Below are 57,671 nucleotides of genomic sequence, written 5' to 3' on the forward strand. Positions count from 1 at the left end.
TGAATACACCATCGGTGTTCGACTGAAGTACACTTCCTCCCTGCGAAATTTCATAGGTATATGGCGGATCGGTCTCTGTAGCTCCGTCAAGGGTCACTATTATGGTTCCGTCAGCACCGGCACAGGTTACATTGGTTGTAGCGATGTTGTCAATAGCCGGAATAACAGGAGCAGTCAGTTCGATGTCTAACACCTCCACGCAACCCGTGATATTATCGGTTACGGTGAACTGGTAAACACCATCTAAATCCAGTCCGGTGAAGGTTGCAACTGCACCATTATTTACGGTAGATCCATCAGGATACTCGGCATCAAAGCTAAAGTCTCCTGAACCTCCGATAGCTGATAGGGTGATCACCCCGCCTGTATTAGCATTACTGGCGTCACAGGACAGATCGGTGTCTATGTTTCCTGAAACGGTGAATTCTTCGAACAGTTCGATGTTGTCTGAAACAACAACCTCACAAGACCAGGCATCAGAGATACGCACTTCATACTCTCCCGCTCCGAGTCCGCCGAATAAAGCGGTCATTCCATACTGAGGCGCTCCAAAATCGACTCCGTCTTTGATAAGCTGGAAGATATAATCGCTTCCGGCTCCACCTGAAACATTATCAACCGTCACCTCTCCGCTCAATCCATCGCAATTCGGATTGGTAGCAGTGATGTCTGCCGTGATCGGTGTAGGATCAACCAAGGTAATATCGGGTACCTCAAAGGCACATCCGTTCTGATCGATCACCCAGATATCGTAGGTGCCCGCATCAAGATTATCGAATCTTGGCGTTGATGCATAATTAGATGCATCTGCAGGATCCGGATTCGGTGTCTGGCTTACATAATAGCCATAGCCTCCCCAACCACCCTGGGCCAGTACTTCGATAACCCCGTCATTACCTATACAGGTAGGATCGGTTCCCACAGCTGTGGCTGTAAGGGTTTCGCTCGGACCTTGTATAGAGAAGGTGGTGCTTACCGGACAGAAAGGCGAGCCTGTAAGAGTGATATCAAGCGTATAATCTCCCTCAGGAAGATCGTTGAAATCTATACTCACTCCTGTACTGGTAGCGTTAACAGTAGCAAATGAAGGATTGGTTGAGGTTAGGGTGTAATCAAAAGCACCCGCATCATCTCCATTGGAAAGATCTGTATCAATCACCGTAGCAGTTACCGATCCGGTTGCAGATCCGAAACAGCTCACCTCGGTATTGGTTACGATCTCCAGTTCAAAAGTATTCGGAGCCACCAGTTCTATAGTCTCTGTAAGGAAACACCCGGTATCATCATTGGTCACGCGAACTTCGTATAGTCCCGGATCCAGATTGTCAAAAGTATGGGTGGCGGCGTTAAGCGTTGCATTATCAGTATATGATCCGTCCAGCTGAGTCAGCTCATAGGTGATTGACTCTCCGTTATATCCAAGGCCAAGCACAGCATTCACTTCAATACTACCGTCCAAACCGTTACAGGTTGGCTGAACAGCTGTCAATCCAACGCCGTCAAGGCTGTTGAAAGGTTCGATAACAATGCTTTCTGTATCCTGGCAACCATTCTCATCATAAACAGTCAGGCTCACCGTTCCTCCCAGCAGGTTGTTAACGGTATACGTTTCATTGGTGCTGCTTTGTGTAAGATCATCAGAGGTGTTGCCCGGTGTACCATTGTCGTAGGTGAACACATAGGTATATGCCCCGGTTCCGCCGGTTACATTGGTGGCTGTAACAGTAGCCACCCCGGTGGTATTTCCGGAAGTACAGCTAAAGTCATTCAGCACAAGAGGATCCAGAACCACTTCAGCCGGCTGAGTGATAGTGGCATCAATCGTGGTTTCACAGAAATTCGATCCTGATCGAACTTCAATGGTATAGGTCAGTCCGGTCTCCAGTCCGCTGAGTCCATCAAATACAGCTGTATAACCATCCGAATCAGACGGGATAATACTTAATGAATTCGTAGTCGTACCATCTGTGGAAGAGATGATCTCAAAAGTAAATGGTCCGATGCCATCATCAGCGGCCGAGACGGTAATACTGCCGTCACTTCCACCGAAACAGCTCACGTTGGTAATATTGTCAATGGTAGGATTCGGCAATACCCTGTCAGGAGCCTCAACTACCACGCTTACCGGACAGTTTCCTGAAGGATAGGCATCGGTCACAATAATTTCATAGGTACCGGGCAGTGATGCATCAACACTGTATGTGATGGTTGCAGAGCTAACCGGAACATTGTTAAACGAAGGATCGGGTGTTCCGTTAGGCAGAATAACCGTATACGTAAGGTTGTTAAAGTTGTTTATCGAACTTCCTCCGGTAATATCAACCGTGATCTCTCCGTTAGCTAATGCCGCATTCGGATTACAATCGATAGGTTTCACCAGTTCGGCATCCAGCTGCAGAGGCGGGAATACCTCCACTGTTTCCATATCGGTACATCCGTTACTGTCTTTCATATAGACATCATAGATACCGGGAGCTACGTTGGTGAATACATTACTTCTCTGGTAAGTCGCTCCACCATCTATGGAATAATAGTAAGGCGCCAGTCCTTCAGTAGTGTCAGGATTAACCGTTATAGAAGGTTGTACCGAGCAATTGTCAACCACTACTGCGTCGATAACAGGAGGCTGTGCGATATTCATGGTTACATTACCAAGGTTTTCAGCACAACCGAACTGATCTTCAACACTCACATTAATATTGATCGAACTTACTGTAGGATCAGAAATATTGCTCAGAGGCACTTCAATGACTAAATCATTTGATGTTATAGGATTAACAAAATCAGTACTTGTTAAGGTAATGGTATAGTCTCCTCCACCTCCGATAAGGTTTTGTATCTCGATTAGTCCGTTTTGTTCACAGGTGATATCCTGTAACACATCAGGCGTACCTGTGATAGGATCGAGTTCTTCGATCAACACATTCTCTGCACCATATACACATCCGTTGTCGCCTGTAAGAATCACATAATATTCTCCGGGCGCCAGAGGCGTGGTCGTAGAAAAAGTATCAGGGGAACTGAATGGGTTAACACTACCCGATTCAATCGGGTTATCGTTGATGTCGAAAAGGTCCCAGGTAAAGCTGCTTCCCAGATCTCCATCTGTATCATTCACAGCAAAATCAATCACCCCGTTATTGGAACCGGCACATGAAGGCGTGGCAGTTCCCGAAACGATTGGAATATCGATCAGGTCATTTACATTTACCGTACTCTGACGAATACAACCCTTGGTGTCACGTACGTAAAATACATAGGTTCTTCCTGGGATCAAGTTCGTAAAGGTATATTCGTGTGGTCCTGTAAGAGGAGTCACCGGACTTGTCCAGGTAGCGGTTAAGGGATCAAAATCAGCCGGATCGCTGGTATACGTATATTCGTAGCCCGGATCTCCCTGGGTTCCCTCAACGGTAACATCCATCTGGGTACAACTAACCAGAACCGCGCTTACATTAATATTCAGATCGTCTAAAGGATATGGAATAATAAACCTTCCGTATTCCCAGTAACAAACAGCACCGGTTACATTATGTGTAACACGTACGGCAGGATATACCACATCACCCGCGCTGTATGTATCAAAAACCGGACTGGTCTGCCAAACGCCGGTTCCGTCATCATATTCGATAGTATAATCTCCTCCTGTGAAGAAAGGTGGAATATTGATAACCTCAAAACCGAATCCGGTTCCAAGACTCAGATCATCACAACTTCCAATTATAGGATCAACAACCGCTGTGAGTTCTTCAGGGTTGATAAGTGTCCTGCTGTCAGTAACCATACAGCCTTCGCTGTCGGTTACTGTGATGGTATAGGTTCCTGCAGCCAGGTTGTAAAACACCCTGTTCTGTGACACTTCATTGGCATAGGTGGTGGTAGTGGTCCCGTCGTTGAATTCGATGGTGTACGGACCTTCACCCCCTGTGATATCCAGCTCGATCGAGCCGGTATCATTATAACAGGCCGGCTGATTGTCGGTCAGATTGATGGCTATCGGTGCATACTGATCGATGGTCACCGTGGTGGTGTATTCACAATACACAGAATTACCATCATTGTCTCGAACATATACATCATAGTCTCCTGCATTGCCGGGAGTAACGGTCAATGAAGAAGCCGTTGTAAAATCACCGGCGCTCACAGCTGTTCCTGCCGGAACGATGGCGAAGACATAATTTCCGTCTCCTCCTGTAGCGGCGACAGAGATATTTCCATCATTACAGCTGATATCGTCTACAGTGGTGGTTGCCAGTAAAACGTCTTCAATGATAACTGACTGAGTTACGATACAACCGTAAGCGTCTCTCACGTCGATGGTATAGCTCCCTGGCAATAAGCCTGAAAAGACATGGCTGGTAGGTGAGGTGTTCATGTTCACATATGGTCCACCATTCAGGCGCACCTGAACATTCCCATTACCAACAGCTCCCGTTCCGTTTGGATCAAGATTCACGGTTATGGTTCCATTATTATCTCCCGCATAACAGTCAGCGGCTATGGCTTCCATCTCCAGCGGGTTCGGCTCATTTACTGAGATATTGGTATTGGTCTCACAACCATTACTGTCACGAACTACAATTATATAATCTCCGGGAGCAACATCCGTAAAGGTGTTGTTACTGCTGAAAGCATAGCTTCCGACAACTACTCCGGAGGCATCTTGAAGCTCGTACTGGTAACCCGGTGTTCCGCCTGATCCGGTTGCTTGTATTGTGGCAAGCTGACCATTGTTACAGGTCGCTTCAGTTGTCACATCTGCAACCACTGCAACAGCAGTCGGCTGATCAATGGTGAACGGAATAGAAATAACACATGAAGGATCAGCGCTATCGGTAATGTTCAGGGTATAATCTCCTGCAATTAAATTGTTCTCAGTGGCCGAAGCAGTCAGACCGCTGCCGGTAGTAACGGATGCTGAACCACTGTCAAGTATTTCATAGTTATAGGAAGTGATATAATTAGCCGCATCGAATGTCACGGTACCATCAGAACCTCCGAAACAAAGTACATCGGTGGTATTGGTGATCACCCCTGTGAGTTCTTCACCTGCCTGTATGGTCACTGGTAAGGTGGTTGTACAACCACTTCCATAGTCAACCGTCACCACATAGCTACCCGGCAAAATATTTGAAAAGACCGGTGAAGCCTGGAACGTTCCCCCGTCAAATGAATAGGTAAACGAAGGGTCAGAAGGGGTTGCTGTAACAGTCACTTCACCTGTTCCGTCACAATTATAGGTGACAGCGTAGCTTAATGCCGGCTCGTCAGGAAGTGGAGCAATGATGATCGTATCTTCCACGAAACAAGATGTTGCATTCGCATCGCGAACTCTTACGGTATGGGTACCATCCTGAACACCTGTAAAAACATTCGATGTTTGCCATGCGCCGCCATTGAGACTGTACTCAAGGGTTCCGCTTCCGCCGGAAGCAGTTACCGTGATCTCAGCATCTGCGGTACAGGTATAATCGGTATTTGATAAGGCTACAATAATCTCATCAGGTTCCCCGACAGTCACCTGCAGCGGGAAAGTACATCCGTTCACATCACGAACCATCGCATCATAGGTGCCTGCGGTCAGGTTGTAAAAATCAGGTGAATTCTGGTAGGTAGTCCCATTATCAAGGCTGTACTGATAAGGTGCGGTTCCTCCGGTTGCCGAGAGCGAAACACTTCCGTCAGCTCCCCCGAAACAAGTCACATCAGTTGGAGTGGCTATCAGATCCAGAGCTGCTGTTTGGGTAACGGTTACCTGGGTTAGAGCTTCACAATAATCAGCAGTTCCGCTGTTATCGCGCACGTATACATCATATACACCGGGAGCTGATACACTTAATACATTATTTGCTGCATCGAAATCAGCGTCACTTACAGAATTTCCTGCTGGAACGATAGCAAACACATAATTCCCGTCACCCCCTGAGGCGGTGGCCGTAATATTTGTAGTTCCTCCGCAGGAGTTGATCACTCCGGCATTGGCAGCTACCTGAACCTGGGTGTCAACAGTAATCGTAGCCGTAGCTTCACAATCCAATGCATCTCTTACGGTCACGGTATAATTTCCGGGAGTCACATCGAAAGTATTCGAGGCCTGGAAAGCAGCTCCGTTCAGACTGTAGGTGAATGGAGCAGTCCCTCCCGAAGGAGTGGCCGTAATGGTAACATTGTTGGTTCCGTCATAACAACCGGCGCTACTGAGAGCCAGGGTTGGCGGTACAGGGTTACTTAATGTAAACGGTCTTGAAATAATACATCCTCCCGCATCTTCGATAGTTACAGTATAATCGCCGGGGGCAGTAAGGTTATTGAACAGGCTGTTGTTCTGAGGGCCCTGAGTGCTGCCATCAGGCAAGGTCAGGGTATACCGGTAGCTTCCGTATCCTCCAGTCGCACTCACTCGTACGCTTCCTCGTGGTGAAGAACAGGTCAGGTCATTCACTTCAAGGGTTGCATCCAGAGCGGTAGCCGGAGCATCTATAACGACAGTTGCAGTTGTGGTACATCCGTTGGCATCAGTGACTTCCACATCGTACGATCCGGCGGTCAGATTATCCAGATTAATGGTCGCTCCTGAAAGGCCGCTGCCTCCGGCAGAACCATTCACGGTATAACTGTATGGTGGTATAAAGTCAGTTACGGTAAGGGTGGCCGAACCATCGACTTCTCCTTCACAGGTAACGTTACTCTGTGAGGTGACCGAAAGTCCGATCTGCGGGTTAATCGTTAGTTGTGTCGTGTTGGTACAGCTGAACCCGTCTCTAACGTACACATCGTAAGTTCCCGGGGTCAGGTTGGTAAAGGTATAGGTGTTCGGTGTTGCGCTGTCTGCATTGAACCAGGTGCTGTTATCCAGACTGAACTGGTAATCTCCGTTTCCTTCTGTTATAGTAACAACGATCTCGCCATTAGTACCATCATAACAGGTAGTTGCAGTAGCATCAAAAGTAAGAGGAAGGGGCGCATCGAGCACCACTGGATTAAGCGTGTTAGCCTCACAGCCGTTAGCATCTCTTACATGTATTTCATAGCTTCCCTGAGGAAGGTTGGTGAAGACATTATTGGTTCCCCAAACAATGCCTGCTCCACTTCCGTCATCAATTCCGTACTCGTAAGGGGCAGATCCGCCGGTAGCTTCTGCTACAATAGTAGCGCCCGGATTAACAGGGTCACAGGTCACTTGCTGAGTTACATCAGAAGTGACTTCAAGAACCTGAGGCTGCCCGATTGGAGCTGTTGTTCCCATTGTAAAGAAACAGGTGTCATCTACCGGGTTCCTGATCTCAATGGTGTAATCGGCAGGAGCCAGATTGTTTACTGTAACGGGAGATGTATTTGAAAAGGTCCACGTGTTACCTCCGTCAATGCTGTATTCAAAACCTTCAGCCGGATCAAAATTGTACACATCAAAAGTGATCGAGCCGTCTGCGGCTCCAAAACAGGTCACGTCATTCTGCTGGCCAATGGCCCCGCTGAATTGCTGGCTTTCCTCCACCACGATCGGCACCTCTACTACCGAGGTACATATCTCCGGTACCTGATAAACACGTAATCCGTCGATAGCGATATCATTTCCGGAGAAAACAGTGGAATTACTTCTGATCCTGAAGGTCAGGGAAGAATTTCCGCCTGAATTCAGTGAAAGCTGCACAGGGTGCCACTGCTCATCGTTGTCGATAAAGCCGGTCTGATCCTGGCTCACTACATTTCCTGAGCCGTCGATCACCTCAACGATGATCTCAGGATCTCCCTGGGTCGAGCTCTGATATAACAAGTTAAATACACTGATATCGACCATGATATCAGAACCGTTCACGATATCATTGATCTGCTTCGAATAGATTATTCCTCCTTCTCCGGCTGCATCGCCGATATTTACGGCCAGGTATCTTCCTCCTGCAACCCCGTCGGCATCAGAAGGTGTCACCCATTGCTGTCCGCCTATCGGCTGCAGTGCGCTGGTCACCACATATTCTCCGTCATCCAGCATGCGGTCTGCATCTCCTTCCGGCGGATCCTGGTTCTGTACCTGAGATTCGTAGATATAATTCGGGTTGATCTCATTCAAGGTGGTATTTGGTCCGGTTCCGAAATCCTCTTCCAGAAGTATCCCGGGTGTAGGATTATCAGGAGTGGCATTTTCGTAGAATACCGTAATGGTATAATTTCCGGGAGCCAAACTCTCGAAGGAATTGGAATCCTGTGGAATGTCTCCGTTCAGACTATAGGAATAAAGGTATACGAGGTTGGGGTCTTCAACAAAAGGTGTCAGGACCACATTTCCTGTGCCGTCACAGTTATAGTCTACTGCATCGGTAATCTGAGGAATTTCTGTTAGCGCGTTTACATCAACATAGGCCTCAAACTGGCACCCATTGGCATCACGAACATAGACATATCCGTCATTTGAGCGTATTCCGGTATTGGAAGAAGTCCATGTTCCGTTAATATTATATTCATAAGGCGGGGTTCCTCCTGAGGCATTGGTGATTCTTATCTCTGAACCACCCAGTTCAGGCAAACAGGATACGTCGGTACTCACCCCTGCGTAGGCCACAAGTGGTGCATCAGGCTGTTCGATGGTGAATTCACGAACAAATGAACACGTGCTGTTTCCTTTCTTAACAAAAATGGTCACTTCGATCACATAATCCCCGGCAGCCAGGTTAGGAAAGGTTCCACTGGCGTTCAGTGGGAATAAAGGCGTGTTCTCCCCTCCATAGACATACGTATCTCCATCAAACAAAATGGCTTCGACGCCGATTTCCTCATTGGTTTGAAAATCCAGAGATACCGCTCCATCGGTTCCCCCAAAGCAACTTACGTCCTGGGTTTCTACCGTAAAGTTATAGCGTGGATCAAGTTCAATCGTCTGAATGTTAGAAAGGGCAAAGTTACCGGCTTCATCGCGCATCACCAGTACATAATCCCCGGCTTCCTCGATCAGAATTTCATATACCCGTGATTGAGAACCACCGGTACTTTCACTTTCTTCGTTCGAAAATGCGGAATCAGGAATATCCTGGAATGAATCATAGCGGGGAACCCCGTTCACACTCCAGATGGCAAACTGATATGGAGGATCTCCTCCCCCTCTGGCGATCCTGATACGAGCCCGGTTACAATCTTTGATATTATACCCCTGGGTTTCCATCCACAGTGGGTTAAAATCTTCGATCACAATGGTTTCACTATATGAACAACCACTGTCACTTGAGACACTGATGTCATAAGTTCCGTCTACCAGCCAATCGAAGGTATGCACGTTTTCGGTAGTCGGACCATAGGTGGCTGTATAGCCATTATCTCCTGAAATGGTGTAGGTATACTGCGGACCTGTACCTCCGGCATTGATCGTAATGCTTCCCAAAGAAGCGGGGGTATAGTTCGTTGAAGATGTGGTGGCATTCAACTGATCTTTATAAACATTAAAGTAAAAGATCCTTCTACATCCGTTCTGGAAAACCAGTTCCACACGATAGCTACCTGCATCGGTGACTTCATATCCCGAACCTGAAGCAACGGTGCTCCAGCAGGCATTGCTGGGGTTTGCACAATTAGCAGTAGTAGTACAGCTGGCATTCTGTTGTTGCCAGTTGATCTGTACAGCATCTTCGTATCCCGTATCTATGAACCGGCTTTCTTCGCTTCCGCACAGAAGCAGGTTCGGCATCTGGCTACCGTCGTTCGGGCAGATCCCTACATCGTCGGCAAAAGGCAATATGGGGTTGGCAATACTACTGGCGTCATATACATTAACTGTTTCTGTATAACTGAAGGTTTGTCCGTCACAATCTACGGTCTTGGTAATCACGTAGGTTCCCGGCTGGGTCAGTGTGGCCGTTTGAGTATTGGCCACAAAAGCCCCGTTTCGGGTCCATCGGTAGGTGTCAAAACCTGTTCCGGCGGTTATATCAACAGAACCACCACAGATCGCTTCTGTTCGGCTATAGTTCAGATTGTTTGTGCGCACCGGAAAAGTAGTTGGTGCAGCTGCAGCATCCGTACCATTTGCAAAACTAGGTTCAGAAAGTCCCCGGTAATTCGAATAAGCCTGGTTAGTGATCAAGGTGGTACAGGAATCTCTGAACAATTCAACCTCATCAGTAACCCGAACACGTACCAACACCGTCCCACTGGCGTTTGGTCCGAGATTACCAACATTGATGGTTAGTTCTCTTGTCGTCGTATTGTAAGTCGAATTTGCCGGATCATCTGTACCAATCAGAGTGAGCGTTTCAGGCAACACATCGGTAATGCTATAATTATTGATCGGTGAGCCTGAGGTATTCTCGTATGTCAGAGTATATACCACTTCCTGCCCGGTCGAGGCTCCGCCAATAAGTGTTCCTCCTGTAGCATTGGTGACTTCTTTAATAAGCTTGATCTCATTGGCAAACATCAGGTTGCTTTCGCTTCCTTTTACCAGTAAGGGTGCTTTAAAGTCTGCTACCACAGAGTTATCTTCGATATACCCGAAATCTCCGTTATACGCCAGCAAAAGTTCCTTTTCAGAAGAAGGCTCTGCCAGGGGATTGATTTCAGGGAAGTACTTTAATGCCAAATTCCCGCCGAGTAAGAGGCAGGCAATGGCTAAAAAGGTGTTTAGTTTTAAGTAGTTTTTGGTCATAGCATTACGATTATGGGACTGATACTATTCAAAGTTGGTTGTTACGAACTTCCTACCGGCATTATCCAAATATCATTCTGGTATTGTTTCTTAATGCCTGATCGGTAAGACACCATGGCTTTTTTCCAGGTATCGAACTTCTCAAGGTAGACGTATTTGTAATTGTTAATGGGGTTGATATAAATATTTGCTTTAATACCCTGCTGTTTCAGACTGTCGACAAAACGACGGGCATTATTCATATTGTCAAAGACATTGGCCACCAGGTAATAGCCTTTGCTATCTCCTCTTTCGGCCGGCTCTTCCTCAGCGAGTCGCGTGTCGCTGTATACAGCAGTGAATGGTCTGATTAGGTTATTCACATACCTTTCGGTACATTCTGAAATGACTCCTCCTCTTCGCTGAATGAAGTTTTCATAAGAAGGGTCAAAGTCTATATTATTCTGAGTGGTATTTTTACCGCTGTTTGCGTCTTCACCTCTTTTATTGTTTTCGGTATTCGAAGCCAGGACGGTATTGGTGCGATCGGAATTCTTTACCCTAAGCACCCAGGCCTTCTGCTCATAGGAACCATTAAAGTTATTGGCATAGGCCTGCTTGGCCTCCTGAAAATTATTGTACCTGCCCAGGTAAACGTAGTTCAGGTTTCCTTTTTTGAATACTCCTGCCTTGATACCTTTCGATTCAAGCTCTGCCAGAAAATCATTCAGATAACGTTCTTTGCTGAACACATTGGCAATCGCATAATAACCCTTATCGACCCCGGCCACACGGTCTGTGGCAGTCGTGGTCAGGACAGGTTTGTCGTAATTGATATACTGATTGGTTTTTTCTTTGGAAGTTTCTGCTGTTGCAGCCGGTGCTTTCTCTCGGTTCCCGGAGCTGTTGTCGGCATAGACCTCAGAACTGATCTCCGGCGCATTGAACTCTTTGCCTTCCTTCATGTCCTGAACAGCCTGTGTCACAGCCTGCTCCACCTTTTGCTGATTCCCACGATCTGCTTCGTCTTTGATGAACTTCAGCAGATAAGCGAACCGGCGATCGATATCCTTTTGCCTGGCTTGTTCGATGGAGTCCTGACGAAACATCATTTCTTCAATGATCATGTCGTTTTCTGCCACCTGAGCACGCAACTTCTCGATTTCAGCGTCCTTTTCGGTTTTGGTTTCAACCGAAGTGCTGTCTACAGCTTGTTCAACGATCTGAAGATCGTTTTCAATATCATCAAACACCCTGTTTTCGGTAAGCGTCGGAGTAAATGAATAGGCGAAACTTACCTCGTGAGTAGCTCCGAAATTCGATACCTGATCTTTAATACCTTTTTCGATGGTGTATCCTAATGAAAGTCTTTGCGTCAGGTTAAAACCGACTCCCGCAGCTATTCCGTAGAAATCATCATAGCCGGCCTGTACCCATCCCACCTTTGGCAGATCGAGTATCAGGCTTCCTGATAAAGTTACATCTTCACCTCCCCTGGTTCTGGCTCTTGAAAGCAGGCTCATTTTACCATTCTCCAAAATACCGGATCCATTTTCAAACCGATTGGTATACATGAGATGTCCTGAAAAGGTTTTTTCGCCAAAGTCGGTCAGGGAACTGCTGGTCTTTAAGTTATAATCAAACAGGTTCTCGGCATAGAACCCTACATCGAAACTTCCGACAGACAGGTTGATTCCCGGTTGAAAAGACAGCAGCGAACTACCATCAAGGTCTGCTAGAGCAGGGTCGTTAGGTTGGGTGGGGTCGATCCCGTCAGGGTCCACACCACTATCATAGTAAGAGAGGTTAAATCCGAAGGTCAGGTTGCTTTTTTCAGCAAGCTTTACTCCATATGCATAATTCGCCATCACTCCGAAATTTGAAATGGTGGCAAACTTCTGATGATAAATGCTTAGTCCGAGACCGGTGCGGTCTCCTACTCTTCCCGAATAACTGGCCAGGTAGGTCTGGTAATTATCGTCGAATTTGATCCATTGGTTACGGTGATAGAAATTCAGGTAGGAATTATCTTCATTTACCGTAGAGAAGGTAGGGTTGATCAAAAACCGGTTAAACTTAAGCAGATTCTGGGCCGGAATATCGATGGAAGCCACAGGGGTTTCTTCCTGGGCGCTCACCGAAAAGGCCAGTAGCACATGCAACATCAGCAATATGGAAAATTTCCTCGTCATCTTTTATTTAATCACTGTTATGGTGCCCTGCTTTAATACTTGTTTTCCGTTGTTAATCTTGTAATAGTAAATGGGTGGTCGGTTTCCGTTATAAGTAATATTCCCGGCTTGTGGCCAGTTGTTCTGGTACTGGTTGGTAGCGAATATCTGTACGCCGTTCTCATCGAATATACTAACCGTTATATCGGCCTGATACGCAAAGGAACTCGGCAATATCCAAAGGTCATTGAAGCCATCGCCGTTTGGTGTCACCACATTAGGTACGGCATAGCTCAGCTGATATTCCATGGTAAAGCTTTTATATACCTCACAACTCCCTATAGTTGCTTTGAGCGTATAATTCCCTGCTTCCGTAAGAGTAACAGACGGACCGTTGGTGATAAGATTCTGATTCTGATCAAACCATTGATAGGTTTCAGCCCCGCTGGCATTGACCACTTTGGTCTCTCCCTCCGGAATACTGAACAGTTCAGGAACATCAAGCATCACTGCGCTTTCGTCAAAAGGCATGATCTCTATTGGATCAGATATCACTTCACAGCCATCGAGAGCCAGTTTCAACTGATAACTACCGGTAAGGTTGGTATCAAAACTGCTTCCGTTTTCTGATAGTGGGGCTCCGTCTTTTATCCAGGTATAGGTATAAGCTGTGTCTGTCACCGAAGAGGTGATGGTAACCAGCTCTCCCCCCTGGCAATAGGTGCTGCTTGAGGCTGATAGTACCGGAGTTTCTGTAATGCCGAGTTTAATGTTGATCGGATCTGACATTACTGTCGTTCCGGCATCAACCGTTACTTTTAACCGGTATTCTCCATTATCGGTTCTGTCATTCACCTGATAGTTTCTCTGGGTGGCTCCGGAAAGCTCCGTTGAATTTTGTACCCATTGGTATGAAAGACTGTTGAGCTGATTTTCATCGAGTATTACCGCAGTTCCATCAGCATCAAATGCCTCTACCGTTTCCAGTGTAAGTTCAACCGGGCCCGCGCTACATTCGGTATAGGCCGGGGCTGCGATTGCCACAGCGTAAGAAACAGGATCTATAATTGTTATCGTATTTGAATTCTTCTGGGCCACACAACCGGAATTATCACTAACGGTTACGTAATACGAACCGGGAGTGGTAACGGTTAAAGTAGCTGAAGCAGCATTGTTAATGACCTGTCCGTCACGGTACCATTGGTAGGCAGGACTGCTTGCGGTGGTAGAGGCGCTTAGTGTTAATGATTCGCCCGGTAGCAGCAGGTTGCCCTGATCAGCAGTGATATTGAGATCAAATCCGGCTTTGGTAAGGGTCACCTCCGATGTTTTCTCGGTACAGGTAGCATCCGGACGGTCTACTTCCAGGTGATACACCCCTTCAAAATCAGTGTTACTGCTGTTTACGGTATATATATGCTGATTGGTTTGGGCGATTAATTGTCCGTCTTTATACCAGCTATACGTATAAGTGGGGTCGTTAACGTTCGCGGTTAAAGAATAGACTTCTCCGTCACACAGTTGGATAGTTGTATCGCCCTGCAGTTCCACTCCGAGCGAAGCTTCGGTAAAAACCTCCACCAGGTTTGATGAGGTTGAAACCGAACAATAATCTCCGTAATCGATCTCGGCAAAATAGATACCTCCTTCAGAAACCTCTATTGAGGGTCCCTTTTCACCTTCGATCAGCACCATGTCTTTATACCAGTTATAGGCCTGTTCGTCAGGATAGTTATCCACTGTCAAGGTAATGCTGGATGATTCGCAAACAGATGCTTCCTGGTAGTTATTGACGATAAGGGCTTCATTCACACCTCTGTAATAAGCTGAAAAAGATACGCTTAAGGGGCTGGTTTTAGCCGGATTGGTACTTCTGACACGTACTTTATAGTTATCTCCTGCCACAGTTTGCGGAAAGGAAAAATTGAAGTCAAAATTATAAACCGTATTTTTATTCCCTGCAGATGCCAGGGTGGTGGGAGCAGAAAAATCACCGTTTTCGTCTGAAAGCTCCAATATAAACTCATTATCTGAAGCGACGTTTTGGGTGGGTTCCCACTGAAAATTAACTGAAAAAGTGTTGTAAGACTCCGAAGCGCAGGCGTAAGAAAAACCGGGGACGGGTTGCTTAAGATCCTGAGCATAAGCACCCACGGCAAACCCTGTAATAGCAAGGGAAAGCAGCACAAGCCGGTTAGTTCTTACAGATTTTGATCTGTACATTTGGGTTGAGTTGGTCATGAAATTGGGGTATTACAAAGTAACACTTTTTGCAATTACAATCCTAAAGTTATCAGAATTTTTCAACAACGGTTGATAAATGTGGTGAAAGCACATATTTTATATGCCAACCCTCTTCTTTGTAAGGTTTCGTTTTTTCAAATCGCCCTTACAGATACAGAAACTCCCGATTTTACTGCCATAAATACGTTGACCCGTTCTGCTGTGTGATCATGAATTTCATTAATTTTGTGGTTTAAAATTGTACACATGGCAACAGAGGTAAAATCTTTGAATTTTATAGAGCATATTATAGAAGATGATCTGAAGGCAGGCTTTGACCGAGACGATCTTCGCTTTCGGTTCCCGCCTGAACCGAACGGGTATCTGCACATAGGTCACGCGAGTTCGATCTGTTTGAATTTCGGGCTCGGACTGCGTTACAATGCACCGGTGAACCTGCGTTTTGACGACACCAACCCGGCCAAGGAAGAAAAAGAGTATGTAGATGCTATCAAAAACGACGTCTCATGGTTGGGTTTTGAATGGGATAAAGAGTGTTATGCCTCTGATTATTTCCAGCAATTATACGATTGGGCCGTAATGCTCATCAAGGCTGATAAAGCCTATGTTGACAGCCAGAGTTCTGAAGCAATCGCCGAACAAAAAGGAACCCCTACCAAGCCAGGTATAGACAGTCCCTTCAGAAACCGATCGGTACAAGAGAACCTGGATCTCTTCGAGCGCATGAAAAACGGAGAATTTCAGGCGGGGGAACACGTATTGCGAGCCAAGATCGACATGACGGCTTCGAATATGCTAATGCGGGATCCGGTCATGTACCGTATTTTGCATAAAGCACATCATCGTACAGGTAACGATTGGTGTATTTATCCGATGTACGACTGGACGCATGGTGAAAGCGATTATATCGAACAGGTTTCGCATTCACTTTGTACCCTTGAATTCGCCATGCACCGCGAATTATACGAATGGTTTGTCGAACAGATCTATGAGGAAGGAAAAGTAAAACCAAAACAGCGCGAATTTGCAAGAAGAAACCTCAGCCATACCGTGGTAAGCAAGCGCAAGCTGCTGAGACTGGTGGAAGAAGGGGTCGTAAACGGCTGGGATGACCCGCGGATGCCTACGATCTCCGGACTCAGACGTCGTGGGTATACCCCGGAATCGATCAGGAATTTCGCTGACACCATAGGAATCGCTAAACGCGAAAATCTGATTGATGTTTCTCTGTTAGAATTCTGCGCGCGGGAAGACCTGAATAAAAAGGCACCGAGAGTAATGGCAGTTCTGGATCCTCTTAAACTGGTTCTAACCAACTATCCGGAAGGCGAGACAGAATATGTCGAAGCTGAAAACAATCCCGAAGAAGAGGAACAAACCTATCGCAAGCTGCCTTTTTCCAGGGAATTATATATTGAAAAGGCCGATTTCCGGGAGGAAGCCAACAGAAAGTTCTTCAGGTTGAAACTGGGCGGAGAGGTCCGGTTAAAAAACGGGTATATCATCAAGGCAGAAAGCGTGGTCAAAGACGAAGAAGGAAATATCACCGAAGTTCACTGTACCTATGATCCCCTGAGCAAAAGCGGCAGCGGAACACCTGAAAGTATGCGTAAGGTAAAAGGTACCCTGCACTGGGTTTCAGCCGCTCATGCTAAAAAAGCCGAAGTGCGGAATTATGACCGTTTATTCACAGAGGCCGAGCCCGACAGGCAGGAGGAAGATTTTATGCACTATCTGAATCCTGAATCGCTTCAGGTTACCGAAGCCTTTGTAGAACCCGGTCTCATTGAGGCTAAACCCGGAGAGCACTTTCAGTTTCAGCGTCTGGGATATTACAATGTAGATCCTGACAGTAAACCCGATCACCTGGTATTCAACAGAACCGTAGGATTGCGTGACAGCTGGGCTAAAATAGAAACTAAATAAACCTTTCGGTATAATTATAACCTTTAAAAGCGCCTTGTGGCGCTTTTTCTATTTATAAAATGTTAATTATAAACTAATTAGTGCGGAATCTGAGGCTTTTTGGGGTAAATTTTTTAATTTAATGATATAATCCAAAAAACCTATATAAACATGTCAAATAATACCGGAAACACCGTTCTAGCATTACTTACAGGCGCAGCCATCGGAGCTGGTCTGGGAATTCTTTATGCCCCGGATCGCGGTGATGAAACACGGCGCAAGATCAGTAAAAATGCTAAAAAAGCTCAAAAAGATCTGGAAAGGACTTTAAAGCAAACCACAGACGAAATAAAGCATCTGGCCAGTTCTGCAAAAATGACTTTCGACGATAAGCTGGATCACACTATTGAAAGTGCAAGTTACAAGGCAGATGATGTAATAGACACCCTGGAACGCAAATTAGCCGAATTAAAAGCTAAAAATGCGAAATTACAGAAGTCTAAAGCAAAGGTAACCTCCTAGTTACCCGAACCGCCAACCCTATCAACCACTTAAAATTTCCATATGAGTTTATCAGAACTTTCTGATAATGTCCACCATGTAAAGGAGAGTTCAAAAGAATATCTTGAAACCTCCCTGGCATATTACAGATTAAGCTTATTTAAAAAGGTAACCAAAGGCATTGCATCGACTGTCAAAATTCTTGCAGTAGGTGCACTGGCCTTTCTGGCCTTTTTTATGTTCTCCATAGCCGGGGTCTTTGCCATTGACAGCAGTATTCAAAATTTGGCGCTTTCGTTTGTGATCGTGGGCGTTATTCACCTGATCATCGCCCTTTTGGTTTATTACCTGTTCCGCAAACAGATCGAAAAGGCCATTCTTATAAAAGCTTCAAAAGACTTTCTCGATGACTGATAGAACACCACACAAAATCTACACTTCCTTCGAGGAATTGGAAAACGATCTTCAGATTTTAAAATTGCAAAAGCAGATCGCTCAGGAACAGATCAAACTGAACTACGAGAGCACAAAAGAAAATCTTTCCTTCCTGACCGTAATTGGCAATACAGCCGGTTATGTCGCCAAAAGATTACTGGCGATCAAGGTGATCAATAAATTTTTCAGATAAAAAAAGCGACCGGTTGGTCGCTTTTTTATTTATATTTTCAGGAACAGATTTAACTCTGATCTTTCCCCTCGTTTTGTCGCTTCATGGCTTCACCTATCTGATTACTCGCTGTAAATGATGCTACCATGTTATTCAGCATATCGCTTCCGGCCTGGGGTGAATTTGGCAGTAAGATCAGGTTGGTATTGGTCTCCTCACCTATAGCCTGTAAGGTATCATAATGCTGGGTTACAACGATAAGGGCAGAGGCTTCCTGAGAATTAATTCCCACCTTATTCAGAACTTCTACAGATTCTTCCAGTCCGCGCGCGATTTCCCTGCGCTGATCAGCAATCCCCTGTCCTTGCAGACGTTTGCTTTCAGCTTCTGCCTTCGCTTTTTCAACCATCAGTATACGGGCAGCATCCCCTTCAAACTGGGCAGCAATTTTCTCCCGCTCAGAAGCGTTAATACGGTTCATGGCTGCTTTTACCTGCGCATCAGGGTCAATGTCGGTTACAAGGGTCTTAATTATGTCGTACCCGTAATCAAGCATGGCATCCTGCAGTTCGGCCTTTACGGCAATAGCAATGTCATCCTTTTTAACGAACACGTCATCAAGTTTCATCTTAGGTACCTCTGCCCTGACCACATCGAATACGTACGATGTTATCTGATCTTGCGGATATTCCAGTTTGTAAAAAGCTTCATAAACCTTATCGGTGATCACCACATACTGTACAGAAACCTTCAGCTTTACGAACACATCATCGAGTGTCTTTGTTTCGATGATCACGTCAAGTTGCTGAATCTTAAGACTCAATCGCCCTACAACACGGTCGACCAAAGGAATTTTAAGCTGTAAACCTGAATTCCGGATGCTCTGAAACCTCCCGAAACGTTCAATGATGGCGGCTGTTTGTTGTTTGACCGTAAAAAATGAGAACAATACCACTAAGGCTCCCAGGGCAAGCCAGGGGATAAGAAAGAAATTCATGACTATTAGATTTAGATATAATTTCTGAATTTACGAAGTATCCCTAAATAAAATCCTTTAACGGTACGATTAATCTTTAAAAAACAAAAAAGCCGGCCCACCGGCCGGCATTATAATTTATCTGAATTGTGATTTAGTAACTACCCCAGTACCTCAACGGCTCTCCTCAGACGCGCTACGGTTTCTTCCTGACCGATTACGCCCATTATATCAAAAATATGAGGGCCTTTCATCTCGCCAACCAGTGCCAGCCTTAACGGAGGCATCACCTTGCCAAATCCCAGTTCATTATCGGTTATCCACTGCTTTACAACACTTTCTGAAATCTCAGATGAAAACTCAGGTAAGCCGGCAAGCAGATCACCAATTTCATTTATATACCTATTGGTATCTTCTTTCCATTGTTTGCGGGCTGCTTTTTCATCGTAGGTCTGGGGTGTTTCGAAAAAGAATCCACCCAATTCCAGGAAATCCCCGACAAAATCTGCGCGCTCCCTGATCAATACAATAACCTTTTCGGCGAAATCATCTGAAACCTCAATGCGATTGGATTTCAGCACTTTTTGAAAACGATCGACCAGTTCAGATACAGAAGCTTGTTGTAAATAATGGTGATTGAACCATTTGATCTTATCCGGATCAAAACGGGCGCCTGACTTATTCACTTTCTCCAGGGTGAAAACATCGCAAAGTTCCTCCATTCCAAATATCTCTCGCTCGTCACCCGGATTCCAACCCAGAAGGGCCAGGAAGTTTACTACAGCCTCCGGGAAATAGCCCTCTTCGCGGTATCCTGCAGATACAGTCCCGTCTTTCGGATCTTTCCACTCCAGGGGAAATACCGGAAATCCTAATTTATCGCCATCGCGTTTGCTAAGCTTTCCTTTCCCTGCGGGTTTAAGAATAAGAGGCAAGTGCGCAAATTCAGGGGCCTGCCATCCGAAAGATCTGTATAATAAAACATGCAGTGCCAGCGATGGAAGCCACTCTTCCCCCCTGATCACGTGAGAGATCTCCATTAGGTGATCATCTACAATATTGGCAAGGTGATAGGTAGGCATACCGTCACTTTTGAAGAGCACCTTATCATCTAGGATATTGGTATCGATGGTAATCTCTCCACGAATCCGGTCTTTAAGAACCAGGGTCTCATCTTTCGGAGCCTTGAAGCGAATCACATAATTATCGCTGTTTTCCAGTTTGCCCTTCAGCGTCTCCTGATCCATTCCAAGGGAATTGTTTAAATGATCGCGGTTATACCAGTTGTAAATGAACGTATTTCCAAGGCTTTCCGCTTCCTGCCTGCGGGTGTCCAGTTCTTCTGCGGTATCGAAAGCATAATAGGCGTGTCCCTTTTCGACCAGCATTTCCGCATACTTCCGGTAAATCTCCTTTCGTTCACTTTGCCGGTAAGGACCCTTATCTCCTCCTTCCCTCGGGCCCTCATCGATAGTGATTCCGCACCAATTGAGGGATTCAATAATATAATCTTCGGCACCTTCGACATACCGGTTCTGGTCGGTGTCTTCGATGCGCAAGATGAATTTGCCGTTCTTTCCTTTGGCAAACAGATAATTGAATAAAGCGGTTCTAACTCCCCCTATGTGAAGTGGTCCCGTGGGACTGGGGGCAAAACGAACTCTGACAGGTGTACTCATGCGACAAATTTTGTAGCAAAGATAGGCCTTCTGGAGTAATCGTTAAAACCTGATCAGGCTGCCATTCTCATGGTTTGGGGTATTCTTTTGTTCATCACCCTGAACCATAAGGGCGGGAAAAGAGACAGGACCATACTGGTGGGGTATCCATAAGGCATCTGAGGGCTTTCATCGTGACAATCCAGTAACTGATATTTCTTTGAAGCGCGGTAATGGTGATCGCTGTGCCTGGTCAACTCGTACAACACGATTCGCCCGATCACATGATTTGAATTCCATGAATGAATCTCTCTCACCCGCTCATATCTTCCAGATTCGGTTTTTAAGCGTAATAAACCGTAATGCTCGATATAGTTGATGGTCTCAAGCAGCAAAATGCCCACTGCGGCGAATGCCAATGCATAGAGCAATCCATTAGCCCCGAAGAAATAAAAGACAAGACCCAGGTAAAGCGCCTGAAATAAGGAAAACCACAGCATGTCATTGGAGAGTGAAAAAAATCCCTTTCCGCTGCTTCTTAACAGCTTGCTTTGTATGCGCCAGGCATTTGAATATTGTCTGCATACAGAGGTGATCCAGAAGGAATACACCGACTGGTTCAATCTTGCCGTTGCCGGATCTTCAGGGGTTGCAGCATGCAGGTGATGACCAAAATTATGCTCGACATAAAAGTGCATGTATAAAGCAGGCAGCAATTGTATTTTTCCCATTATACGTTCAGAAAGCTTTTTTCTGTGACCCAGTTCATGTCCTACATTAATCCCGTTGGCTCCGATTACAATTCCGGTTGAAAAAATAACCCCTGCCATTTCAAAAAACGTTAAATCCCGGGTGGTTAGCACAATTAGCGAATAAACGATCAAACCGTAAACAAGTGGGAGGTTCAGATATAAAAGCCAGTCAAAAATTTTATTGCGTTCTTTTCGATTGCGCTCTTCCTTATCAAGGTTGTGGTTATCCCGAGGTAACAGAATTTCAAGAACAGGAAGCAGCATAAACACATAAAACGGGGTCAGAAAAGCGAACCAACCCAACAGACTGATCCCGGCGATCGCAGAGAGCGGTATTGTGTAGGCCATCAGATATTTAAGATCATTGATCATCCCGGTATTTTTAACACAAGCTTATCAAATTTACCAATTTTAAGACTTAAAGAAAATTGTAATTTAGGGAGTTAAGGGTAAAAGATGCTATATTATGCAGTCAGCCAAAAGAAAAGGGTATGAAGAATTTCGAAAAGATCATTGAAAAACTGGAAGGGTTCCTGAAAAAGTACTACTTCAACGAACTGCTGAAGGGGGCTATTCTTTTTCTTAGTATCGGACTCTTATATTTCCTGTTTACCCTGTTTATGGAGCATTTGCTTTGGTTAAGTGCAGATGGCCGTGCCCTTTGGTTCTGGATATTCATCGCGGTAGAAGGGTTCCTGTTATACCGGTTTATCATCAGACCACTAATGTCGTTGTTTAAAATGCGGCATGGTCTCAGCTATATACAAGCGGCCAATATGATCGGCTCTCATTTCAATGAGATCGACGACAAACTCACTAACCTTTTGCAATTATCTAAAAATGATCAGCGTTCAGAATTACTGCTCGCCAGCATTGACCAAAAAGCAGGTGAGTTATCACCCTTACCCTTCAAACGGGCCATTGATTACCGGAAAAATCTTCCCTTGCTTAAATACTTAATAATACCTTTTGGTATAATAATTATAATCTACATCAGTGGGAATATTTCGGTGTTGAGCGATAGTTATAAACGGGTCACTGATCACAAAACAGCTTATGCCCCGCCAGCACCATTTCAGATTGAAATTTTAAACGATAGCCTTGAAGTTTTACAAAACCAACCCTTTTTACTGGAGATCGGTATAACCGGAAAAGTGATTCCGGAAGAAGCCACCATTCATATAAATAACGATCAGTATTATTTAAAACGAACCGGCACCGGAAGATTTGTTCACAAATTCGTGAATCCCTTGTCAGATATAAGTTTTCATATCAAATCTAACGATGTGAAAAGTTCAGAGCGCACCTTAAAAGTAACCCCGGTCCCATCATTGGCGGCCTTTGTTCTCAAAGCTGATTATCCTGCTTACACAGGAAAAAAAGATGAGGTAATACAAGGAACCGGCAACCTGACCGTACCCCAGGGTACAGATCTACAGTGGGAACTCTCTGCAAATAATACCGGGGAGATCGCTTTTACGACCGACGATTCCACTTCTTACTTCGACAGAAAACAAGATGTGTTTTTATTCGATCTGCGCATCCTGAAGAATCTCACTTACGATATTTCACTAAGCAATGAATTCCTGACAGATCATGAGCGTCTGCAGTACCAGATACGGGTGATTCCTGATCAAAGACCCGAAATAAGTATCAGTAAATCAGAAAAAGGTTCTTCGGAAGAAAACCTGATACTCACCGGCGAGGTTTCTGATGATTACGGGATTAGCCGTTTACAATTGCTTTACCGGAAAAGCGGGGCTGATAGTGACTACAAATCGGTTAGCATCCCCGTATCTCAAGGAACTTTCGACCGGATTGCCTATATATTCCCCGGCAATTTACCCATAGAAAAAGGAAGTGCCTATGAATTCTATTTTCGGGTATCAGATAATGATGCGGTAAACGGGCGGAAAAGCACTTCATCTCAGATATTCAGTTTTCGTTCTCTCAGCCGGGAGGAAGAACGCAATAACCAACTGCAGCAACAGCAAAACAGCATTAAAGACATGTCCAAGACCATCAGGGATCTTGAAAAGCAACAGGAAGACCTGAAAGACATCTCAAAGATCACCAGGCAGAAAAACAACCTGAATTTCAGTGATCAGAAAAAACTGGAGAATTTTTTGCAACGACAACAGCTACAGCAGAATCAAATGAAACGCTTCAACGAAGAGCTGAAGGAAAATCTCAATAGTGAAACCGAAGATGAAAATGAGTTTAAGGAGTTATTAAAGGAAAGACTGGAAAGGCAGGAGAAACGCATCGCTGAGAATGAACGATTGCTGGAAGAAATGCAAAAGATCGGTGAAAAATTAGTCAATGAAGAACTCAATAAACGCCTGGAAGAAATGGCAAAACAACAAGCTAACCAGGAAAGAAACCTTAAACAGTTGTTGGAGCTCACCAAACGCTATTACGTGGCGCAAAAAACCGATCAGCTCAGCCGGCGCCTGGACAGCCTTGCGAACAAACAACAAAAATTAAGCGAAGATTCGGAACAAACCGCACCCGATTCTCAAAAGGAATTGTCTGATGAATTCAACAACCTGCAAAAGGAACTCGATTCCCTTACAAAAGCCAATGAAGCACTGAAAGACCCAATGGAGATCGGACGCGATGAACAATTGGAAGAACAAATTGAATCAGACCAGGATAAGGCTACTGAATCACTGGAAAAAATGGAAGAAACACCCGATTCGGAAGAACAAAAGAAGGCTCAAAACAATGCACAAGATAATCAGAAAAAGGCTTCAGAAAAATTAAGAAAATTAGCACAAAAAATGCAACAATCCATGAGCATGTCAGGAGCGCAAATGTTACAGGAAGACACCCGTATGCTACGGCAGATTCTGGATAATCTCGTTTACTTTTCCTTTGAACAGGAAAATCTTATGGAGCGTTTGGGGGCTCTGGACAACAGCAATCCGAATTTCGCCAAAGAGTTAAAAGCCCAGAATGATTTAAAGAACCTCTTTTCTCATGTCGACGACAGTCTTTTCACCTTATCATTACGCAGACCGGAATTATCTGAAGTGATCAATGAGAACATCACGAACGTATATTATAATATTGATAAAACCCTGGAGCGTTTCAGTGAAAATCAATTTTACCAGGGATTATCCCACCAGCAATACACCTTAACGGCAGCCAACAATCTGGCTGATTTCTTAAGTGAGATTTTAGATAATATGCAAAACCAGCTTTCCGGTTCCGGAAGCGGAGGTGGAAAACAGTTACCAGACATCATCATTTCCCAACAGCAATTAAACAAGCAGATGCAGGAGGGCATGAAAAATGAGGGCCAGCAAAAAGAGGGTGAACAGCAGCAAGGCGAAGAGAAAGGCCAAAACGAAAAAAAGGACAAACAGGATAATGGCGAGTTGGAATCTGAAGAATTGTATGAAATCTTTAAGCAGCAACAACAAATTCGTCAGGCCCTGGAAGAACAATTAAAAAACCTGCAAGGGGAAGGAGAACGTGCCAGAGCCAGGCAACTACTCCAGCAAATGGAGAATCTGGAAAATAACTTATTGGATAAGGGATTTGATCCTGAAAATCAAAAACGCATGTTGCAGCTGGAACACCAACTGATCAAACTGGAACAGGCTTCACAACAGCAAGGACAAAAAAATGAACGCGAAAGCGAGACCAATCTCAAAGAATTTCAAAATCAATTGCAAAAGCAAACACCTGATTTACAAGAATATTTAAAGGAGACAGAAATTTTAAATAGACAAATATTACCTTTGCGGCAAATTTACAAACGTAAAGTACAGGAGTATTTTGAAAACAATGGTCGCCTTTAATTACGAAACCGATTTTGAATTAAACAATCCTCATCTATATCAGAGCTGGGTAGACCAGATCATTCGCAGCGAATCTCATTCTACCGGTGAGATCAACTACATATTTTGCGATGATAACTACCTGCATGAGATCAATCTGAAATTCTTAAATCACGACACGCTTACCGATATCATCAGTTTTGATTATACAGAAGGAAAACTGGTTAGCGGTGATATTTTTATTTCTGTAGAACGGGTAGCAGAAAACGCCAGAATTTTTAATACTACTTTCGAGGAAGAATTGCGTCGGGTAATGGCACATGGTATTTTACACTATTGTGGTTATCCCGATAAAACTGAAAAAGAAAAAGAAATCATGAGGAACAAGGAAAACGAAAAGCTGGACTTGTTTCACGTGGAACACTAAAATACGATTACCATGTTTGAAAAAGAATACGACCTGATTGTTGTTGGCGCCGGCCATGCAGGATCTGAAGCAGCTGCGGCTGCAGCCAATATGGGTGCCAAAACCCTCTTGGTAACCATGAATCTTCAAAACATAGCCCAGATGTCATGCAATCCCGCTATGGGCGGAATTGCAAAAGGACAAATTGTAAGGGAGATCGATGCTATGGGTGGCTATTCAGGAATAGTAACCGACAGAACCGCTATTCAATTCAAAATGCTTAACAAATCAAAAGGTCCTGCCATGTGGTCTCCACGTGCTCAAAGTGATCGGATGCGTTTTGCGGAAGAATGGCGCTTAATGCTCGAGAGAACTCCAAATCTTGATTTCTACCAGGAAATGGTAAGCGGGTTACTGATCGAAGGCGACGAAGTAAAAGGAGTGACAACCTCCCTGGGAATTCCCATTCGCTCAAAAACTGTTGTTCTTACCAACGGAACCTTTTTGAACGGACTCATCCATATTGGTGAAAAACAATTCGGAGGAGGAAGAGCAGGAGAAAGAGCCGCAACGGGAATCACCGAACAATTAATTGATTTAGGTTTTACCGCAGGCCGAATGAAAACAGGAACGCCTCCCCGAGTTGACGGACGTTCCCTCGATTATTCTAAAATGACCGAACAGCCGGGAGACGAGCAACCCGAAAAATTCTCTTTTTCAGATGCGACCAAACCGCTAGCCCATCAAAGAAGTTGTCACATGACCTATACCAGTCCTCAGGTACATGAGCTTCTTAAAGAAGGTTTTGACAGATCTCCCATGTTCAATGGCAGAATTCAGAGTATTGGCCCCAGATATTGTCCGTCAATTGAAGATAAGATCAATCGCTTTGCCGACAAAGACCGTCATCAGCTCTTCGTTGAGCCGGAAGGTTGGGATACCGTAGAAGTATATGTCAACGGCTTTTCCACCTCCCTGCCTGAAGACGTACAATTCAAAGCTCTTCGTTCTGTTGCCGGATTCGAAAATGTAAAATTCTTTCGTCCCGGGTACGCCATCGAATACGACTACTTCCCTCCGACCCAATTAAATCATACCCTTGAAACAAAATTGGTAAAAGGACTGTATTTCGCAGGTCAGATAAACGGAACCACCGGTTATGAAGAAGCAGCATCCCAGGGCCTGATGGCAGGTATAAATGCCGCTTTACAGGTACAGGAAAAAGATGCCTTTATTTTAAAAAGGAATGAAGCTTATATCGGCGTACTCATTGATGATTTGATCACCAAAGGAACAGAAGAACCATATCGCATGTTTACGTCAAGGGCAGAATACCGAACTTTATTGAGACAAGATAATGCCGATCTTCGATTAACACCGAAGGCCTATGAAATTGGTTTGGCATCTGAAACCCGATTAAGAAGGATGGAAGAAAAACAACAGGCTGCACATTCATTTGTGTCATTCTTTAAAAACACCAGTGTAGAACCGGAAATCATCAATCCTATTTTAGATGAGATCCATTCTTCTCCGATGTCGCAAAAAGATAAAATGTTCAAGATCTTCGCCCGCCCGAAAATGACCATGCCATTAATGCGACAAATTCCTGAAGTGGAAAAATACATCCAGAAAAACAATTTGGATCAGGAAGTTTTAGACCAAACAGAGATCCAGGTTAAATATGCCGGGTATATCGAAAAGGAAAAAAACAATGCAGATAAACTCAACAGGCTGGAGGAAATTAGCATTCCTAAAAACTTCAATTATGATAAATTAAAATCCCTTTCTTTTGAGGCAAAGGAGAAATTAAAAGATATACAACCCGCTACCCTTTCACAAGCATCGCGAATTAGTGGGGTATCGCCGAGCGACATTAGTGTTATGCTCGTATACATGGGTAGGTAGTATTTAAAAAATCATACTTGCTAAAAAGGTGTTCCACGTGGAACACCTTTTTTATTTCCTTCACTTATATTTGCGGCATGAGTAAACCACTTGCCAAATACACTTGTGAGGATCACCTGGTGACCGGTGAAAAATTCCAGCTGATCCCTAATCCGGAATTCGGATATTTAGAAACCCTCCCCCGCCCTTCCACCGACCAACTCGGACGATATTACCAGAGCGACGAATATATTTCTCATACCGATAATAACGAGGGACTGATCAACATTATTTATCAGCAGGTGAAAAAATATATGCTCGGGCGAAAAAGAAATCTCATCAAAAAAGTTCATCCCAGTGCATCCACCGTATTGGATTATGGAACAGGGACGGGAGATTTCTTAAAAGCAATACAAACACATTATGAAACCGTAGGTATTGAACCCAACGATAAGGCACGTCATATTGCAAAGACGAAAGGTCTACATATCCATGAAGACCGTACAACCCTCCATGATTCAAAATTTGATGTGATCACCATGTGGCATGTGCTTGAACATATACCAGATTTGCACGATACAATCTCCTTTCTTGAAAACCATATAAACCCCGGTGGTAATCTTATACTAGCCCTGCCTAATTATAAAAGTTACGATGCGCAAAAGTATCAGGATCTTTGGGCTGGGTTCGATGTTCCCCGACACCTTTGGCACTTCGATAAATCATCTATCACAAACTTATTTGAGAGTACCTCTTTAAGTGTAGTACAAATCTTACCTATGATTTTCGATGCATTCTACGTCAGCCTTCTGTCTGAAAAATATAAGGGAAACAAAAATCCATTATTCGATGCAATACGAACAGGAATTCGATCCAATATGTCAGCAATGCAAACAGGCGAATATTCATCCCTCATTTATATACTGAAAAAGGGTAAATAAGCCTTTATAATACATTTCCCGCACTTTAACAGGTTAAGCTAGGGAAATACCTTCCTAAATTCATAAAGGCGCTTAAATCGCTTTTAAATAAGTGGGTTTTAATTATTAAAACCTATTATAATAACGATACAGATAAGAACATTTGATAATAAAAAAAAGTCCGGCTATCCGGCTTAATAACAGAATTCCTATTTTTGACACCCTATAAGCAAATCAGTAATTATGAAAAAAATTGCCCTTCTAATTTGCGTGGCTGCAACCAGCTTTGCATGTCAGCAAAACAAAATCGGTTTTGTCGATAACACCAAACTCATAAATGAGTATCAGGAAAAGATCGATATGGAATCTAAATACAAAACCAAGATCGAAAAGCTTAACAAAAGAGCCGACAGTATTGCCCGGGAATTCCAGGCAGAGGCCCAGGCATTCGAAACCGAGGCTAAACGTCTCTCCCAACAATCTGCCCAGCAGAAGTATAACGAACTGATGCAAAAGCGTCAGTCGATCGGACAACAACTTCAGATGCAGGAACAACAATTATCACAAGAAAGTCAGGCTGAGATCGATACCCTGATAAAAAAGGTACGTGGTTATATCAAAGATTATGGTAAGAACAACGGCTATACTTATATACTTGGAGCCAATGAAGCAGGAAGCGTTCTTTATGGGGAAGATCAAAAAGATCTGACCGATGAAATTTTAGCAAAATTGAATGCTGAATACAAAAAATAGCATTTAAACGAAACAAGCGTTTACAATAAGAAAGAAAAGGGCTATTAAGGCCCTTTTTTTGTATCTTAACTCTATGAAAAATGGGTACTATTTCATTGGTATACTGATAGTTATAGTCATTTTATTATATATCTATCTCGAAAGAAGCATCGAAAAAACAATAGGAGAAAGCCTCCTGAATCAAAATGAAATCAGTACTAAGATTGATTTCAAGGATCTTAAATTCAATTTATTACGCAGAAACCTAGAGATTCAAACTCTCCAAATTCAGCAAAAAATAAATAACACAGACTCGGTCAACATAACAGTTCCTGAACTGGTTATACAAAACATTTCACCAGACGCTCTACAGGACATCACCCAGTTAGACATAAAAACCGTTTCTATACAGTCTCCTGATATTTCGCTATATAGAATAATCGACTCCACTTTACAAGACTCATCGTCACAAATCGAATCACCAAAACTTCAAATGATCTCTATAGAACTGTTTAATATTGAAAATGGAAATGTAAAGCTATTTATTCAAGACAGTCTAAGAGGTAGCCTGGCATTGAAATCACTGCGTATTCATGATTTAAAACATGATCTTCTTTCAGATAAAATTCCCAGTTTTAAATCCACAACAAGTACTCTAACCAACATTGATATCCATCTGGATCCATTTCATAACTTACAGATACAAAAATGCCGGTTTGATGGTCGCGATTTAAGCATCGAAAAACTTAAATATTACAACATTTTCGATCAAGATAAATTCCAATCCATGATAGATTATGAAACTGATTGGATCAACGTTTCAGTTGACAAAATCATGTTCAAAGAACTTGAATTCAGAGAACTTCTGAAACAGAATGTGAAAACAGAGGAGCTTAACATTTCCAATCCTATAGCGATCATTTATAAAAATAAAAGGATACCTCATCTGAATAAGTACAAGCCAATCCTTACTAAAACTCTAACCACTCTGGATAATCGCCTCCAAATAGACACTACAATCGTTTCTAATGCTAGCATTACCTATTTGGAACAAACCGCTATAGAAGGAAGTAAGGGGAAATTAACGCTTGATAAGTCAAACATTTTCTTCGCTCCCATTAATAATCATACAAAGCAACCTGTAATGGTAAAAGCCAATCTGTTTCTATCGGGTAATACACCGATAAATACTACTATGAAAATATACATGGACCGGACCAATGGAGAATTCCATATGACGGGATCTGTGACCCAATTAAATGCAGACGATCTCAATCCATTTGTATATCCATCACAGAATGTTCGCACTTTTGGTTTTATAAAAGATATGTACTTTACCATAGAGGGAAACGATGAAAGGGCCACAGGTAACTTTAAAATGGATTATTCAGACTTCCGCGTAGAACTAAAAAAACAAGATCAGAAATCAAATAGAAAATTTCTTACAGGACTAGCCAATCTTTTTATCACTAATAACAAGTCATCTGCAAAAGAAGTTAGTATTAAACAGGAAAGAGATCAAAGCCGTTCCATATTTAATTTTCTTTGGCGATGTATTTTAAACGGGATGTTACACACCCTTCTCTAGTTATAACAAAAAATACAAAGCAAAGACAACCGGAATAAAATAGACCACTATAGTCTGTGCTCCCGGATAATCCTTTGCCAGTCTCTGCCCAAAAAGCAAAAATAACAAGGTAACAGCCGATAAGATAAGACTGTAGATCGCCCAACTTTTATCTCCTTCTGCCAGTAATGCATATATTCCTGCTACTGCAAGTATACCTGTGGCCAGTTCCAATACAACTAAAACCGCCAATGCCAGGGGCACTCCATTCTTCAGAATAGTATTCGAAAAATGTTGTTTTAACCACCCCAGATTACCCCGCCAATCTGTGAGCTTATCAATACCGCTTTGTAAGAATGTGATCAGTACAAAAAACAGGATGAGAATTTCAAAAATATAATTCATAGGTGTTTAATTTCTAATATCTTCAATTACGTTCTGTATTCTCTTTTTTTCCTTGGGAAAGATTCCCTGAACCATCAAGGCGACACCAAAAACCACCAGAATAACACTGATTACCCGTTTTACTCTGAAAATTCTATAGGGTGTTAAACGGTTCTTAAGTTGTTTGGCTAGTAATATTTTTAGGCAATCTACTACAATATATGTGATCAAAATAGTACTTACAAACACAAATATACGGCGCTCATCCATTTCCAGTTTTGGACCGAATATTATAATGATTCCCAACCAGAAGCCCAATACACCAATGTTGATGAAATTCAGAAAAAAACCTTTAAAAAAGAGCCGCTTGTAATCGGTTTTTACGACCTCCTCCTCTATCGCTTCTTCAGTGATACTACGGTACTTTGATTTGCTTTTTAACCAGGATACAATCCCATAAACCGTAAGCAGCATTCCACCAAAAATAAACAGAGAGGGATCGTCTTTGATGCGCTCCAGAAGTCGGTTGGTACTAAAATAAGCGATAAGAATGAAGATGATATCACCAAGCACCACACCGAGATCGAAACTTAAGCCGGCTCTGAAACCTTTTATAGCACTGGTTTCCAGAAGTACAAAAAATACGGGACCCACCGTAAATGATAACAAGATTCCCAAAGGAATGGCGGTAAGTATATCTTCTAGCATAAAAGGGTCCGCTTTTCCCCAAAAATAGGAAAAGCAAAGAAATAAGGCCCTTCAATCTTCACAATTCAGAAGACTTACTGATGCATGATGACATTTCCACCCAGAAAACGCTGTTCCTCAACCACCTTTGGTTCCCCATAAATATGCACCGTACCGCCCGCTTTTATCTTTGCATCGATAAAGTCTTCAGCCTGTACATGTGCTACACCCCCTGCACTCACACTGATCACGATCTGATCGCTTACTACCTCTCTCCCTTTATATTCCCCACCGGTATTGATAGATATATCCTGAGTGGTAGCCTTGCCTTTAAGCAGCACCTTACCCCCGCTTACCGAACGAACTTCGAGTCTGTCTACGTCTATCTTCAGATCGATCTCGCTTCCTTCCTGTGAACGTACCTCAAGATCAACCTGTTCGATAATATGAGAACTGCTTATATAGGCATTATCATTTGCATCAATCAGATCCAGTGGTTTTGAATGAAACACTTCTACTACATTTTCGCTTTCCTTGAAAAAGTAATCCATATTCATACGAATCTTAAGCATTTCCCTGCTTTGATTGATCACCACCTTCTCTGAATCCTTACCTCTGATGATCACTTTGTTTGTATCTGAGGGAATAAGATTGACAGATATCCCGTCAAAAACCTTGATCTCAGTAAAGGGTTCTAAAGCTTTTATACGTTCTTCCTGAGCAGAAACACAGTTCATGGAAAGAATCATTAAAAGAGTGCAAAAAATAGGAACCGATGTTTTCATTTATGAATTTTCCTTCTTTCCGATAAGACTAAAATCGAGATGTCGTTTGATCAGGTCGGTATTCTTAACCTGTACAATAACCTCATCACCCAGCTGGTACATATTGTTAGTTACTTGTCCGACCAAAGCATATTGTGATTCGTCGAATACATAATAATCATCTTTGATATCTCTGATACGTACCATTCCCTCGCACTTGTTTTCAACGATCTCTACATAAATTCCCCATTCAGTAACCCCTGAAATCACACCGATGAACTCTTCATCTTTATGATCTTCCATGAATTTGATCTGCATATACTTGACCGAATCTCTTTCAGCATTAGTGGCGAGGCTTTCCATATTCGAAGAATGTTTACATTTTTCTTCATACTGCTCTTCACTAACCGTTTTACCTCCTTCGAGATAATGTTGTAATAAGCGATGCACCATTACGTCAGGGTATCGCCTAATGGGTGAGGTAAAATGCGTATAGTAGTCAAATGCCAGTCCGTAATGACCGATATTATCGGTAGAATAAACAGCTTTACTCATACTCCTGATGGTAAGGGTATCTACCAGGTTTTGTTCTTTCTTACCCTCCACTTCTTCCAGTAAGCTGTTTATAGAGCTTGTAATGGTCTTTTTATTCTTAAGATTAATACTGTACCCAAATTTCTTTATAACGCCGTTCAGCAGTATTAATTTCTCCTCATCAGGTTCGTCATGTATTCTGTAAACGAAGGTTTTCTTTTGTTTTCCAATGAACTCAGCCACTTTTCTGTTGGCAAGCAGCATGAATTCTTCGATAAGCTTATTAGCTTCTTTACTGGATTTAAAGTATACCCCGGTAGGATCGTTCTCACTGTTAAGAGTGAACTTCACCTCTACTTTATCAAAAGAAATGGCACCCGCATTCATTCTTTTTCTTCTGAGAATCTGGGCGAGCTCATTCAGTTTCAGAACAGCGCCCGAAATATGTTGCGGTACCTCTCTCCTTTCACCTGTAATACTGATCTCAGCCGGTATTTCATTCCCCCGGGTCTCAATCACCTCCTGAGCTTCCTCATAGGCCATACGGAAATCTGAATAGATCACGGTTCGACCGAACCAGGAATCGACTACCTGCGCCTGATCATTGAGTCTGAAGATGGCAGAAAAGGTATATTTTTCTTCTTCCGGCCTTAAGGAACATGCCATGTTCGACAGCACTTCAGGAAGCATGGGTACCACCCGGTCTACAAGATACACAGAGGTAGCCCTTTCATAGGCTTCATCGTCGAGTATGGTACCCGGCTGCAGATAATATGAAACGTCGGCAATATGTATACCGACTTCATAAGTACCATCTTCAAAAGTTCTGAAAGACAAGGCATCATCAAAATCCTTGGCATCTTTAGGATCTATAGTGAAGGTGGGAACATCTCTCATATCCCTTCTTTTGGCAATCTCTTCCGGGGTGATACGCGTATCGATCTTATTGGCATAATGTTCCACATCTGCCGGGAATTCGTAGGGTAAGCCATATTCGGCCAGGATCGCATGCATTTCGGTATCGTGTTCCCCGGGTTTCCCAAGAACTTCCTTGATTACCCCGTACGGAGAATCAGCGTTATCGGGCCAGTCCTGTATTTCCACGATGACCTTATCGCCATGTTCGGCATTGTTGATCTTTCCCTTCGGAACAAAAATATCGGTATACATACGATGATCAGAAGGAAGCACAAAGGCGAAATTCTTCTGCATCTGCACCACTCCGACGAATACGGTCTTTTTACGCTCGATTATGCGGGTGATTTCTCCTTCCAGTTTCTTGCCTTTTCGCTGCCTGGGAAACACATATACCTCTACCAGGTCACCGTGCAAAGCCTTATTAAGCAATGATGTTGGAACGAATACATCTTTTTCCAGCTCATCACAAACCACGTAGGCATTGTTCCTACCGGTCATATCGACCTTCCCCTCATAATAATTCTGGCTGGGTATCGCCTGGTATTTTCCCCTGTCTGTTTCCTTAATACGATCTTTCTTGGTAAGCTCCTTCAGTCGTTTTATGAGTAAGTTACGACCTGCGGTATCATCAATTCCCATCCGGGAAGCGATTTGTTTATAATTAAAAGCCTTTTCACGGTCACTTTCCAGAACAGTAAATATTCCTTTGGTGATCTCGTTCTTCTTATGTTTATCGGCTCTTTTTTTTTGTTTAGACATATGGTTGATTTATAGCTGCAAAGTACGTAATCATATAAGAAATCAAGACAGAAGAACTATAACGTTAAAAAAATTCTAAAATAATTGTAACATTTAGCCAATTCTCCCGTCTATTATAGTGTGAATGGCTTTAAAAATGAAAGGACTACGAAAAATAATAATCCTCTTTGCCGTGATCTTTATCACGGGAATCATGGCATTCGCTCACTACATCGACCGTTATCTGGACGAACCAAAAACGGTACAAAAAGAGAATCCCTGTAAATCACCTGATAAAGAGCAAGTTAATAAAGAATTAAAATACTCTTAGTACAAAATTACGTATTTTAGTCTGGTAACTTAAAGGGAGAAGACGTTGAAGAATTTTGTGGTCGTAGCGACCTATACCTATCCGCACGAATACCTGGTACTTAAAAACATACTCGAGGAAGAAAACATCCCGTTCGTTTTTGAAAACGAAACCATGATCGGTATCTCCCCCTTTTATTCCAACGCCCTGGGTGGTATCAGACTGAAAGTACACGCAGACTACGCAGCCTATGTCACAGAAGTAATCAATAACCTCAATAATCCGGATTCTCATCTCAGAATCGTTTAGTTGTCAACATCTATACTATTATCTATTTTTTTCTTTTTAAAAATTTAAAATTTATTGATGTCTATGATAGGGTGTTAATAAGGGGTATAACTTTCATCAGGTTTCGTTGTTATTCAGAAATTTTTATTCCGTCAAATGGTAATTAACAGTTTATTCAATAGCTATTTCTTTGATATTCAATCATAGTGTTAGGGTTATTAACAATGGTTAATAAGAATATAAGATGGTTAACTTTTAAAAAACAGAAGATGAACAGTGGTTAAAAACCGATGTTAATAACCCTGAATTCTGTTTATTTCTTTTCAAAATAATTTCTTGTTTTATCGGGATAATTTTTGAGTATGCGAGTTCAGGTGAGACAAGCAAATTTTTTACCCTAAATTATTTAAGAGATTATTAACAAAACTTAACATTAATTAAGATAATGTAAATCAGGTATTTAGCTGTTTGTAATTAACAGGGGTGTGTATTACTTGATTTCATGTATTTACTACCTTTGTCATACGTTAAATTATACGATATGAAAATTGCAATTGGTAACGATCATGCCGGAACGGCATATAAATTTAAGGTCATTGAATATCTTAAGGAAAGCGGTATAGAGGTACAGAACTACGGAACCGATTCAACCGATAGTGTGGATTATCCTGATTTTGTTCATCCTGTTGCCACCGAAGTAAACGATGGCACAGCAGAGCTGGGCATACTTATCTGCGGAAGCGGAAACGGTGTTGCCATGTCTGCCAACAAACATCAGAAGGTCAGGGCTGCACTTTGCTGGACCAGGGAGATTGTTGAACTGGCCAGAAGCCACAACAATGCCAATATACTTTGTATTCCTGCCCGCTTTACTGCTCCCGAACAAGCTGTTGATATGGTTAAGACCTTTCTTGAAACCTCATTTGAAGGAGGACGGCATGAAAGAAGGGTAGATAAAATTCCAATGGGTTGCTAATATGGCGCACACCCATGCTCATACTCATCGTGAAGGTGTAAAGGGTAAAAACCTGTTTATATCGATAATTCTGAATATTATCATTACGGTAGCACAGGTTGTGGGTGGTATTTTATCAGGGAGTCTGGCATTGCTTTCAGATGCCCTGCACAATTTTACTGATGTGGTTTCCCTGGTGATCAGTTATATAGCTAACAGGTTATCGGGTAAAAAGGCATCAACACACCGTACTTTCGGTTTTAAAAGGGCTGAGATCATTGCCGCTTTCGTGAACGCTTCTACCCTGATTGTGATTGCCATAATTCTGGGAGTTGAGGCTATCAAGCGTTTTATAGAACCTGAGACCATCGGTTCGAGCCTCGTTATTGTACTTTCCATATTGGGAATCGTGGCCAACGGGGTAAGTGTTTTGATCTTAAAATCAGATGCTGATAAAAACCTCAATATGCGTTCGGCCTATCTCCATTTGTTGACCGATATGATGGCCAGCGTGGCGGTATTGATCGGCGGTTTGCTTATGTACTTTTACAAGGTATACTGGGTTGATTCGCTACTCACGCTTCTGATCTCGCTATACCTGATCTATGTAGGTTTTGACCTGCTCAAAGAATCGACGCGCATGCTGATGCTCTTTACACCCCAGCATGTCGACATTAAAAAGATCGTCAGAAGGGTTCACCGTATTCCGCGGGTGAATAAATTACATCACATACATGTCTGGTGCCTCAATGATGATGAAATTCATCTGGAAGCTCACCTGGATTTTAAGGAAGATGTGACTCTGAGCCAGTTTAACCGGGTTCTGGAAGAGATCGAACAGGTGCTGCACGATGAGTTCGGTATCAATCACGTGAATATTCAACCGGAATATAAAAAGGAAGACCCTAAAGATTTTATTGTACAGGACTGATTATGACAACTGAACTAAAGGAATTCAATGAGCTCACTCTCGATGAGCTATACCAGTTACTTCAACTTCGCAGCGCGATCTTTGTGGTAGAGCAGGATTGCATCTACCAGGATATAGACGGAAAAGATCAGAAGGCCTGGCACCTTTTGCTAAAAGACGGAAAGGAACTCATCGCCTATACCCGCATTTTCAAACCGGGCGATTATTTTAAAAATCCCAGTATCGGACGCGTTTTGGTGCGTGAAGACCGTCGCAAGGAAAAATGGGGTCATGCCATAATAAAAGCCTCCAAAGAGGCTATTTTATCATCATTCCCTGATGCGGTTATTGAAATTTCGGCTCAGACCTATCTGCAAAAATTTTACGAATCTCACGGATTCAGTCAGATCGGGGAATCCTACCTGGAAGATGGTATTCCCCACATCAGGATGGTTACTAATTGATCTTGATCATGTTTTTATCCATGTTAAGATCATCCAGCATGGAATTCGTGAACTTATAATGTCCTTTGGTGGTGATGATCTTAAAACGGGAAGATTTCATTTTGCTCAGCGTATCCAAAAACATCCATTTTGATTTGAGAAGATTCGGTTTTTCCGATTTCAGGCTCAGATCAAAATAATGTTTGATTCCCATTTTTTCTGCTACGATATCAGGGGTGATGGTGATATCACTTCCCTTCTTTACAAATGATTTCGGAGTTTCATATCCGTCGAGGTCTGCTTTGATATTCTTGAAGCCCCTGTTTTCAAGATAATGAACAGACTGGCTTAAGAATTCCTGGTAATTTTCTTTATCTATTGCTATCATAACCTTAATGATACGAAAAATTAACGTAAAGGTCAATAAATCAATAAGTTAATAGATGTTAAAGTTAGCCTGAGCGATGTTTTTTTAAGTACCTTTTTTCGTTTTGCTTCAGGTTGATAACCCACTAACAGATAATCCTTTAGCTACCTTTTAATTATCGGTTTCCTCTTGCTTTTTGCCTGTCGATTCAGATATGATATGCATGAGTCTTCTTAGGGTTTTTCTTTGAAAGAAAATATAATACAGGGCTGTCAGGGCCCAATTGTTTGTGCTTCGATGTACCAGGTACAGCACTCTTTTTTTAATTGGTCGCCTATATTTTCTGAGGAAGAGTTGGGCATTGAATTGCGGAAATTCGGGATATTTCAGATTTGCATGTTCTCCATATTTTTCTGAATAAGCTTTCCCGGTAAATGCCGTTTTAACCATAACATCGGGTATGACCGGAAAATAGAGATTGTTTCTGTCACCTTTAGGGATACCTACGGCAAACCGATCGATCATGGCCTCTGATGGATGAAAGCCCAGTCGTTTTTCGCAATCTTTCAGCGGGATAACTAAATGATATCTCAGAAAATCCTGGCAGTTTTTTCTACCCAGCTCATAATCGTGCTTTCTGAAAGACCGGTCTATAAAGCCTGCAAAGCCGTTGAGAGGTGCAGAAGCCAGCGGATTTTCTTCTTGCTTGTTTTCTCCGGCCGGTGCGATCAGAAAGCGGGTGCGGTCTTTTAACTTCAGCGCCTCCAGTATACCTTCCTGGTTGAACATTACCTGGTTTCTCAGCGTTTTGAACATGGCTTTTGCCACTGCAAAAATATGACTGTTTTTGAGGGGTTCTGTGGCCTCTTCCTTCTGCGGAAAGGGATCGATCATGATAACGGCATAGGTGTCGTTCTTTTCGATATCAGGATGCTTTTCCTTAAGCGTCTTTAATCCTATTCCGTAGGGTTCATTATTTATGAGTCCGCCATCAATAGAAGTAAACCGGTAGGGATCTTCTTTTTCGTCTAATTTCAGCGAGATACCGTCACCGCTCTTAAAGAGGTGATCAGGAAGACGTTCGATATAGGTGCGGGGTACCTGCATTTTTCTCGACCTTAAACCAACGGGAAAGGCTGCGGTGCTCAGGGTAGCCTCCTTTAGGTTTTGGAGGTCTTCAGCATAGCTGAGATCCAGGGTATACCATAATTTGTTTTTATCTGAAGGAAGCCCTCTTTCTGAGGAATCGGTAGTCACACGGTACCTGAAAAATCCACCATGATGGGTGATGATATGCGCCGCAGTCGGGTTGGCAGGACCCTGAAAATCTACCTTGAAGTTCAGTCCTCTGAGGTTGGTTGTTGTAAGGATCACATCGATATCAGAACTGATGTAGGGAGCAGCTGTCTGAAGAGCACGGGGTTTAAAGACACTCTCTGCAAGATTTTCTATGGGACAACTGTTAAGCAGGGAATTTGGGAGACCTTTTTCTGAGAGATCACCCGTATCGAGTAGCTGTTGCAGGGTATCGGTATCAGAATCAGACAGGTTAAGCCAGGTATTTTTAATGAGTTGTTCGTTGTCTGAGAGATAAGATCGTAATAACATTAATGAAGCAGTAATCCCTCCTGCCGATGCCCCGCTGATCACATCGATTTGTACCCGGTGATTCGGTATATCAGTCCCCTGATCTTCGGTAGCCTCTGACTGCATATTTTTCATTTCTTCCCAGCTTCGCAGGACTTCCAGCAGGTAATCGACTACTCCAGCCGTGTAAGCGCCGGCAGATACGGCCCCTGCCATGGTCAGGCATAGTTTAAAGGCTTCCGGTTTTTTCATTAAGCTATATCATTCTACTTTTTGTAAGTTAAATATGATAAAAAAGTTTCTTTCTCTTTTTAGTTATCCAAAAAAAAGCCGCATCTCACTGCGGCTTTCATATTACGGATGAGACCTGTTTTTAATTCAGGATCTCATTATATTTTGAAGTATTCCCCAAGACATTGCCCGCCTCCAGTATGGCGGCATCATGCTTCAGGTAATGATCATACAGGCCTTTGCGGTAGAAGTATCGTTTGATCAGTTCATCTTCAATATTCTTCTGAATGTTTGCCTGATAGGTGCTCAGAGCTTCAAATTTACTCGCATCTATAGCAGCGGTGAGTTCCCGGTATTTACTGCTTACAACCTCTCCCAGCTCACCGATCTTGTTCTCTTCTTCCAATTTTTCCAGTTCCTTTTCGAGTGCTGTTTGATATTCCAGTCCGAGATCTCTGACGTAAGAGACAAAGTCTTTATAATCAGCGGGGGTGAATTCGAACTGGCTCAGTTCAGGAGCGGGATGCTCATAATAATAGTCAGTGGCAAAATTGAAAATTACCTGGTTCTCGATCAGGGCGTCTGTCAGATCGTTGTTTTTAAGAGACTGTATGCTGATATCAGGCTCTACTCCTCCCCCGTCATATACCTTGCGTCCGTTTCGGGTGGTAAACTCATTAAATGAGCGTTTAGCCACGGCATTGCCATTCTCATCGCGATTCCAGTAGTCAAGCGATTGAATGCAGCGTCCGCTGGGGGTATAATATCTCGAGATGGTTACTTTGAGTTGCGTACCATAGGTAAGTTTTACAGGGCGTTGCACCAATCCCTTTCCGAAGCTTCTTCCTCCAATGATCACCGCCCGGTCAAGATCCTGAAGAGCTCCGCTCACGATCTCACTGGCAGAGGCACTTCGGCCGTTGATCAGGATGGCCAGCGGTATTTCTGTATCAACCGGTTTTTTACGGGTTTCGTATTCCTGGTTGAATTTTTTCACCTTTGAACGGGTACTTACGATCAGTTCCCCTTTGGGCACGAAGAGATTACAGATGTTGATCGCTTCGCCCAGCAGGCCACCGGGATTATCTCTGAGATCGAGGATAATGCGTTTGGCTCCTTTTTCTTTAAGTTCCACAAGGGCGGCTTCGGTTTGTTCTGAAGCTTTTGAATTAAACCTGGAAAGCACGATATAACCAGTCTCGGGATCGAGCATATTGAAATAGGGAACCGCATCGATTTCGATCTCTTCCCTGTTCAGGGTGGTAGACTTTACCTCCCCCTGTCTGCGGTAGGTAATGGCCACTTCAGAACGGGCTGAACCTTTGAGCAGTTCGGTGGCATCATCTTTAAAATCGGCTATTTCTATATCGCCGATCTTCACGATCTCATCTCCGGCCTTCAGGCCTGCTTTATCGGCAGGATATCCCTGATAGGGCTCAACCACCAGCAACTTATCATCAAAGCTCCTTACAACAGCTCCTATGCCCGAATATTCACCTGCGGTACTGATCTTGAAGCTTTCCACATCCTGTTCGTTCATAAACGTGGTGTAGGGATCCAGTTCATCGAGCATGTTTTTGATAGCGGTATCCATCAGTTCTGCCGGGTTGGTTTCATCCACATAATTCATGTTCAGTTCTTTGAACATGGTGGTGAAGATCTCGACCTGTTTGGCGATCTCGAAATAATCGTTTTTGTATCCGCTGCCCAGCAACAATAAGGCAACAGCTATAAGGGGGATGAAGACTTTTCTTTTCATAACGTTCTGTAATTAAATGTCCTGACGTGCATTGATTTCTAATAATACTTAAAATTACAACAATTGCCTAACTATTTAACGGAGGTTTGAATGGGTACATGGGTACATGGGTATGTGGGTATGGGGTTATGGAGTTACGGGTTATGGAGTTACGGGTTATGGGTTAGGAGTTAAGGGCTAAGGGCTAAGAGTGAAGGGTATAGTTTCCCGGAAACTCAATTAGAAGTTAGGTCATCCCGAGTCCTGAAAAGGGCGAATGATCTGCCAATTATTAATCTGTTTATCTAAGAATTATAACACCCCCATCCGGTTTTGCTTTGCAAAACCACCTTCCCCTACTGGGGGAAGGACAACGTTTTTCATTTAAAAATCCCTTCTGCTCCTCCCTCTGGGGGGAGCTGGCCAGCATTGCTGGACTGAGGGGGGATATCTTGTTTGCCAGTCGATTATGAGGGGAGCTGTCTGGCAATGCCAGACTGAGGGGGGATATCTTGTTTACCAGTCGATTTTAAGGGGAGCTTGACGGAAACGATGGCCTGTGGGAAGATTTCCGGTTAATAGCTATAGATAAATAAGGGTAGTTGTTACTATAAAAAGCTGGTCTTTCAAAAGCCAGATTAATCGTCATTCTCTCCGGCGAGCCTGTATAACAGGTTTTTCATGGATTTTTCGACTGCGGCGTAATCGGGCAGACCTTTTCCGGTATAGATAAATACCAGGGCATATTGTTTTTTCAGATCCTTTTCGATCTGAGGTTTCTGAAGGCGATACGCTTCCCGCATGAGACGTTTGATACGATTCCGGTCTACCGCTTTTTTAAAATGTCGCTTGGGTACACTGAAAGCAGCCTGTAATACTACAGCTTCCGGAAGTTCCGTTTCCAGCCACACCAGGCGTATGGGATATTTGGCATGAGAAGAGCCTTCTGTGAATACTGAGGCAATCAGCTTCCTGCTTTTTAGTTTTTCAATCCTGGGAAAGGTATATCTCATAGTGCGTTACAGAGGGGTAAAATTAAAAAAACCCCTGCAAAGGCAGAGGTTTTTAAAAGATCTTTACTGTATTATTATTCTCCGGCAGCCTGCCAGATGTTATTTTCGCGATTTACGTCGGCCATCAATCCTGACGGATCGATCACGATAGCCTGTATGTCGCTTAAAGGTCTGTCGATTTCGAATTCGTAGGTCGGGAAAGCCCATGGCCAGTCTTTCAGAACCGTTCTGTCGATTCCTTCGAAAGGGTTGGCCTTCTCCCCTCTCTGCATGCGGAGGGGTGCATAATAATAGGCCTTGCTGCCATCGTTGAAGAACACCATCACATCGATAGGCATCGGCATAAGGCCAATGCGCTCCATGACCACCTGTGTACCCTCTTCAGTGTCTTCCACCTGCTGAATGGCATAATCGATACGGGCCGTTGTTTTGGTCCAATCGGTGAGATACCAGTCGAGCTGCATCCCTGATACTTTTTCAGCCACTCTTTTGAAATCATTTGGTGTAGGGTGTTTGAACTTGAATTCATCGTAGTATCTCCTGATAGTCTCCATCAGTTTATCCTGTCCGATGATATAGCCTAACTGCGAAAGAAATACAGAACCTTTGCTATAGGCTGAAATTCCATAGGCACGGTTAAATTGATAACGATCAGCCTGGGTGGTCATCGGTTGTTCCATACCTGAATTGGCAAGGGAAACATACCCCCTGTAACTTGATTCGAACGGATTGGCTTCATTGCGGTCCATCACCTGGTTCATGCAAAGACTTGAGATAAACGAGGTAAATCCTTCATCCATCCATTCGTGTTTAGATTCGTTAGTGGCCAGTAAATGCTGAAACCATGCATGGGCCATTTCGTGTGCGGTCACTCCGGCAAGGCTTCCAAAGGGTCGCTCCCCGGTAATCAGGGTACACATGGCATATTCCATACCGCCGTCACCGCCCTGAATGATCGAATATTGATCCCAGGGGTATGGTCCGATGTTACGGTTAAAGAACTGCATCATTTCTGCAGCTTTTGGCTGAAGCTTTTTCCAGTTCTCTTTGATCTCATCGTTGTCTTTATAAAAGAAATGAAGCATGGGTCCGTTCTCGACCTGCAGGGTATCATGAATGTAATCAGGATCGGCACCCCAGGCAAAATCGTGAACCATGGGAGCGAAGAAATGCCAGGTGAGGGTCTTACCCTTCACTTTCACATCTTTTTCGGTATAGCCGTGCCCTATTTCATCAGGGTTTTGAAGGTATCCTGTTCCTCCGATGGTGTAATCTTTATCGATGGTGATCTTCACATCGAAATCACCCCATACCCCCTGGAATTCACGACCTATATACGGGTGAGCATGCCACCCCTCGAAATCATACTCGGCCAGCTTTGGGTACCACTGGGTCATAGAAAGAGCGACTCCTTCTTCGTTGTTTCTTCCGCTGCGGCGTATCTGAACCGGTACCTGTCCTTCGAATTCCATATCGAAAGTAACCGTTTCTCCGGGTAAGATCGGCTTGTCAAGGGCCACCTCTAAAACGGTACCTACCGTTTCGTGTTCGATGGCTGTCCCGTTCTGCTTTAAAGACTTCACCTTCAGGTATCCGATCTCATTTTCTTTCAGATCGGCGATTCGGGCACCTACCCGCTCATCGGGATCTGCGATGGTACGGCTGCGCACGTCCATCTCGCTCCCGGGCTGAAAGGCGTTGAAATACAGGTGGTAAAACACCTGCCGAAGGGTGTCGGGAGAATTGTTGGTATATTTCAATTCCTGAACGCCTGTATAGGTATAATCATCGACATTCATATCGACCTCCATGGTGTAGTCCACCTTTTGCTGCCAATAGGTTGATTCCGGTGGTTGTACCGCAAACAATGGTAGTGCGGCTAGTAGAAAAAACAGGTTTTTGATCATCGGTAATTTCATATTTGAATGTTTAGCATAAAAAAAGCCCAAAGTTCATACTTCGGGCTTTGTTGTATCTGTGATTAAAGTTGAACTTCTTTTCGAGCTACTTTGTTGGCCAGGAGGATGGCATTATACAGGTTCACCATCTTACCCGAACTTGAAATGTCGGTGAATGGTTGTCTGTTCGAAGGATCTCCGTCTACAATAACATCACCTTCGACGCTGATACCTGACTGCATGATAATATGCTTGACCTGAGAGGCAGAAAGTTTAGGGTACAGCGATCTTATGATAGCTGCCACTCCGGCAACGGCAGGCGCAGCCATAGAGGTTCCCTGCAGGTATTCATATTCGTTCTCAGGGGTGGTAGACCAGATCTTGGTACCCGGAGCAAATACATCAACATTGATCTTTCCGTAATTCGAGAATCCGGCGATCATTTCAGGGCCATACGCATAATGAAGAGCTCCGACCGTGAGGAAATTATCGGCCACTTCCTCTGAATTGTTCTCAGCATCGTTGGGGTATACGTTGGTCTCATCGAGCAACAGTCCTTCATTTCCGGCTGCATTCACGATAAGTACGTCTTTAGATTCGGCATATTTGATGGCATCCCAAACCCACTCCTTATGCGGAGAGTAATACTTTCCGAAACTGGTGTTGATCACCTTTGCACCATTATCTACGGCATAACGAATACCCAAAGCGATATCTTTATCATATTCGTCACCGTTAGGAACGGCTCTTACTGCCATAATCTCCACATTCTGGGCCACTCCGTCCAAACCGAGATCATTTCCGCGGGTTGCAGCGATGATACCTGCCACATGCGTTCCGTGACGGGCATGCTCCACATCTCCCACTACATTGTTGTCGCCGTAACCGGTATCTGTAATGTCGTCAGGATCATCTCCTACTACTACCCTTCCGTCAAAATCCTTATTGAGGTTATATTCGAGCTGATCGCCGAAATATTCAATTCCCCCTTCCAGTTTCTCCTTCAGGTCTTCCACATCGTCGGCATTGTTCAAAAGTCCAGAGAACATGCCCTTGATCTGTTTCATTTCTTCCTCCTGCGGATTGTAAGCCGCCAGGTCTTCCTGGGTAAAGTTCTCTTTTCCTATTGATTCTCCGATGGCCGGAGCAAACTGGTTTACGATCTGCAGCAATTGCTCATAGCGCATTAGTCCCTCCTTGGCTTCCTGGTATTTTTCGTCATACTCAGCTTTGGCACGGCGATAATCTTCTGAACCATCGTCACCTTTTTTAATGATTCGAACCAGCTCCAGGTTTTCATCACTGGCTTCTCCCAGGAAGTTCCAACCGTGCACATCATCGACATAGCCGTTGTTGTCGTCATCTTTCCCGTTATCGGGAACTTCATCTTCATTGGTCCAGATAACATCTTTCAGGTCTTCGTGGTAGATATCAACCCCTGAATCGACAACTCCCACGATCACCTTTTCACCTTCGCGATTCTGAAGGATCTCACGGTAAGCACGCATCACACTCATGCCGGGTATGGTATCGGTAACCAGGTCTGCATGCGACCAGGTCTTTAATTCGTCATCTGAAAGCTCGGTTTTTCTGGTGGTGAAGCTATCACCCGAGTTCACCGGGTTGAGGTTGATGGCTTCATAGCTGCTGCCGCAGCCATATAAAAGTCCCATCGCTACCAGCGACGAGACCAGCATTTTGTTCTTTATCATGTTCTTCTAATGTTTAAATACGTCGTTAAATTTATGAATCTGATCTAACCGTGGTCCTTTTTCGGTCATTTTCACGGTAGCCAGTTCGTTATGGGCATCATGTTCAAAAAATAAAATAATCTCCTCTTCCGCTGCCTGTTTCAGGAAGCTTTCCTTCTCTTTCATGGTTAACAGCGGCCTGGTATCATAACCCATTACATAAGGAACAGGGATATGACCAGCAGTGGGAATAAGATCGGCTGTAAAAACCAGTTTTTTCCCCTGGTAATCAAACACCGGAAGCATTTGCTTATCGGTATGTCCGTCTACAAAAAGCAGATCGAAACCGAGTTCGGTGTCTTTCAAAAGGGCTCCTTCTTCCGGCAGTGGCAGAAAGTTCAATTGTCCGCTTTCCTGTATAGGCAGGATATTCTCCTTCAAAAATGATGCCTTTTCACGGGCATTTGGATGGCTGGCCCAGTCCCAGTGATCTTTATTGCTCCAGAATCGGGCATTTTTAAAGGCGGGTTCATAAGTGCCTGTGGTGGCGTTGCGCCTGATACTTCCCCCGCAATGGTCAAAGTGCAGGTGGGTGAGAAATACATCGGTGATATCGTCGCGGTGAAACCCGTGCTTTTGCAAGGAGCGGTCAAGACTGTGGTCGCCCCACAAATAATAATAACTGAAAAATTTCTCTGATTGTTTGTCCCCCAGTCCGTTATCGATCAGGATCAGTCGGTCACCGTCTTCTACGAGCAGTGCACGTGCCGCCATATCGATCATGTTGTTCGAATCTGCAGGGTTGGTCCGGTTCCATATCGACTTGGGTACCACGCCGAACATGGCGCCGCCGTCGAGTTTGAAGTTTCCGGTTTCAATTGGGTATAATCGCATTAAAATGCCTGATTTTAGTTGCCTTGCAAAATAAGAAAAGCGGTACACAACTATGAATAAACCGCATCTTTATTAGGTGTTTTTTAACATTTTTATATTTTTATGAGGCTATATTTAGCGTTTCAACCAGCAAGTATATGTTAGAGTTAGCAGGAATTGTCATACTAGGAATTTTTGCCCAATGGGTCGCGTGGAGATTTAAGCTGCCTGCGATTCTCCCGTTGATACTTATCGGTTTGGCAGTCGGACCCATCTCTTCGCTTTACACCGAAAACGGTAATAAACTACTCGAACCGGTCTGGCAGGAATCAACAGACCATGGATTATTTCCCGGAGAGTTCCTCTATCATTTTGTATCACTGGCTATTAGTGTGATCCTGTTTGAAGGAGGACTGACCCTTAAACGTAACGAGGTGCTTAATGTTGGCCCGGTTATCATAAAACTGATCACTATCGGGGTATTCATTACGTTTATCGGCGGGGGAGTGGCCTCTCATTTTTTATTCGATCTTGACTGGCCAATTGCCTTTCTTTTTGCTGCCCTGATTATTGTGACAGGCCCAACGGTCATCACACCCATACTAAGAAACATACCCTTAAAAAAAGACCTTTCTGCCATTTTGAAATGGGAGGGGATACTAATTGACCCCATCGGAGCTGTGGCAGCGGTTTTGATGTTTGAATTTATCAGCATCGGACAAGGAGAAGAATATACGCAACAGGCCCTTATCGAATTTGGTAAAACCGTGGTGATCGGTTTTTCCATTGGCTTCACCTTTGCCTACGGACTCTACTTCCTGATCAAGAAAAACGCCATTCCGCACTTTCTGATGAACGTTTTCACTTTGTCGGCAGTATTGGGAGTGTATGTCTTGTCAGAACAATTCGCCCATGAATCAGGACTTCTTTCAGTAGTGGTGATGGGAATGGTACTGGGTAATATTGATCTTCCCAATATCAAGGAGCTGCTGTATTTTAAGGAATCGCTCAGTGTATTGCTGATCTCTATACTCTTTATTCTCCTGGCAGCCAATATAGATATGGAAGATCTCTACCTGATATATAACTGGAACACCCTGATACTTTTAGGATGTGTGGTTTTTATCATCAGGCCTGTTGGAGTTTTTCTCAGTTCGTGGAAATCCGGATTGAAGTTCAACGAAAAAGCCTTTATCAGTTGGGTTGGCCCAAGAGGTATTGTGGCGGCAGGTATCGCCTCCCTTTTTGGTTCAAGACTGGCTCAGGAAGGACAACCGGGCGCTGAATATATCACCCCGCTGGTATTCATGGTGGTTTTAGGCACAGTATTACTGAATGCCGCAACGGCCCGACTCTTTGCAAAGATCTCAGGGGTGTTTCTGGAGGAATCAACCGGAATACTTATCGTAGGGGCCTCAAACGTATCAAGGCTGATCGCCAAATACCTGCAAAAGAACGGAAGACATGTAGTGCTTATCGACAGCAACAAGGAGAATATTGAAAAGGCTAAGGCGATGGATCTCGATGCAGAAGAAGCCAATATCTTTTCAGACGACCTGACCAACAATATTGAATTCAGTGATATCGGATACCTCATGGCGCTGACTGCCAGTGAAGAGGTGAACAAACATGCCATAGAGCGTTTCAGGGATCAGTTGGGAGAGAATGGCGCCTTCCGGTTAATTACCCCGGAAGAGATGAAAGATCTCGACAGTACGCCTACCGAACTGCTCTTTTCAAAGAAAGATGACTATATCAACCTGAGTGAGGTAGCCAGGGACTACCCGAAGATCAATGAGATCACGCTCGAGTCTAAAGAGCATTTCCTTGAAGAGATCGCCAGCCTGAACGAGCAGAGTGATGCTATCCCGATCTTTATTAAAGATAAAGAGGGTGAATTACACATCATTGCAACTTACGGTGAAGAAACCGAGATAGGTGAAGAATACAAGCTCGTTTACCTGGGTAAACCGATTGATCTTATAAAGTCTCCAAAAGAAGGGAACAATGGTCAGAACGGTAACAGGCAAACCCGCAAAGAAGAAGACAATAAAGTAAAAAAAGAAGCGTGAAATACCGCGTTTTATACCTGTTCGTGTGCCTGTTGGCCGTGCTGTACTTCACTACTCCCGAGACACGACTCAACACCGGTTTTATCAGCTCTGACCCCAGGGCAGATGCTGAAATATCAGGCATTGACTTTAAAAGTATCGAGCCCTGGGGAACGGTAGATGAGAAGTCAGACACCATCCTCACAAACGGGTTCAGACTCAGGAAAAATGTTTATAGTACAGACGAACTGATACTCCATATTTATCGCAAATACGATAAAAGCCTGCAAAGGGTGTGGTATCGACAATTCGACGCTGATATTACGGTTTATCACCAGGACCGTCTTCTGGGAATTTCGCAAAAATTAAGCGCCATTCTACAGCCTGAACTGCAAAAGCATGCCGCTGATCAAAAGGCTGTGCTGAGAGATGTTTATGTAAATATGCTTAAGTCTGAGGAGAACCAGTTGGTTCTGGAGGCGTATTATTACCTACCTGAATCAGGAGAAGGAATGACCTTTCAAATCATTTATAATAATGATTCAGGCAGCCGACTTGTTCGCAAGGTCTGAAGTGAACATCTTTAAATCACGGTTAATTTTTAAGTTTTTTCTTTCAAACAAAGGGTTAGCAGATTAGCTTTGTTGCAACCTTAAACCCTAAACACATGAAAAAACTGTTTACTGCCTTTATGGCTATCGCTTTGGCCGTTTCATGTACTTCAGACGATGATGAACTGCAATGTAAGAGCTGTAATTTTGGCGGAATGGATATTGAACTCTGCGATAATGGTGACGGCACCATGTTGGTGACCATAGCAGGAGAAAGTGAGTCTGTTGATCTGCAGGGGCAGTCTTTCGAGCTTGTTTCGGAAGCCTTTTGCAGCGGCGAATTCGAGTTTACATTTTAAAAGGCAAACCACCGGAAAGATCGAACGGGATCATGTGGTGTCATGAAACAGAGGCTTTTTAACAAAATAATCAGCATTTTAACTTAATTACTGGTATTCAGGTAGTTGAAATTAAAGATTCCCTGTTATATTTGTGGGTTACTATTTCTAATCTTAATCATGAAACGACAACTGATGCTGGCAGGTTTAGGCCTGTTGATATTTTCCTGTGCCCGGGAAGGTAAAAATGAAGACTGCAAGACGTGTGAATTCGAGAATCAGCCGGTTTCGATCTGTGATAACGGAGATGGAACTGTTCGAATCATAACTGAAGGGAAATCTGAAACCCTCGATCTGAAAGGACAGGATTTCGATGAGGTTGTGAATCGTTTTTGCGCCGGACACGGGAAAGAAGGTCTGACTGCCCAAAGAAATGAATAATTGAATATTAATAAAGATAAAAGCCCTCTGATTCAGAGGGCTTTTTTGATTTTAGTCGTTTAGCTTCAATACCGCCATAAACGCCTGCTGAGGAATCTCAACGTTTCCTACCTGTCGCATACGTTTTTTACCCTTCTTCTGCTTTTCAAGCAGTTTTCTCTTTCGCGAAATATCGCCACCATAACATTTGGCGGTCACATCTTTTCTCAGGGCTTTGATGGTTTCCCTTGCGATGATCTTCGCACCGATAGCTGCCTGAATGGGGATGTCGAATTGTTGTCTGGGAATGAGTTCTTTCAGCTTTTCACACATCTTTTTACCGATGTCGTAAGCGTTATCAGTGTGTATCAGGGCAGACAGGGCGTCTACCGAGTTTGCGTTGATCAGTACATCGACCTTTACCAGCTTCGATTCCCGCATTCCTATAGGGGAATAATCGAAAGAAGCATATCCCCTGGAAACCGTTTTCAGACGGTCATAGAAATCGAAAACGATCTCTGCCAAAGGCATGTCAAAGGTAAGCTCCACCCTTTCGGTAGTCAGGTAGGTCTGATTTTTAATGATCCCTCTTTTTTCAATACAGAGAGACATAACAGGACCTACATAATCGGCCTTGGTAATAATAGTCGCGTTGATATAAGGCTCTTCCACCCGGTCCATTTTTGACGGGTCGGGCAGGTCGCTTGGGTTATTTACAATAAGGGTCTCATCTGGTTCCTTTTTGGTGTAGGCATGATAACTCACGTTAGGAACGGTGGTGATCACGGTCATATCAAATTCCCGCTCCAGACGTTCCTGTATGATTTCAAGGTGCAGCATTCCCAGGAATCCGCATCTGAAGCCAAAACCAAGGGCGGCTGAAGACTCGGGGGTGAATACCAACGAGGCATCGTTCAGCTGCAGCTTTTCCATGGCACCTCTCAACTCTTCGTAATCTTCTGTATCTACAGGATATATCCCTGCAAATACCATCGGTTTTACGTTCTCAAAACCTGCGATCATGTTTCGGGTAGGGTTGGCCGCGTCTGTAATGGTATCACCCACCTTTACCTCCCGGGCATCCTTAATTCCGGTGATGAGGTATCCCACATCTCCGGTATTGACCCTTTGTTTTGGAAACTGCTTTAGTTTCAGGGTTCCAACCTCATCGGCTTCGTAGGTCTTTCCGGTAGCCAGGAATTTGATTTTCTGGTTCTTCGAAATAGACCCGTTAACGACCCTGAAATAGGTTTCCACCCCCCTGAAGGGATTGTATACCGAGTCAAATATAAGTGCCTGCAGCGGCTCGTCAGGATTACCTTTCGGAGGCGGGATGCGTTCGATGATTGCCTGCAGTATCTCGTTGATCCCGATCCCGGTCTTAGCACTGGCGGGGATAATATCAGAAGGATCACAACCCAGCAGGTCAACGATATCGTCTGTCACCTCCTCAGGATTGGCGCTGGGCAGATCGACCTTGTTAAGTACGGGTATGATCTCCAGGTCATTTTCCAGAGCCAGGTACAGGTTTGAGATCGTCTGCGCCTGGATGCTCTGAGCGGCATCAACCACCAGTAAGGCTCCCTCACAGGCAGCGATCGAACGTGACACTTCATATGAAAAGTCAACGTGTCCGGGGGTGTCGATAAGATTCAGTATATATTGCTCGCCCTCATAGGTGTAATCCATTTGAATGGCGTGACTTTTAATGGTAATACCCCGCTCTCTCTCCAGGTCCATGTTGTCAAGCAGCTGATCCTGCTTTTCCCGGTCGGTCACCGATCCGGTGAAATCAAGGAGCCTGTCGGCCAGGGTACTCTTCCCGTGGTCGATATGAGCGATGATACAGAAATTTCGAATATTCTTCATTGCGAACTATATAGATCGATTCAGTTTGCAAATATAAGCTATTTTAATACGCTTGGGTCTTTCCTGCACTCAGGTTTCCAACAATAAAAAGCAGGGCAGGAGATCAAAAAATAGCCGAGTTCTTTTATTTTCGGAAGGATTGTCTATTTTTAACAAAATTTTCACTAGCCAACACCAAATGCTTCGATCTTTACCTACCCTATTTTGGGGACTTATTCTGTGCGCCAACACGGTCTTTTCCCAGGAATTTGATATATCGGGAAAAGTGGTCACCGATGAGAACACACCTCTTGGCTTCGATACGCTGCTCTTGTTAAAACCGGCAGATTCTTCCGTAGTAAAAGGAACCACCAGCGATGAGTCCGGAGCCTTTTTATTTGAATCTGTAACACCCGGAGCCTATCTCATTCGTTCCACTTACATCGGCTTTGAACCCCTTTATATGCCGCTGGAGGTCAATGGTAACGTACAGAACATTGTATTGAACATGAATCCTTTGGTGGAAGACCTTCAGGATGTTACCCTGAACGGAAGAAAACCGGTTCTTGAGAAGAAGGCAGACCGCCTGGTTTTCAAGGTGTCGAACACCACCTTTTCAGAATTATCCACCTATGAGATTCTTCAACGTACCCCCGGGGTATTGGTGATCAATGATGAAATACGAGTTAAGAACGCTGTTCCGGCCATCTATATCAACGACCGGAGGGTTTTTTTAAGCCAGGGCGAACTGCGCGGCCTCCTTCAGGGATATTCAGGTGCCAATGTCGAATCGATCGAGCTTATTCTGAATCCTCCCCCAAAGTATGATGCAGAGGGAGGTGTAGTGCTGAATATCGTAACGGGTTCGACCATTTCGGTCGGGTATAAGGGAAGTGTGAATACGCAACTCACTTCGGCGGTGTTTCCGAAATATCAGCTGGCAACCCAGCATTATTACAAAAGCGGAAGTACCAATTTCTTTGTCAACTACAGCTATAATCCAAGAAAGGAATATAAAAGAGATGAAAGCTTCGTTAACTTTTTCGACGGAAGTTCACCGGTTGAATTATGGGATACCGATTTTGAGCGCATTACGCGCTCGTACGCGCATAATATCAACAGTATTATCGATTTCGATCTTTCAGAAAACAGCGTGTTGAGCTTTAGCGGAAACGCGGTTTTGTCACCGGGCAAGACCTTCGATAATATGGCACGAACTGATATTATCGATCTGCAGGACGGACTGCAGTCTTATTTTATTACCGGAGGTGAATTGGAAAATGACAATTATACCTATACTGCTACGGCAGAGTTCAGCACCACTTTCGGAGACCGCGGGCATTCGCTCAAGATGGTGTCTTCGTATGTTTATTATGACGACGAACAGTTTCAGGCATTGGCCACCGATTTTTTCGATGCGGAAGATGCCGTATTGGACAATGAAAGCTTTAATACCCTCTCTAATCAAAAGAATAATATTTTCACCACCCAGGCTGATCTTTCCTTGAATGCCGCGAAATTACAGTGGGAGACAGGGGTGAAATATTCCAACATCAACAGCAGCAGTGGAATTGACTTCAACGGGCCATCGGTACCTGCCAATACCCAGGATGACCGCTTTAATTATGATGAACTGATCTATGCTGCCTATGCCAGCCTGGCAGGTGACTGGGATCACTGGGCACTGAGTGCCGGATTAAGGGGTGAACATACCGAAGTGACCGCTAATTCAATTGTTTTGGGCAGGGTCAACACCCAGTCGTATACCGAACTCTTTCCGACTGTTTCCCTGCAATATACCCCCTCTGATGATCATTCCTTTGCCTTTAGTTATGGCAGAAGTATAGAGCGACCGCGTTATCAGCGTTTGAACCCCTACCGTTATTATATCAACGATAACCAGTACAAGGAGGGGAATCCGAACCTGACACGTGCGATAGAAAACAAGATCTCTTTCGACTACACCCATAAGGACCAGTATATCTTCAGCCTGTATTACCAGCACGTAGACGGGGCACTCCAACTACTGTCGTTCCAGGATAACCCTAACAGACTGATCTATGATTCGGTCTTTAACCTGGAGGAAGAGTTTCAGTACAGCCTTGATTTCACCCAGTACACCTTTGCCGCGCCCTGGTGGTTTGTTTCAAGCTACATGAGCCTGTTCTATATGGAGAATACCTTCACAGCTATCGAAAGTGGTAATAGCCTCCAAAGCAACGAGACCACCGGTTTCTTTGCCCAGGTATACAATTCATTTACCGTGAGCAGTGAAGCCAATCTCACTTTAGATGCAGAACTGGAATATCTGTCAGACTATATTGTTGGATCGTATGACTTTTCCGGTCAGTTCCGTACCAACCTGACTGCCCGAAAGGAGTTGTGGAATGAACGGGCCGTGGTTACCCTGGGAATCACCGACCTTTTCAATTCTTACAATGTCCCTATGAACTCGCGTTATCTCAATCAGGATAACGGATATCTCGCCTTGCCCGAGACCCGAACCGTTTTTGTCGGATTCCGGGTAAACTTCGGAAACTTCAGGTTGTCTGACAACAACCGCTCGACCGAACCCGCAGAGATGGAAAGACTGGAAGGAGAGGGGTATTGATAGTTTTTGGTTACGGGTTACGAGTTACGAGCTACGGGTTATGAGTAAAGTTTAAAAAACACCTTATTACCTTTTTACTGCATCCCTGCATCCCTGCATCCCCGTATAACCGCATAACCATCTCACTAAAAATCCTATCTTTGCACCGCAAAACACTTAATAAGAGTACGTTGGTAAAGATCGGAGACATAGAGGTAGGAGAATTTCCCTTATTGCTGGCACCCATGGAAGATGTGAGTGACCCGCCATTCAGGAAGTTATGTAAGGAACAGGGAGCAGATGTGGTGTATACCGAGTTCATTTCTTCAGAAGGATTGATACGTGATGCGGCTAAAAGCGTGCAGAAACTTGATATCTATGAAAAGGAGCGTCCGGTAGGGATTCAGATCTTCGGAGCCGAGATGGATTCCATGCTGCAGGCGATCGATATCGTTGAGCGTTCGAACCCTGATATCATCGATATCAATTTTGGTTGTCCGGTGAAAAAGGTGGTTTGTAAAAATGCCGGAGCCGGTATCCTCCGAGACATTCCCCTTATGGTAAAACTTACCGAGGCCATGGTCAAGCGCACCAACTTGCCGGTCACGGTGAAGACCAGGCTGGGGTGGGACAGCAGTTCCATCAAGATCGTTGAGGTAGCCGAGCGGCTGCAGGATGTGGGGATCAAAGCGATCTCTATTCACGGACGTACCCGGGTGCAGATGTACAAAGGAGAAGCCGATTGGGGACCCATAGCAGAAGTAAAGAACAACCCACGCATGAATATCCCCGTTTTTGGAAATGGAGATGTGGATACGCCTGAAAAGGCGGTAAAGATGCGGGATGAATTTGGACTCGACGGCGCCATGATCGGAAGGGCAAGTATCGGGTATCCGTGGTTCTTCAATGAGGTGAAACATTATATGAAAACCGGGGAGCACCTGCCACCTCCGACCATGCAGGAACGGGTGGAAGCTGCCCGCAGACACCTGCAGATGGCCATTGACTGGAAAGGAGAGAAGCTCGGTGTTTTTGAGACCCGAAGACATTATACCAATTACTTCAAGGGTATTCCACACTTCAAGGACTATCGTATGAAAATGGTCACCAGCGATGATGCTGCCGATGTATTCGCCGCCTTTGATGAGGTGGAAGAGAAGTTTGGCGACTATCAGTTTGCTTGATAATGTTCATTTTCTATCAGTTCCTGCTGAACGTCTTTGCGAACGTAGTGAAGCAATCTTTCAGAGAGAAACGCCAGGTACCTTCAGAGTATTTGCTGATTAGGTTTTGGCAGATCGCTTCGTCAGCCAATAGTAGCCTCCTCGCGAAGGCGTTTAGGTTACATCAAAAATCCAACCTTCGGAAAGATCATTCCATTCTGAATTTTCCTGATTGATCAGTGATTCCTTTCTTTTTCTGCTGCCTGCCTTTATTTGCTTTTCCCTGTCAATTGCTTGGTTTATATCATTAAAGACCTCAAAATATACCAGTTTATTACAATTATACTTACTGGTGAATCCTTTGTAAGCTTTTGTTTTGTGCTGATAGACTCGTTTTTTAAGATTGCTGGTAACCCCCACATATAAAACGGAGTTGTTTTTATTGGTCATGAAATAAACATAGCTATAGGCATACATAACTTCAATTTAATAAAAAACGTCTTTGCGAACGTAGTGAAGCAATCTTTCAGAGAGAAACGCCAGGTACCTTCAGAGTATTTGCTGATTAGGTTTTGGCAGATCGCTTCGGCGGGTTTCATAGGCCTTCTCGCGAAGACGTCTTTGCGAGCCTCGGTATTTCGAGGCGAAGCAATCTGTCAAGGCGAAGCTCCAATTTCTATTTTAGGATATTGAAATAAAGTTCAAACAGTTCGATTCATCAGCCAATAGTGGCTTACAATGCCTACCGGCATACAAGCTTACAATGATGTTAATTAAATTCGATCAGTCGTTTGCTAATGCGGCTTGACGCGATTTTTGATGCGATTACCCCGAGCACCAGGATGGTGGCAAAAACGATCAGCAGGTTGGGAATAGTGAATTCCACCGGATAGGGCAGGGAAGGGGTTAGTTTGATCCACTGAAAGGCGATCTGGCTCCAGACCAGGAGCGAAGCAAGGGTGATGCCGATGAGTCCCCCGGATGCAGTTACCAGTACTCCTTGCAGGAAGAAGATTCGTCGTAGCTTTTTGATAGGCATTCCGATGCTGAACAATGTTTTGAGGTTGCCTTGCTTGTCAAGTATCATCATGATAATGGCACCGACCACGTTAAACAGCGCAATGATAAGCACCAGGGTAAAGATGAGATAGATAGCCAGGTTTTCGGTATTGAGCATTTTATAAAGCGCCTCGTTCAGTTGCGCCCTGTTCTTTACCGTCACCTTGTCTCCAAGAATCGATTCAATATCAGCGATTGCGCTTTCTTCAGAGGCGCCGGGAGACATTTTAAAGTTGATTCCGGTGATCTGGTTCTGATCCTTTTCCAGCAGCGGTTGCACGATATCAAGACGTGCGAAGACATATTTCCGGTCCATTTCCTCGTTGATGGCATATACCCCTGAAAGGGTTACAGGCAACTGATTGTATGGCTTTTTCTGGCTGGTAATGCCTCCCTCTCCCGGTTTGGGAGCCAGAATCTTCATCGGACTCCGGTAATCATTCACGGCTAACCCCAGCATATTGGCAATCCCGATACCGCCCACCACCTGGTAAGGGTCCTTATCGATCCAGGAACCGAAGTACAGAATGTTTTGAACAGGAATAACCCGGGTATAATTCGTATCCACAGCCTTGATCCAGGCCACATGGTTTCGTTGTTTA

At 44.0% G+C, this 57,671-nt stretch carries 40 protein-coding genes (2 of these 40 cut by a window edge); 20 read left to right on the forward strand and 20 right to left on the reverse strand.

Annotation, left to right across the window (positions count from 1 at the left end; translation table 11 throughout):
- The 3 genes in view from K7R10_RS13885 to K7R10_RS13895 are tightly spaced (at most 41 nt apart) and all read right to left on the reverse strand, a layout consistent with a single transcriptional unit that may run on beyond the window.
- A protein-coding gene (locus tag K7R10_RS13885) for a T9SS type B sorting domain-containing protein (protein WP_224485333.1) crosses the window boundary here: on the reverse strand, nt 1–10,630 show its 5' portion. The gene continues 3,314 nt to the left of window position 1, outside the view; the window shows 10,630 of its 13,944 coding nt (coding positions 1–10,630); the start codon lies at nt 10,628–10,630; its stop codon lies off the left edge, out of view.
- A gap of 41 nt (nt 10,631–10,671) precedes the next feature.
- Nucleotides 10,672–12,801: a PorP/SprF family type IX secretion system membrane protein gene (locus K7R10_RS13890; protein WP_224485334.1), complete on the reverse strand. Its 2,130-nt coding sequence runs from the start codon at nt 12,799–12,801 to the stop codon at nt 10,672–10,674.
- A 3-nt stretch (nt 12,802–12,804) separates the two neighbouring features.
- A complete protein-coding gene (locus K7R10_RS13895; protein ID WP_224485335.1) occupies nt 12,805–15,003 on the reverse strand; it encodes a T9SS type B sorting domain-containing protein in 2,199 nt (732 codons plus the stop codon).
- A 267-nt stretch (nt 15,004–15,270) separates the two neighbouring features.
- Between K7R10_RS13895 and K7R10_RS13900 the strand changes: the two genes are divergently transcribed.
- The 4 genes from K7R10_RS13900 (at nt 15,271) to K7R10_RS13915 (ending at nt 18,058) form a co-directional block, all read left to right on the forward strand.
- Entirely contained in the window at nt 15,271–16,950 is a 1,680-nt protein-coding gene (locus K7R10_RS13900; protein ID WP_224485336.1) for a glutamine--tRNA ligase/YqeY domain fusion protein, read from the forward strand.
- 150 nt (nt 16,951–17,100) lie between these two features.
- Nucleotides 17,101–17,451, forward strand: a complete 351-nt coding sequence (locus tag K7R10_RS13905) for a YtxH domain-containing protein (RefSeq protein ID WP_224485337.1) — start codon at nt 17,101–17,103, stop codon at nt 17,449–17,451.
- Nucleotides 17,452–17,493: 42 nt separating this feature from the next.
- Entirely contained in the window at nt 17,494–17,844 is a 351-nt protein-coding gene (locus tag K7R10_RS13910) for a phage holin family protein (RefSeq protein WP_224485338.1), read from the forward strand.
- Nucleotides 17,837–18,058: a DUF6327 family protein gene (locus K7R10_RS13915; RefSeq protein WP_224485339.1), complete on the forward strand. Its 222-nt coding sequence runs from the start codon at nt 17,837–17,839 to the stop codon at nt 18,056–18,058. The genes K7R10_RS13910 and K7R10_RS13915 overlap by 8 nt, the downstream gene beginning before the upstream one ends.
- Before the next feature lie 49 nt (nt 18,059–18,107).
- Here the strand turns inward: K7R10_RS13915 and K7R10_RS13920 are convergent, their stop codons facing one another.
- The 3 genes from K7R10_RS13920 to K7R10_RS13930 all read right to left on the reverse strand — a co-directional run bounded on the left by K7R10_RS13920 (nt 18,108) and on the right by K7R10_RS13930 (nt 21,795).
- The gene (locus K7R10_RS13920) at nt 18,108–19,034 is read right to left on the reverse strand and encodes an SPFH domain-containing protein (protein WP_224485340.1); all 927 of its coding nucleotides are present in this window, start codon (nt 19,032–19,034) and stop codon (nt 18,108–18,110) included.
- A 140-nt stretch (nt 19,035–19,174) separates the two neighbouring features.
- The gene (gltX, locus tag K7R10_RS13925) at nt 19,175–20,692 is read right to left on the reverse strand and encodes a glutamate--tRNA ligase (protein ID WP_224485341.1); all 1,518 of its coding nucleotides are present in this window, start codon (nt 20,690–20,692) and stop codon (nt 19,175–19,177) included.
- A gap of 53 nt (nt 20,693–20,745) precedes the next feature.
- Nucleotides 20,746–21,795: an alkane 1-monooxygenase gene (locus tag K7R10_RS13930; RefSeq protein WP_255610537.1), complete on the reverse strand. Its 1,050-nt coding sequence runs from the start codon at nt 21,793–21,795 to the stop codon at nt 20,746–20,748.
- 119 nt (nt 21,796–21,914) lie between these two features.
- Here K7R10_RS13930 and K7R10_RS13935 point away from each other — a divergent pair, with 119 nt between their 5' ends.
- The 6 genes from K7R10_RS13935 to K7R10_RS13960 all read left to right on the forward strand — a co-directional run bounded on the left by K7R10_RS13935 (nt 21,915) and on the right by K7R10_RS13960 (nt 30,741).
- Entirely contained in the window at nt 21,915–25,232 is a 3,318-nt protein-coding gene (locus tag K7R10_RS13935) for a DUF4175 family protein (protein ID WP_224485342.1), read from the forward strand.
- Nucleotides 25,219–25,638, forward strand: coding sequence for an rRNA maturation RNase YbeY (gene ybeY, locus K7R10_RS13940; RefSeq protein WP_224485461.1), 420 nt, complete (start codon nt 25,219–25,221; stop codon nt 25,636–25,638). Before K7R10_RS13935 ends, ybeY begins: the two co-directional genes overlap by 14 nt.
- 12 nt (nt 25,639–25,650) lie before the next feature.
- Nucleotides 25,651–27,522, forward strand: coding sequence for a tRNA uridine-5-carboxymethylaminomethyl(34) synthesis enzyme MnmG (gene mnmG, locus K7R10_RS13945; RefSeq protein WP_224485343.1), 1,872 nt, complete (start codon nt 25,651–25,653; stop codon nt 27,520–27,522).
- Nucleotides 27,523–27,599: 77 nt separating this feature from the next.
- Entirely contained in the window at nt 27,600–28,442 is an 843-nt protein-coding gene (locus tag K7R10_RS13950; RefSeq protein WP_224485344.1) for a class I SAM-dependent methyltransferase, read from the forward strand.
- A 222-nt stretch (nt 28,443–28,664) separates the two neighbouring features.
- Nucleotides 28,665–29,174 (forward strand): OmpH/Skp family outer membrane protein, encoded by a 510-nt coding sequence (locus K7R10_RS13955; RefSeq protein WP_224485345.1) that lies wholly within the window; start codon nt 28,665–28,667, stop codon nt 29,172–29,174.
- Nucleotides 29,175–29,247: 73 nt separating this feature from the next.
- Nucleotides 29,248–30,741: a hypothetical protein gene (locus tag K7R10_RS13960; RefSeq protein ID WP_224485346.1), complete on the forward strand. Its 1,494-nt coding sequence runs from the start codon at nt 29,248–29,250 to the stop codon at nt 30,739–30,741.
- Here K7R10_RS13960 and K7R10_RS13965 read toward each other — a convergent pair whose 3' ends face one another.
- The 4 genes from K7R10_RS13965 to rnr form a co-directional block, all read right to left on the reverse strand.
- Nucleotides 30,742–31,125, reverse strand: a complete 384-nt coding sequence (locus K7R10_RS13965) for a DoxX family protein (protein ID WP_224485347.1) — start codon at nt 31,123–31,125, stop codon at nt 30,742–30,744.
- A 6-nt stretch (nt 31,126–31,131) separates the two neighbouring features.
- Nucleotides 31,132–31,812, reverse strand: coding sequence for a LysE family translocator (locus K7R10_RS13970; RefSeq protein WP_224485348.1), 681 nt, complete (start codon nt 31,810–31,812; stop codon nt 31,132–31,134).
- A gap of 74 nt (nt 31,813–31,886) precedes the next feature.
- Complete coding sequence (locus tag K7R10_RS13975; protein ID WP_224485349.1) at nt 31,887–32,528, reverse strand: head GIN domain-containing protein; 642 nt, start codon at nt 32,526–32,528, stop codon at nt 31,887–31,889.
- 48 nt (nt 32,529–32,576) lie between these two features.
- Nucleotides 32,577–34,766, reverse strand: coding sequence for a ribonuclease R (gene rnr, locus K7R10_RS13980; RefSeq protein WP_224485350.1), 2,190 nt, complete (start codon nt 34,764–34,766; stop codon nt 32,577–32,579).
- A gap of 355 nt (nt 34,767–35,121) precedes the next feature.
- Here rnr and K7R10_RS13985 point away from each other — a divergent pair, with 355 nt between their 5' ends.
- The 4 genes from K7R10_RS13985 to K7R10_RS14000 all read left to right on the forward strand — a co-directional run bounded on the left by K7R10_RS13985 (nt 35,122) and on the right by K7R10_RS14000 (nt 37,672).
- On the forward strand, nt 35,122–35,364 hold the full coding sequence (locus tag K7R10_RS13985) for a DUF2007 domain-containing protein (protein ID WP_224485351.1): 243 nt from the start codon (nt 35,122–35,124) through the stop codon (nt 35,362–35,364).
- A 520-nt stretch (nt 35,365–35,884) separates the two neighbouring features.
- Entirely contained in the window at nt 35,885–36,319 is a 435-nt protein-coding gene (gene rpiB, locus K7R10_RS13990) for a ribose 5-phosphate isomerase B (protein WP_224485352.1), read from the forward strand.
- Nucleotide 36,320: 1 nt separating this feature from the next.
- Nucleotides 36,321–37,229, forward strand: coding sequence for a cation diffusion facilitator family transporter (locus K7R10_RS13995; RefSeq protein WP_224485353.1), 909 nt, complete (start codon nt 36,321–36,323; stop codon nt 37,227–37,229).
- Between the two features lie 2 nt (nt 37,230–37,231).
- Nucleotides 37,232–37,672, forward strand: a complete 441-nt coding sequence (locus K7R10_RS14000; protein ID WP_224485354.1) for a GNAT family N-acetyltransferase — start codon at nt 37,232–37,234, stop codon at nt 37,670–37,672.
- Here K7R10_RS14000 and K7R10_RS14005 read toward each other — a convergent pair.
- The 7 genes from K7R10_RS14005 to K7R10_RS14035 form a co-directional block, all read right to left on the reverse strand.
- Nucleotides 37,665–38,039 (reverse strand): hypothetical protein, encoded by a 375-nt coding sequence (locus K7R10_RS14005; RefSeq protein ID WP_224485355.1) that lies wholly within the window; start codon nt 38,037–38,039, stop codon nt 37,665–37,667. The genes K7R10_RS14000 and K7R10_RS14005 overlap by 8 nt on opposite strands.
- Nucleotides 38,040–38,189: 150 nt before the next feature.
- Complete coding sequence (locus K7R10_RS14010; RefSeq protein ID WP_224485356.1) at nt 38,190–39,857, reverse strand: patatin-like phospholipase family protein; 1,668 nt, start codon at nt 39,855–39,857, stop codon at nt 38,190–38,192.
- Nucleotides 39,858–39,978: 121 nt separating this feature from the next.
- Nucleotides 39,979–41,595: a S41 family peptidase gene (locus K7R10_RS14015; protein WP_224485357.1), complete on the reverse strand. Its 1,617-nt coding sequence runs from the start codon at nt 41,593–41,595 to the stop codon at nt 39,979–39,981.
- A 617-nt stretch (nt 41,596–42,212) separates the two neighbouring features.
- On the reverse strand, nt 42,213–42,587 hold the full coding sequence (rnpA, locus tag K7R10_RS14020) for a ribonuclease P protein component (RefSeq protein WP_224485358.1): 375 nt from the start codon (nt 42,585–42,587) through the stop codon (nt 42,213–42,215).
- 74 nt (nt 42,588–42,661) lie between these two features.
- The gene (locus tag K7R10_RS14025; RefSeq protein WP_224485359.1) at nt 42,662–44,506 is read right to left on the reverse strand and encodes a M1 family metallopeptidase; all 1,845 of its coding nucleotides are present in this window, start codon (nt 44,504–44,506) and stop codon (nt 42,662–42,664) included.
- A gap of 62 nt (nt 44,507–44,568) precedes the next feature.
- Nucleotides 44,569–46,197 (reverse strand): S8 family peptidase, encoded by a 1,629-nt coding sequence (locus tag K7R10_RS14030; protein WP_224485360.1) that lies wholly within the window; start codon nt 46,195–46,197, stop codon nt 44,569–44,571.
- Nucleotides 46,198–46,203: 6 nt separating this feature from the next.
- Entirely contained in the window at nt 46,204–47,070 is an 867-nt protein-coding gene (locus K7R10_RS14035) for an MBL fold metallo-hydrolase (RefSeq protein WP_224485361.1), read from the reverse strand.
- A 137-nt stretch (nt 47,071–47,207) separates the two neighbouring features.
- On the opposite strand from K7R10_RS14035, the gene K7R10_RS14040 reads away from it, so the two are divergent.
- The 4 genes from K7R10_RS14040 to K7R10_RS14055 all read left to right on the forward strand — a co-directional run bounded on the left by K7R10_RS14040 (nt 47,208) and on the right by K7R10_RS14055 (nt 50,430).
- Nucleotides 47,208–49,121 (forward strand): cation:proton antiporter, encoded by a 1,914-nt coding sequence (locus K7R10_RS14040; RefSeq protein WP_224485362.1) that lies wholly within the window; start codon nt 47,208–47,210, stop codon nt 49,119–49,121.
- Nucleotides 49,118–49,672 carry a hypothetical protein gene (locus K7R10_RS14045; protein WP_224485363.1) on the forward strand — a complete coding sequence of 185 codons (555 nt, stop codon included), beginning with the start codon at nt 49,118–49,120 and terminating at the stop codon, nt 49,670–49,672. The genes K7R10_RS14040 and K7R10_RS14045 overlap by 4 nt, the downstream gene beginning before the upstream one ends.
- A gap of 95 nt (nt 49,673–49,767) precedes the next feature.
- The gene (locus K7R10_RS14050; RefSeq protein ID WP_224485364.1) at nt 49,768–50,010 is read left to right on the forward strand and encodes a hypothetical protein; all 243 of its coding nucleotides are present in this window, start codon (nt 49,768–49,770) and stop codon (nt 50,008–50,010) included.
- 159 nt (nt 50,011–50,169) lie between these two features.
- Nucleotides 50,170–50,430 (forward strand): hypothetical protein, encoded by a 261-nt coding sequence (locus K7R10_RS14055; RefSeq protein ID WP_224485365.1) that lies wholly within the window; start codon nt 50,170–50,172, stop codon nt 50,428–50,430.
- A 51-nt stretch (nt 50,431–50,481) separates the two neighbouring features.
- On the opposite strand, the gene lepA is transcribed toward K7R10_RS14055, so the two are convergent.
- On the reverse strand, nt 50,482–52,278 hold the full coding sequence (gene lepA, locus K7R10_RS14060) for a translation elongation factor 4 (RefSeq protein WP_224485366.1): 1,797 nt from the start codon (nt 52,276–52,278) through the stop codon (nt 50,482–50,484).
- Nucleotides 52,279–52,456: 178 nt separating this feature from the next.
- On the opposite strand from lepA, the gene K7R10_RS14065 reads away from it, so the two are divergent.
- Nucleotides 52,457–54,868, forward strand: a complete 2,412-nt coding sequence (locus tag K7R10_RS14065; protein WP_224485367.1) for an outer membrane beta-barrel family protein — start codon at nt 52,457–52,459, stop codon at nt 54,866–54,868.
- Nucleotides 54,869–55,038: 170 nt separating this feature from the next.
- The gene (gene dusB / locus K7R10_RS14070) at nt 55,039–56,031 is read left to right on the forward strand and encodes a tRNA dihydrouridine synthase DusB (protein WP_224485462.1); all 993 of its coding nucleotides are present in this window, start codon (nt 55,039–55,041) and stop codon (nt 56,029–56,031) included.
- Between the two features lie 153 nt (nt 56,032–56,184).
- Here dusB and K7R10_RS14075 read toward each other — a convergent pair whose 3' ends face one another.
- Nucleotides 56,185–56,487: a GIY-YIG nuclease family protein gene (locus tag K7R10_RS14075; RefSeq protein WP_224485368.1), complete on the reverse strand. Its 303-nt coding sequence runs from the start codon at nt 56,485–56,487 to the stop codon at nt 56,185–56,187.
- A 292-nt stretch (nt 56,488–56,779) separates the two neighbouring features.
- Nucleotides 56,780–57,671, reverse strand: the 3' portion of a protein-coding gene (locus K7R10_RS14080; RefSeq protein ID WP_224485369.1) for an ABC transporter permease. It continues 314 nt past the right edge of the window; the window shows 892 of its 1,206 coding nt (coding positions 315–1,206); its start codon lies beyond the right edge, outside the window; it ends in the stop codon at nt 56,780–56,782.

Source organism: Robertkochia aurantiaca (assembly GCF_020166495.1).
Taxonomy (GTDB): Bacteria; Bacteroidota; Bacteroidia; order Flavobacteriales; family Flavobacteriaceae; genus Robertkochia; species Robertkochia aurantiaca.

What these genes read in the sequence shown, in the direction of transcription:
- K7R10_RS13890 (WP_224485334.1), bottom strand. Translation starts at nt 12,801, where the DNA reads ATGACGAGGAAATTTTCCATATTGCTGATGTTGCATGTGCTACTGGCC.
- K7R10_RS13895 (WP_224485335.1), bottom strand. Translation starts at nt 15,003, where the DNA reads ATGTACAGATCAAAATCTGTAAGAACTAACCGGCTTGTGCTGCTTTCC.
- K7R10_RS13900 (WP_224485336.1), top strand. Translation starts at nt 15,271, where the DNA reads ATGGCAACAGAGGTAAAATCTTTGAATTTTATAGAGCATATTATAGAA.
- K7R10_RS13905 (WP_224485337.1), top strand. Translation starts at nt 17,101, where the DNA reads ATGTCAAATAATACCGGAAACACCGTTCTAGCATTACTTACAGGCGCA.
- K7R10_RS13910 (WP_224485338.1), top strand. Translation starts at nt 17,494, where the DNA reads ATGAGTTTATCAGAACTTTCTGATAATGTCCACCATGTAAAGGAGAGT.
- K7R10_RS13915 (WP_224485339.1), top strand. Translation starts at nt 17,837, where the DNA reads ATGACTGATAGAACACCACACAAAATCTACACTTCCTTCGAGGAATTG.
- K7R10_RS13920 (WP_224485340.1), bottom strand. Translation starts at nt 19,034, where the DNA reads ATGAATTTCTTTCTTATCCCCTGGCTTGCCCTGGGAGCCTTAGTGGTA.
- gltX (WP_224485341.1), bottom strand. Translation starts at nt 20,692, where the DNA reads ATGAGTACACCTGTCAGAGTTCGTTTTGCCCCCAGTCCCACGGGACCA.
- K7R10_RS13930 (WP_255610537.1), bottom strand. Translation starts at nt 21,795, where the DNA reads ATGATCAATGATCTTAAATATCTGATGGCCTACACAATACCGCTCTCT.
- K7R10_RS13935 (WP_224485342.1), top strand. Translation starts at nt 21,915, where the DNA reads ATGAAGAATTTCGAAAAGATCATTGAAAAACTGGAAGGGTTCCTGAAA.
- ybeY (WP_224485461.1), top strand. Translation starts at nt 25,219, where the DNA reads ATGGTCGCCTTTAATTACGAAACCGATTTTGAATTAAACAATCCTCAT.
- mnmG (WP_224485343.1), top strand. Translation starts at nt 25,651, where the DNA reads ATGTTTGAAAAAGAATACGACCTGATTGTTGTTGGCGCCGGCCATGCA.
- K7R10_RS13950 (WP_224485344.1), top strand. Translation starts at nt 27,600, where the DNA reads ATGAGTAAACCACTTGCCAAATACACTTGTGAGGATCACCTGGTGACC.
- K7R10_RS13955 (WP_224485345.1), top strand. Translation starts at nt 28,665, where the DNA reads ATGAAAAAAATTGCCCTTCTAATTTGCGTGGCTGCAACCAGCTTTGCA.
- K7R10_RS13960 (WP_224485346.1), top strand. Translation starts at nt 29,248, where the DNA reads ATGAAAAATGGGTACTATTTCATTGGTATACTGATAGTTATAGTCATT.
- K7R10_RS13965 (WP_224485347.1), bottom strand. Translation starts at nt 31,125, where the DNA reads ATGAATTATATTTTTGAAATTCTCATCCTGTTTTTTGTACTGATCACA.
- K7R10_RS13970 (WP_224485348.1), bottom strand. Translation starts at nt 31,812, where the DNA reads ATGCTAGAAGATATACTTACCGCCATTCCTTTGGGAATCTTGTTATCA.
- K7R10_RS13975 (WP_224485349.1), bottom strand. Translation starts at nt 32,528, where the DNA reads ATGAACTGTGTTTCTGCTCAGGAAGAACGTATAAAAGCTTTAGAACCC.
- rnr (WP_224485350.1), bottom strand. Translation starts at nt 34,766, where the DNA reads ATGTCTAAACAAAAAAAAAGAGCCGATAAACATAAGAAGAACGAGATC.
- rpiB (WP_224485352.1), top strand. Translation starts at nt 35,885, where the DNA reads ATGAAAATTGCAATTGGTAACGATCATGCCGGAACGGCATATAAATTT.
- K7R10_RS13995 (WP_224485353.1), top strand. Translation starts at nt 36,321, where the DNA reads ATGGCGCACACCCATGCTCATACTCATCGTGAAGGTGTAAAGGGTAAA.
- K7R10_RS14000 (WP_224485354.1), top strand. Translation starts at nt 37,232, where the DNA reads ATGACAACTGAACTAAAGGAATTCAATGAGCTCACTCTCGATGAGCTA.
- K7R10_RS14005 (WP_224485355.1), bottom strand. Translation starts at nt 38,039, where the DNA reads ATGATAGCAATAGATAAAGAAAATTACCAGGAATTCTTAAGCCAGTCT.
- K7R10_RS14010 (WP_224485356.1), bottom strand. Translation starts at nt 39,857, where the DNA reads ATGAAAAAACCGGAAGCCTTTAAACTATGCCTGACCATGGCAGGGGCC.
- K7R10_RS14015 (WP_224485357.1), bottom strand. Translation starts at nt 41,595, where the DNA reads ATGAAAAGAAAAGTCTTCATCCCCCTTATAGCTGTTGCCTTATTGTTG.
- rnpA (WP_224485358.1), bottom strand. Translation starts at nt 42,587, where the DNA reads ATGAGATATACCTTTCCCAGGATTGAAAAACTAAAAAGCAGGAAGCTG.
- K7R10_RS14025 (WP_224485359.1), bottom strand. Translation starts at nt 44,506, where the DNA reads ATGAAATTACCGATGATCAAAAACCTGTTTTTTCTACTAGCCGCACTA.
- K7R10_RS14030 (WP_224485360.1), bottom strand. Translation starts at nt 46,197, where the DNA reads ATGATAAAGAACAAAATGCTGGTCTCGTCGCTGGTAGCGATGGGACTT.
- K7R10_RS14035 (WP_224485361.1), bottom strand. Translation starts at nt 47,070, where the DNA reads ATGCGATTATACCCAATTGAAACCGGAAACTTCAAACTCGACGGCGGC.
- K7R10_RS14040 (WP_224485362.1), top strand. Translation starts at nt 47,208, where the DNA reads ATGTTAGAGTTAGCAGGAATTGTCATACTAGGAATTTTTGCCCAATGG.
- K7R10_RS14050 (WP_224485364.1), top strand. Translation starts at nt 49,768, where the DNA reads ATGAAAAAACTGTTTACTGCCTTTATGGCTATCGCTTTGGCCGTTTCA.
- K7R10_RS14055 (WP_224485365.1), top strand. Translation starts at nt 50,170, where the DNA reads ATGAAACGACAACTGATGCTGGCAGGTTTAGGCCTGTTGATATTTTCC.
- lepA (WP_224485366.1), bottom strand. Translation starts at nt 52,278, where the DNA reads ATGAAGAATATTCGAAATTTCTGTATCATCGCTCATATCGACCACGGG.
- K7R10_RS14065 (WP_224485367.1), top strand. Translation starts at nt 52,457, where the DNA reads ATGCTTCGATCTTTACCTACCCTATTTTGGGGACTTATTCTGTGCGCC.
- K7R10_RS14075 (WP_224485368.1), bottom strand. Translation starts at nt 56,487, where the DNA reads ATGTATGCCTATAGCTATGTTTATTTCATGACCAATAAAAACAACTCC.